Origin of the sequence: Streptomyces sp. TSRI0107 (assembly GCF_001905845.1) — a bacterium.
Classification (GTDB): Bacteria; Actinomycetota; Actinomycetes; order Streptomycetales; family Streptomycetaceae; genus Streptomyces.
Map to the genome: position 1 here is coordinate 230,686 of NZ_LIVZ01000003.1, position 57,671 is coordinate 288,356.

At 75.2% G+C, this 57,671-nt stretch carries 8 protein-coding genes (2 of these 8 only partly in view); 1 reads left to right on the plus strand and 7 read right to left on the minus strand.

Annotated features, from left to right (window positions below; all coding sequences use genetic code 11):
• The 7 genes from AMK31_RS08150 to AMK31_RS08200 form a co-directional block, all read right to left on the minus strand.
• A protein-coding gene (locus AMK31_RS08150; protein WP_338013033.1) for a type I polyketide synthase crosses the window boundary here: on the minus strand, positions 1–5,259 show its beginning. 14,883 nt of this gene lie to the left of the window's left edge; the window shows 5,259 of its 20,142 coding nt (coding positions 1–5,259); its start codon is at positions 5,257–5,259; the stop codon falls past the left edge of the window.
• Between the two features lie 125 nt (positions 5,260–5,384).
• The gene (locus AMK31_RS41410) at positions 5,385–21,020 is read right to left on the minus strand and encodes a type I polyketide synthase (protein ID WP_107468552.1); all 15,636 of its coding nucleotides are present in this window, start codon (positions 21,018–21,020) and stop codon (positions 5,385–5,387) included.
• Complete coding sequence (locus AMK31_RS08180) at positions 21,017–37,072, minus strand: SDR family NAD(P)-dependent oxidoreductase (protein WP_443333941.1); 16,056 nt, start codon at positions 37,070–37,072, stop codon at positions 21,017–21,019. Before AMK31_RS08180 ends, AMK31_RS41410 begins: the two co-directional genes overlap by 4 nt.
• A 60-nt stretch (positions 37,073–37,132) precedes the next feature.
• Positions 37,133–53,554, minus strand: coding sequence for a type I polyketide synthase (locus AMK31_RS39720; RefSeq protein WP_073939709.1), 16,422 nt, complete (start codon positions 53,552–53,554; stop codon positions 37,133–37,135).
• A gap of 431 nt (positions 53,555–53,985) precedes the next feature.
• A complete protein-coding gene (locus AMK31_RS08190) occupies positions 53,986–54,636 on the minus strand; it encodes a DUF4360 domain-containing protein (protein WP_073939710.1) in 651 nt (216 codons plus the stop codon).
• 191 nt (positions 54,637–54,827) lie between these two features.
• Positions 54,828–56,465 carry a sigma-70 family RNA polymerase sigma factor gene (locus AMK31_RS08195; RefSeq protein WP_073939711.1) on the minus strand — a complete coding sequence of 546 codons (1,638 nt, stop codon included), beginning with the start codon at positions 56,463–56,465 and terminating at the stop codon, positions 54,828–54,830.
• A gap of 219 nt (positions 56,466–56,684) precedes the next feature.
• A complete protein-coding gene (locus tag AMK31_RS08200; protein ID WP_143204223.1) occupies positions 56,685–57,074 on the minus strand; it encodes a hypothetical protein in 390 nt (129 codons plus the stop codon).
• Between the two features lie 306 nt (positions 57,075–57,380).
• Between AMK31_RS08200 and AMK31_RS08205 the strand changes: the two genes are divergently transcribed.
• Positions 57,381–57,671 carry the start of a cation:proton antiporter domain-containing protein gene (locus AMK31_RS08205; protein WP_079186765.1) on the plus strand. 1,023 nt of this gene lie beyond the right edge of the window, so 291 of the gene's 1,314 nt are visible here — the first part of the coding sequence; its start codon is at positions 57,381–57,383; its stop codon lies off the right edge, out of view.

Sequence of the window (57,671 nt, forward strand, 5' to 3'; positions counted from 1 at the left end):
ACTGGCGGTCGGCATCACGGCGACGCCGCCGGCCAGCGCGAGCGTGCACTCCCCCGAGCGCAGTGCCTGCGCGGCGAGGTGCAGGGCGACCAGCGAGGACGAGCAGGCGGTGTCGACGGTGACGGCCGGGCCCTCCAGGCCGAGGGCGTAGGCGATCCGGCCGGAGGCGACGCTGGTGGAGATGTCGGTGAGGGAGTAGTCCCCCGCGTCGTCGCCCTGGCCGCCACCGATGCCGTAGCCCTGGTAGCCGGCGCCGACGAACACGCCGCACGGGTGGCCCTTGAGCGCGGTCGGGTCGATGCCCGCCCGCTCCACGGCCTCCCACGAGGTCTCCAGGAGGAGTCGCTGCTGCGGGTCCATGGTGACGGCCTCGCGCGGCGAGATGCCGAACATTCCGGCGTCGAAGTACCCGGCGTCGTAGAGGAATCCGCCTTCGCGGGTGTACGAGGTGCCGGGGTGCTCGGGGTCGGGGTGGTAGATGCCGTCGACGTCCCAGCCGCGGTCGGCGGGGAACTCGCCGATGCCGTCGCCGCCCGCGACGACCAGCCGCCACAGGTCCTCCGGGGAGGACACTCCGCCGGGGTAGCGGCAGGCCATGCCGACGATCGCGATCGGCTCGTCGGGGTGCGCGGCGGCCGCGGTCGCGGGGAGCGCGCTCCGGGCCTGGTCCGCGCCGCCGGCCAGCTCGTCGCGGAGGTGTCCGGCGAGGGCGTCGGGGGTGGGGTGGTCGAAGACGAGGGTGGCCGGGAGGGTCATCCCGGTCCGGGTGTTGAGCCGGTTGCGGAGTTCGACGGCGGTGAGCGAGTCGAAGCCGAGGTCCCGGAAGGCGCGGCCCGCTTCGACCGCGTCCTGGGAGGCGTGGCCGAGGACCGCGGCGGTCTCGGTGCGCACCAGGTCGAGAAGGAGTCGCTGCTGCTCCGCCGCGGAGAGCGCGGCGAGGCGGCGCGGCAGGTCGGATCCGGCGTCGTCGGCGGCGACCTCGGTGACGAGGGCGCTGCGGACCTCGGGCAGGTCGCCGAGGAGCGGGCTGGGGCGTACGGCGGTGAAGCCGGCGACGAAGCGGTCCCAGTCGACGTCGGCGACCGCGACGGCCACGTCGTCGTGCTCGACTGCCTGGCGGAGCGCCGCGACGCCCAGTTCGGGGGCGAGCGGGGCGAGGCCGCGGCGGCGCAGATGGCCCTCGGCCTCCCCGTCGGCCATGCCGCCGCCGCTCCACGGGCCCCAGCCCACCGAGGTGGCGGCCAGTCCGCGGTCGCGGCGCTGTTCCGCGAGGGCGTCGAGGTAGGCGTTGGCGGCCGCGTAGGCGCCCTGGCCGCCGCTGCCCCAGAAGGCGGAGATGGAGGAGTAGAGGACGAAGGCGTCCAGCGGGGTGTCGCCGAGCAGTTCGTCCAGGTGGCGGGCGCCGGCGACCTTGGCGCGCAGCACCTCGGCGAGCTCGGCCGGGTCGGTGTCGGCGACCGGCGTGAACTGGCCGGCGCCGGCGGCGTGCAGCACCGCGCTGAGCGGCGTCTCGGCGGGGATCTCGGCGAGCAGCCGCGCCAGGGCGTCCCGGTCGGCCACGTCGCACGCGGCGACGGTGACCTTCGCGCCCAGCTCGGTCAGTTCCCGGCGCAGCTCCTCCGCGCCGGTCGCCGCCAGGCCGCGGCGGCTGGTGAGGATCAGGTGCTCGGCGCCGTTGCGGGCGAGCCAGCGGGCGGCTTCGGCGCCCAGCGCGCCGGTGCCGCCGGTCACCAGGACGGTGCCGCGCGGCCGCCAGGGGGCGACCGGTGACTCGGAGCGGGGGGCGCGGGCGAGTCGTCGTACGAACACGCCGGAGGCGCGCACCGCGATCTGGTCCTCGGTGCCGTCCCCGGCCAGCGCGCGCAGCACCCGGGACAGAGAGCGGTCGTCCAGGGTCTCCGGCAGGTCGAGCAGTCCGCCCCAGCGGTCGGAGTGCTCCAGGGCGACCGCACGGCCGAGTCCCCAGGTCTGGGCCTGTGCCGGGTTGGCCGGCCGGTCGGACCGGCCGACCGAGACCGCGCCCCGGGTCAGACACCACAGCGGGGCCGTGATCTCCGCCTCGCCGAGGGCCCGGACCAGTTCGAGGGTGGCGGCGAGGCCGGAGGTGACCTCGGGGTGCTCGCCGTGCGGGGTCTCGTCCAGCGCCAGGAAGGACAGCACTCCGGCGACCGGTGCCGCGTCGGCGACCGCCGCGCGCAGCCGCGGCAGCAGCGCGGCGACCGTGCCGCCCGCCGCGTCGACCTCGACCGGGACCGGCTCGGCACCGGACGCCTCGAAGGCGCCGAGCACCATGTCGGCCTCCGTCGGCCGGTCCTGCGGCAGCAGCACGAGCCAACGGCCCGTGAGCGGCCGCGCGTCGGTGCCGTGCGTCACGGGCTTCCAGACGATCCGGTAACGCCAGGAGTCGACCGCGGACTGCATCCGGTGCCGCTTGCGCCACGAGGCCAGCATCGGCAGCACCGCGCCCAGCGAGGACCGCTCCTCCTCGCCGACCTCCAGCGTGTCCGCGAACGCCGCCACGTCCGCGCGCTCCACGGCGTCCCAGAACGCGGCGTCCACCGGGTCCGCGGAGCCGGCGTCGTCGGTGATCTCGGGCCAGTAGCGCTCGCGCTGGAAGGCGTAGGTTGGAAGGTCGGCCGACCGGGCGCCACGCCCGGCGAAGAACGCCGCCCAGTCGACGGCGACGCCCTCGACGTGAGCCCGCGCCACGGCCGAGGTCAGCGCCTGCGGTTCCGGACGGTCGGAACGGAGAGCCGGCACGAAGAGCGCCGCATCGATGCTGTCCTGGCCCATCGCGGAGAGGACACCGTCCGGGCCCAGCTCGACCAGGGTACGGATGCCCAGCCCGGCGACCGCCTTGATCCCGTCCGCGAAACGGACGGCCTCGCGGACGTGCCGCACCCAGTAGTCCGGGGTGCACAGCTCCTCGGCGGTGGCCATCCCACCGGTCACGTTCGACACGACGGGGACACGGGGGGCGTTGTACGACAACCCCTCCGCGACGCTGCGGAACTCCGCCAGCATCGGCTCCATGCGCGGGGAGTGGAAGGCGTGGGAGACCGTCAGACGCTTGGTCTTGCGGCCCTGCTCAGCGAAACGAGCAGCGATCTCCAGGACTGCGTCCTCGTCACCGGAAATCACCACGGACGACGGGCCGTTGATGGCCGCGATCGACACCGCGTCGCCGGTCAGCGCCTCGGCCACCTCGGCCTCGGTCGCCTGGACCGCCACCATCGCACCACCGGACGGCAGCGCCTGCATCAGACGACCACGCGCCGCCACCAGCGCGCACGCGTCCTCCAGCGACCACACACCCGCCACATACGCGGCAGCCAACTCACCGATCGAGTGACCCAGCAGCACATCCGGGCTCAGGCCCCACGACTCCAACAAACGGAAGAGAGCGACCTCCAGCGCGAACAGACCAGCCTGCGTGTACACCGTCTGATTCAGCGCGGACGCGTCCTCGAACACGACCTCCTTCAGCGGCCGCTCCAGCCGGAACTGGTCGCACACCGCATCGAACGCCTCCGCGAACACCGGAAACGCCGCGTACAGCTCGCGACCCATCCCGGCGCGCTGCGAGCCCTGCCCCGTGAACAGGAACCCGACCCGGCCGTCCTCCAGTGCCGCGCTCTGCGACAGACCGGGCGCCTGCCGGCCCTCGGCCAGGGCCTCCAGGGTGGTCAGGGCGTGGTCGCGGTCCTCGGTGACGACGGCGGCCCGGTGTTCCAGTGCGGACCTGGACGTGGCGAGGGAGAGAGCCGTGTCGGCGAGTCGCAGGCCGGGGGTGTCGAGCAGGTGGGCGTGCAGGCGGGCGGCCTGGGCGCGCAGGGCGTCGGGGGTCCGGCCGGAGAGGAGCAGCGGCACGGCGGGCGTGTGGACCGTCGGGGGCTGCGGTGCGGCGGCCTGTTCGTCCTGCGGCTCTTCCTCCAGGACGACGTGGGCGTTGGTGCCGCTGATGCCGAAGGAGGAGACGCCCGCGCGGCGCGGACGGTCGAGGCGCGGCCAGTCCCGGGCCTCGGTGAGGAGGTCCACGGCGCCCGCGGACCAGTCGACCTGTGCGGTGCGGTCGGCGGCGTGCAGGGTCTGCGGCAGCACGCCGTGCCGCATCGCCATGACCATCTTGATGACACCGGCGACACCGGCGGCGGCCTGCGTGTGGCCGATGTTGGACTTGATGGAGCCGAGCCACAGGGGCTGCTCGCGGTCCTGGCCGTACGTGGCCAGCAGGGCCTGCGCCTCGATCGGGTCACCCAGCCGCGTACCCGTGCCGTGTGCCTCGACCGCGTCGACGTCCGCCGCCGTCAGGCGTGCGTTCGTCAGCGCCTGGCGGATCACCCGCTGCTGCGAGGGACCGTTCGGCGCCGTGAGGCCGTTGGACGCGCCGTCCTGGTTGACCGCACTGCCGCGTACCACCGCCAGCACGCGGTGGCCGTTGCGGCGCGCGTCCGACAGCCGCTCCAGCAGCAGCATGCCCACGCCCTCGGCCATGCCCATGCCGTCAGCGTCCGCCGAGAACGCCTTGGAGCGGCCGTCGGCGGCGACGCCGCGCTGGCGGGAGAACTCGACGAGGGCGCCGGGGGTCGCCATGACGGTGACGCCGCCCGCGAGGGCGAGGGTGCAGTCGCCCTTGCGCAGGGCGTGGGCGGCGAGGTGGATGGCGACCAGGGAGGAGGAGCAGGCGGTGTCGATGGTGACCGCCGGGCCTTCCAGGCCGAGGGTGTAGGCGACACGGCCGGAGAGGACGCTGCCGGAGGTGCCGGTGCCGACGTAGCCCTCGGCCTCGCCGGGGGTGGTGCCGAAGAGGGCCGCGTAGTCCTGGCCGCTGATGCCCGCGAAGACGGCGGTCCTGCTGCCCTTGAGCGTGGCGGGGTCGATGCCGGCGCGTTCGATGGCCTCCCAGGAGGTCTCCAGCAGCAGGCGCTGCTGCGGGTCCATGGCCAGGGCCTCGCGCGGGGATATGCCGAAGAAGCCGGCGTCGAACTCGGCGGCGTCGTGCAGCCATCCGCCGCCGCGGACGTACGACTTGCCCATGGCGTCCGGGTCCTGGTCGTACAGCTTCTCCAGGTCCCAGCCGCGGTCCGCGGGCAGGGGGGTGATCGCGTCGGTGCCGGACGCGACGAGCCGCCACAGCTCCTCGGGGGAGCCGACGCCGCCGGGGTAGCGGCAGCTCATCGCCACGATGGCGATCGGCTCCTGCTCCTTGTCGGTGACCTCCCGCAGCCGGTCGTGCGCCTCGTCGAGTTCGGCGGTCACTCGGAGGAGGTATGCGCGAAGTTTGTCTTCATTCGCCATGGGAGCTGCATCCATTCAGACTTGCGGGGAGAACGGCGGGCACTGGTGAGGACGGGTGGTCCGGTCGCGTGGTCACCGGGCAGTGGTCACCCTTTTCCGAATTTCTTGTCGATGTAGTCGAAGATGTCGTCGTCCGAGGCCGAGTCGAGTTCGTGCGGGGCGGTGTCGCCCAGCGCCTCGGCCCGGGTGTCGCGCCAGGTGGCGAGCAGGGACTGGAGTCGTGCCGTGATGTCGTCCAGGGCGGCGTCGTCCAGGTCCGTCCCGGCGAGTGCGTCGGGGGTGAGGGCGGACAGCGCGGACTCCAGTTTTCCGATGTCCTCCAGGAGGGGGACGGCCGGTGCCGCGGGCGCGGGCGCGAGTTCCGCCAGCAGGTGGCGGGCCAGTGCGGCCGGGGTCGGGAAGTCGAACACCAAGGTGGCGGGCAGCCGTCGGCCGGTGGCGGCGTTCAGGCGGTTGCGCAGTTCGACGGCGGTCAGGGAGTCGAAGCCGGACTCCTTGAAGGTCTGGCCGGGACCGACCGCCTCCGGTCCGCTGTGGCCGAGGACGGTGGCGACGTGGGTCCGTACGACGTCCAGGACGAGGCGTTCCCGTTCCTTCTCCGGCGCTGCCTCGAGGCGTTCGCGCAGGGTGCCGGTACCGGTCGGGGTCTGCTCGGGCAGCGGCCGGGCGGGGCCGCGGACCAGGTCGCGCAGCACGGCGGGGATCGGCGCTCCGGCGGCCTGGGCCTGCCGGCGCAGGGTGCCGGGTTCGAGGCGCGCCGGCACGAGGACCGCTTCGGTCCGCTGGAGGGCGGCGTCGAACAGGGCGAGGCCGAACTCGGCGGGCATGGGGGTGACTCCGCCGCGTGCCATGCGGGTGCGGTCGACGTCGTCGAGGCGGCCGCCCATGCCGTCGCTCTGCGCCCACATGCCCCAGGCCAGTGACGTCGCGGGCAGCCCGTGGGCCGCGCGGTGCCGGGCGAAGGCGTCCAGGAAGGCGTTGGCGGCGGCGTAGTTGGCCATGCCGGGGCTGCCGAGGGTGCCGGAGAAGGAGGAGTAGAGGACGAACGCGGCCAGGTCCAGGTCGCGGGTCAGTTCGTGCAGGTTGAGCACCGCGTCGACCTTCGGGCGCAGCACCCGGTCCAGCCCGTCCGGGGTCAGCGTGTCGATCACACCGTCCTCGGTGACGCCGGCCGTGTGGATCACGGCGGTGAGCGGGTGGGCGGTGGGGATGCCGGCGAGGAGGCGGCCGAGTGCGTCGCGGTCGGCGATGTCGCAGGCGGCCAGGGTGACCTGGGCGCCGAGTCCGCCGAGTTCCGAGGCGAGTTCGGGCATGCCGTCGCCGGCCGGGCCACGCCGGGAGGCCAGGACCAGGTGGCGGACCTTGTGTTCGGTGACCAGGTGGTGGGCCAGGAGCTTGCCGAGGCCGCCGGTGGCGCCGGTGACGAGGACGGTGCCGTCGGGGTCGAGCGCGGCGGGCGTGCCGGTCCCGGCCGGGGTTCCGGTTTCGGCGGTGTCCGCCCGGGTCAGGCGGGGCACCAGCGTCTTCCCGGCACGCAGGGCGAGTTGGGTCTCGTCCTGGGCGAGGGCGGCGGCGAGGGCGCGCGGCAGGGCCCGGTGGGAGTCCTGCCGGCCGTCGGTGTCGATGAGCAGGAACCGGTCGGGGTTCTCCGACTGCGCCGAGCGCGTCAGACCCCACACGGGGGCGCTCGCCAGGCCGGGGACGTCGTCGCCGGGGCCGGTGGAGACGGCCGAGCCGGTGAGCACGACCAGCTTGGAGTCGGCGAGCCGCGGGTCGGCCAGCCAGGCCTGGAGCAGTTCCAGGGCCCGGCGGGTGGTCGTGCGGGCCGCTTCGGCCGGGTCGGTGACGCCGGCCGGGTGCGCCGGGATCGGGGCGACGACGACCGGGGGCACGGGTGTGCCGCTGTCGGCGGCCGCGGTGAGGGCGGCCAGGTCCGGGTGGGCCGCGAGGGTGGTGCCGGCCGTGCCGAGGGCGTCGGTCAGCGCCGGGTCGGGCGCGCCGAGCAGGGCCAAGGCGTGGGGGGCCTGGGCCGTTTCGGTGTGCGGGGCGAGTGTCTTCCAGTCGAGCCGGAACAGCGCGTCGCCGGTCGCCGTGCCGGGGAGCTGGGCGAGGGAGACCGGCCGGGAGATCACCGCGTCGACCTCGGCCACCGGGCTTCCGGCGGTGTCCGTCACGCGCACCGACAGGGTGTCGGGGCCGGCCGTGGCGAGGGTGACCCGCAGCGGGCCGGTGCTGCCCTGGGTGTGGACGCGGATGCCGCGCCAGGAGAACGGGCGGGTCGCCCGGGGTTCGCCGTCCGGCGCGCCGCTCAGCGCGTGGGCGGCGGCTGCCTGGAGGGCGCCGTCGAGGAGGACGGGGTGCAGGGTGAAGCCGTCGGCGCGGCTGCCGTCGGGCAGTTCGACCTCGGCGTGGATCTCCGGGTGGGCGGTCGGGTCGGCGGGGGTGCTTCGCCAGACGGCGCGCAGGCCCTGGAAGGCGGGTCCGTAGACCACGCCGGTGTCGGCGAGCCGTTCGTGGAAGCCGTCGATGTCCACGGGTTCGGCCCCGGCGGGCGGCCAGGCGCCGCCCGTGGTGTCGGGCCGGGGCCCGGCGGCGGTGAGCAGGGTGCCTTCGGCGTGCCGGGTCCACGGGGTGTCGGGGTCGGCTCCGTCGGGCCGGGAGTGCAGGGTCAGGGTCCGGCGTCCCGACTCGTCCGGGGCTGCGACGGTCAGCCGCAGCACGACCGCGCCCCGCTCGGGCACCACCAGCGGTGCCTCCAGGGTCAGTTCCTCCACGAGTTCGCACCCGGCCTGGCGGCCGGCGCCCAGGGCGAGTTCGACGAACGCCGTGCCGGGCAGCAGCGCGGAGCCCAGTACCAGGTGGTCGGCCAGCCACGGGTGGCTGTCCAGGGAGAGGCGGCCGGTGAGCACGAGCTGGTCGGAGCCGGGCAGTTCGAGGGCGGCGCCCAGCAGCGGGTGGCCGGTGGTGCCGAGGCCGAGTCCGGCCACGTCGCCCAGCGCGGCGGGGGCGGCCTGCGGCCAGTAGCGCCGGCGCCGGAACGGGTAGGTCGGCAGGTCGACGCGCCGGCCCGGGCGGCCCGCGAACACGGCGTCCCAGTCCGGGGTGGCGCCCCGCGTCTGGGCCTCGGCCAGCGACCGCAGGAAGCGGTCGGGTCCGCCCTCGTCGCGGCGCAGGGAGCCGACGGCGACGGCGTCGCTGCCGAGCGCGTCGAAGCTGTCCTGGAGTCCGACGGTCAGCACGGGGTGCGGGCTCGCCTCGACGAACAGGGCGAAGTCCGCCTCCACGAGCCGCCGGGTGGCCTCGTCGAGGCGTACCGGCTGCCGCAGGTTGGTGTACCAGTACTCGGCGTCGAGCCGTTCGGTGTCCAGCCAGTCGCCGGTGACCGTCGACAGGAAGGGCACCTCGCCGGTGCGCGGGGTGATCGGGGCCAGCTCGGCGAGGAGTTCGTCGCGGATGGCCTCGACCTGGGCGGAGTGGCTGGCGTAGTCCACGGGGATGCGGCGGGCGCGTATCTCCTCGGCCGCGCAGTCGGCCGTCAGCCGGTCCAGCGCGTCCGGTTCGCCGGAGACGACGATCGAGCCGGGGCCGTTGACGGCGGCGACCGACAGCCGCCCGCCGAAGGGCTCCAGACGGGCCGTCAGCTCGTCCAGCGGCAGTGCGACGGAGAGCATGCCGCCGCGGCCGGCGAGCGCGCCGAGCGCCTTGCTGCGCAGGGTGACGACCCGGGCGGCGTCAGGCAGGGACAGGGCGCCCGCGACGCAGGCCGCGGCGATCTCGCCCTGGGAGTGGCCGACGACCGCGGCGGGGTGCACGCCGTGGGCCCGCCACAGCTCGGCCAGCGACACCATGACGGCGAACAGCAGCGGCTGCACGACGTCCACCCGCTCCAGCGGGGGCGCGTCGGGCGCGCCGCGCAGCACGTCGTACGGCGACCAGTCGACGTGTGCCTCGATGGCGCTCGCGCAGGCGGCGAACCGCTCGGCGAACACCGGGGACGCGTCGAGGAGTTCCGTCGCCATGCCGACCCACTGGGAACCCTGGCCGGGGAACACGAACACGGTCCGGCCCTCGGCGGAGACGGTTCCCTCGACGACGGCGGGGTCGCCGTCGCCCTGGGCCAAGGCGGTCAGGACGCGGCGGAAGCCGTCCCGGTCGGCGGCCAGCAGCACGGCCCGGTGCGGGAACGCGGCGCGGGCGGTGGCGAGGGCGTGTCCGATGTCCGCCGGGTCGGCGTCCGGGTGGGCGTCCAGGTGGGCACGCAGCCGGGCGGCCTGCTCGCGCAGCGCGTCGGGGGTCTTCGCGGACAGGGGCCACGGCAGGACCGTGCCGCCGGCCCGCACGTCGGTGCCGGGTTCCGCCGGCTCCTGGCCGGTGGGGGCCTGCTCCAGGATCACGTGCGCGTTGGTGCCGCTCATGCCGAAGGAGGAGACGCCCGCGCGGCGGGGCCGGTCGCCTTCCGGCCACTGGACGTTCTCCGTCAGCAGCGATACGGCACCGGTGGCCCAGTCGACGTGCGGGGACGGCTCGTCCACGTGCAGCGTGCGAGGCAGCTCACCATGCCGCATCGCCATCACCATCTTGATGACGCCCGCGACACCCGCGGCGGCCTGCGTGTGCCCGATGTTCGACTTCACCGAACCCAGCCACAACGGCCGGTCCTCCGACCGGCCCTGGCCGTACGTGGCGAGCAGCGCCTGCGCCTCGATGGGGTCGCCCAGCGTCGTACCCGTACCGTGCGCCTCCACGACGTCCACATCCGCCGTCGTCAGCCGCGCGTTGGCGAGTGCCTGACGGATCACCCGCTGCTGCGACGGACCGTTCGGCGCGGTCAGACCGTTCGACGCGCCGTCCTGGTTGACCGCACTGCCCCGCAGCACCGCCAGCACGGGATGCCCGTTGCGCTGGGCGTCAGACAGCCGCTCCACCAGCAGCATGCCCACGCCCTCACCCCAGCCAGTCCCGTCGGCCCCGGCGGCGAAGGCCTTCACGCGGCCGTCGCGGGCCAGGCCGCGCTGGCGGGAGAACTCGGTGAAGGGGCCGGGTGTGCTCATCACGGTGACACCGCCGGCCAGGGCCAGGGAGCACTCCCCCGAGCGCAGCGCCTGCGCGGCGAGGTGCAGGGCGACCAGCGAGGACGAGCAGGCGGTGTCGACGGTGACCGTGGGGCCTTCCAGGCCGAAGGTGTAGGCGAGCCGGCCGGACACCACGCTGGCGGAGTTGCCGGTGGCCAGGTATCCCGCGAGGTCCTCGGCGGAGTTCAACAGCACGGAGGCGTAGTCCTGGCCGTTGGTGCCGACGTAGACGCCGGTCAGGCTGCCGTGCAGGGCGTCGGGGTCGATGCCCGCCCGCTCGAAGGCCTCCCAGGAGGTCTCCAGGAGCAGCCGCTGCTGCGGGTCCATGGCCAGCGCCTCACGCGGGCTGATGCCGAAGAACCCGGCGTCGAAGTCGGCGGCCCCGGTGAGGAATCCGCCTTCGCGGACATAGCTGGTGCCGGGGCTGTCCGGGTCGGGGTCGTACAGCTTCTCCAGGTCCCAGCCGCGGTCGGCGGGGAACTCGCCGACCGTGTCGACGCCGTCGCGCAGCAGCCGCCACAGCTGCTCGGGCGAGTTCGCTCCGCCGGGGAAGCGGCAGCTCATCGCGACGATCGCCAGCGGCTCGTCGTGCGGTACGCCGGTGCCCGTGCCGGTCTCGTCCGCCTGTGCGGCGCCGAGGAGTTCGGCGGTCAGGTGGGCGGCCAGCTCGCGGGGGGTGGGGTGGTCGAAGACGAGGGTCGCGGACAGGGTGAGGCCGGTGGCGGCGGTCAGCGCGTTGCGCAGTTCGAGGGCGCTCAGCGAGTCGAAGCCGAGGTCGCGGAAGGCGGTGCGGGCCGGGACGGCGCCCTGCGCGCGGTGTCCGAGGACGGCCGCGACCTGGTCGAGGACCAGGTCCCGGACCAGCCGTGGCCGCTCGTCGGCGGGCAGCGCCATGAGACGCCGTACGAGGTCGTCGGCGCCGCTCGCCGGGGTGCCGGCCGGCGTCGCGGTGTCCTGGCGGGCCTCGGGGAGGTCGGCGAGGAGGGTGCGCTGCCGGGGGTGGGCGAGGTGGGCGGTGAAGCGGTCCCAGTCGATGTCGGCGACGACGGTGCAGGCGGTGTCGTGCTGCCAGCCGCGGGCCAGGGCGACGAGGGCGGCTTCGGGGTCCATGGGGGTCACGCCGCCGCGGGCGAGGCGGTGCGCGGTGTCCTCGGCCCCGGCCATCCCGGCGTCCGCCCAGGCGCCCCAGGCGAGGGAGACGGCGGGCAGGCCGTCGGCCGCTCGCTGTTCGGCGAGGGCGTCCAGGTGGGCGTTGGCGGCGGCGTAGTTGGCCTGTCCGGCGCTGCCGACGACTCCGGCGAGGGAGGAGAACAGCACGAACGCCGACAGGTCCAGGTCGCGGGTCAGCTCGTGCAGGTTCCGCGCTCCGTCGGCCTTGGCGCGCAGGACGGCGGTGAACCGGTCGGGTGTGAGCCCGTCGAGGACCCCGTCGTCCAGGACGCCCGCCGCGTGCACGACGGCGGTCAGCGGCTGGTCGGCGGGGATGCCGGCCAGCAGCTCGGCGAGCGCGTCGCGGTCGGCGACGTCGCAGGCCGCGAGGGTGACTTCGGCGCCGAGGCCGGTCAGTTCGTCGCGGAGTTCGGTGGCGCCCTCGGCGTCGGGGCCGCGCCGGCTGGTGAGCAGCAGGTGCTCGGCGCCGTTGCGGGCGAGCCAGCGGGCGACCTCGGCGCCCAGGGCGCCGGTGCCGCCGGTCACCAGGACCGTGCCGGACGGGCGGGGCGGTGTCGCGGGCCGGGTCGGGCGGTGGGCGCGGACCAGGCGTCGTACGAACACGCCCGTGGCGCGCACGGCGAGTTCGCTCTCGTCGCCGCCGCCCGCGAGCAGGCCGGCGAGACGGGTGGCGGTCCGCTCGTCGGGTTCCTCGGGGAGGTCGACGAGGCCGCCCCAGCGGTCCGGGTGCTCCAGCGCGGCCACCCGGCCGAGGCCCCAGATCCGGGCCTGTTCGGGGTGGGCGGGGCGGTCGGCGCGGTCCACGGAGACCGCGCCGGCCGTCAGGCACCACAGGGGCGCGGTGGTGCCGGTGTCGCCCAGCGCCTGGATGAGTTCGACGGTGCGCGTGGCGCCGTGCTCGGCGTCGGCGGCGAGCAGCGACAGCACGCCGTCGACCGGTTCGCCGTGTCCGGCCAGCCGCTCGGCCAGCGCGGTACGGCCGTCCGGGCCGGCCTCGACGAGGTCGGTGCGGGCTCCGTGGGCGCGCAGGGCGTCGGTGGCGGCGGTGGTCCACCGGGGCGCGGGCGCGCCTTCGGGGACGATCACCAGCCAGCGTCCGCCGGTCAGGGGGGCGGCGGGTTCGGCCGTGGGCCGCCAGGTGACGCGGTAGCGCCAGGCGTCCGCGGTGGCGTCGGTACGGCGTCGCTGCCGCCAGGCGGACAGGGCGGGCAGCACTTCGCCGAGCGAGGTCCGCTGTTCCGCGCCGACCTCCAGGGTGTCGGCGAGGGCCGTCAGGTCGGTGCGTTCGACGGCGTCCCAGAACGCGGCGTCCGCCGGGTCGGCGGCGGGCTCGGCGGCGGAGGGGGCCGCCGGGGCCTGCGGCCAGTAGCGCTCGTGCTGGAAGGCGTAGGTGGGCAGTTCCACCGGCCGGGCGTCGCGGTCCGCGAAGAAGCGCGCCCAGTCCACGGGTACGCCCCGGGTGTGCGCGTCGGCCAGCGCGGTGACCAGGGTGTGTGCCTCCGGGCGGCCGTCCCGCAGGACGGGCAGGCAGGCCGTGTCGGGCCGGTCGGCGGGGGCGTCCTCGTTCAGCGTCTCCTGGGCCATGGCGGACAGCACGCCGTCCGGGCCCAGTTCGATCAGGGTGGTGACGCCCTGGCCGGCGAGGGCGCGGACCGCGTCGGCGAACCGGACCGGCTGCCGCACCTGGCGCACCCAGTAGTCGGGTGAGCACAGGTCCTCGGACGTGGCGGGCTCCCCCGTCACGTCGGACACCAGTCCGATCCGCGGCGGGTGGAACGTCAGGCCGGCGGCGATCTCGCGGAACTCGGCGAGCATCGGTTCCATGCGCGGCGAGTGGAAGGCGTGCGACACCGTCAGCCGTCGGGTCTTGCGGCCCTGGCGGGCGAATTCGGCGGCGATCTCCAGGACGACGTCCTCGTCGCCCGAGACGACGGTGGCGGCCGGTCCGTTGACGGCGGCGACCGACGCGCGGTCGGTGCGCCCGGCCAGCGCGGCGGTGACCTCCTCCTCGCCTGCCTGGACGGCGACCATCGCACCGCCGGCGGGCAGCGCCTGCATCAGCCGGCCGCGGGCGGCGACCAGCGCGCACGCGTCGTCCAGGGACAGCACGCCCGCCACGTGGGCGGCGGACAGTTCGCCGATGGAGTGACCCGCCAGCCAGTCCGGCGTGACGCCCCAGGACTCGACCAGCCGGTACAGGGCGACTTCCAGGGCGAACAGGGCGGCCTGGGTGTACTGGGTCTGGTCGAGGGCGGTGGCGTCGTCGAACAGGACCTCCTTCAGCGGGCGGTCCAGGCGGCCCTCGAAACGCTCGCACACCGCGTCGAGGGCCCGCGCGAACGCGGGGAAGGCGGCGTACAGTTCGCGGCCCGCGCCGACGCGCTGGGCGCCCTGCCCGGTGAACAGGAAGCCGACACGGCCGTGGCCGCCGGCCACGCCTCGCCGGACGCCGGGCGCGGTCCGTCCGGCGGCCAGCGCGGCCAGCCCGGCGAGCAGGTCCTCGCGGTCCTCGGCGACGATCGCCGCCCGGTGCTCCAGGGCCGTGCGGGTCACCGCGAGGGACAGGCCGACGTCGGCGGGGCGGGCACCGGGGTGGGCCCGCAGGTGGGCGTGGAGCTTCCGCGCCTGCGCCGCGAGGGCCGTCCCGGTGCGGGCGGACAGCAGCCACGGCAGCGTCTCCGCCGGGCCGTGCGTGTCGTCGTCCGGGGCGGTGGCCGGCTCGTCGGGGACGGTGACGGGCTCGTCGGGGGCCTGCTCCAGGACGACGTGCGCGTTGGTGCCGCTGATGCCGAAGGAGGAGACGCCGGCGCGGCGCGGGCGGTCGAGGGCCGGCCAGTCCCGGGCCTCGGTGAGCAGTTCCACGGCCCCGGCGGACCAGTCGACCTGCCGGGTCGGCTCGTCGACGTGCAGGGTGGGCGGCAGCACTCCGTGCCGCATCGCCATCACCATCTTGATGACGCCGGCGGCGCCCGCGGCGGCCTGGGTGTGCCCGATGTTGGACTTCACCGAGCCCAGCAGAAGGGGCTGTTCCCGGTCCTGGCCGTAGGTCGCCAGCAGTGCCTGCGCCTCGATCGGGTCGCCCAGCGTCGTGCCCGTGCCGTGCGCCTCCACCGCGTCGACGTCGGCGGGCGTGAGGCGGGCGCTGCCGAGCGCCTGCCGGATGACCCGCTGCTGCGCGGGCCCGTTGGGCGCGGTGAGGCCGTTGGACGCGCCGTCCTGGTTGACGGCGCTGCCCTTGACGACGGCCAGCACGCGGTGCCCGTTGCGCCGGGCGTCCGACAGCCGCTCCAGGAGCAGCAGGCCCACGCCCTCGGCGAGGCCGGTGCCGTCGGCGCCGTCCGCGAACGCCTTGACGCGTCCGTCGGCGGCGAGGCCGCGCTGCCGGGAGAACTCCACGAACGTGACGGGCGTGGCCATCACGGTGACACCGCCGGCCAGCGCCAGTTCGCACTCGCCCTGCCGCAGCGCCTGCGCGGCCAGGTGCAGGGCGACCAGCGATGACGAGCAGGCCGTGTCGACGGTCACCGCGGGTCCTTCGAGCCCGAAGGTGTAGGCGACGCGGCCGGAGGCGGCGCTGATCGAGTTGCCGGTGCCGAGGTAGCCCTCGTCGCCGTCGACGGCGGCGGCGATCCGGGTGTCGTAGCCCTGGTACATGACGCCGGCGAAGACGCCGGTCCGGCTGCCCTTCAGGGTGGCCGTGTCGATGCCGGCGCGTTCGAAGGTCTCCCAGGAGGTCTCCAGCAGCAGGCGCTGCTGCGGGTCCATGATGCCCGCCTCGCGCGGCGAGATGCCGAACAGCGCGGGGTCGAAGTCGCCGGCGTCGTAGAGGAATCCGCCCTCGGAGGTGGCGGAGGTGCCGGGCTTGTCGGGGCCGGCGTCCCGCAGCAGCCGCTCCAGGTCCCAGCCGCGGTCGGCGGGGAACGCGCCGATGCCCTCCGTGCCGCTCTCGACGAGCCGCCACAGGTCCTCCGGGGACCGGACGCCGCCGGGGAAGCGGCAGGCCATGGCGACGATCGCGATCGGCTCGTCGGTGTGCGCGGCGGCCGCCGGTGCGGTGGTCTCGCCGTCCGCGCCGAGCAGTTCGGCGTCCAGGTGCCGGGCCAGGCTGCGCGGGCTGGGGTAGTCGAAGGCGAGGGTGGGGGGCAGGCGCAGGCCGGTCGCGGTGCTGAGCCGGTTGCGGAGTTCCACCGCGGTCAGCGAGTCGAACCCGAGGTCCTTGAACGCCTGGCCCGGTTCGATGGTCGCCGGGGAGACATGGCCGAGGACCGCCGCGACGTGGGTGTGGACCAGGTCCTCCAGGGCGCGGGCGCGTTCGGCCGGGGACAGCCCGGCCAGCCGCCGGACCGCCTCCGGCAGGGTGCCGTCCGGCTGTGCGGCGCGGGCCGCCGCGCGGCGGGCGGGGCGGCGCACCAGTGCGCGCAGCAGGTGCGGCGGCTCCTCGGTGGCGGGCAGGCGGGCCGGGTCCAGGTGCATCGGCGCGAGGACGGGGTCGCCCCACGCGCCGGCCAGGTCGAGCAGCGCCATGCCCTCGGCGGCGGTGATGGGGGTCATGCCGCGGCGCCGGATGCGGGCGAGGTCGGTGCCGTCGAGGCCGCCGACCATGTCGGAGCCGCCCTCGTCCCACAGGCCCCAGGCCAGCGACTGGGCGGGCAGCCCGGCCGCGCGGCGGTGTTCCGCCAGGGCGTCCAGGGCGGCGTTCGCGGCGGCGTAGCCCGCCTGTCCGGCGGCGCCGAGCAGGCCCGCGGCGGAGGAGAACAGCACGAACGCCGTCAGGTCCAGGTCGCGGGTCAGCTCGTGCAGATGCCACGCGCCGTCCGTCTTCGGACGCAGTACGCCGGTCAGCCGCTCGGGGGTGAGGGAGGCGAGGACGCCGTCGTCGAGGACGCCCGCGGTGTGCACGACGCCGGTCAGGGGGCGGTCGGCCGGTATCGCGGCCAGCGCCTCGGCCAGCGCGTCCCGGTCGGCCACGTCCACGGCGGCGACCCGCACGGAGGCGCCCAGCCCGGTCAGTTCGGCGACGAGTTCGGCGGCGCCCGGCGCGGCCTCGCCCCGGCGGCTGGTCAGCAGCAGGCCGCGCACCCCGTGTTCGGTGACCAGGTGCCGGGCGACCAGCTTGCCCAGCGCTCCGGTGCCGCCGGTGACGAGGACCGTGCCGTCCGCGGTGAAGGCGGGGCGGGCGGTGGGCTCAGCCGGTGCGGTGGCGCGGGTGAGGCGGGCCGCGAGGGCGGTGCCGGCGCGTACCGCGAGCTGCGGTTCACCGGTGGCGATCGCGGCCGGGACCGCGGCGGGCGACGCGGCGTGCTCGTCGAGGTCCAGCAGGACGAACCGGTCCGGGTGCTCGGCCTGCGCGGAACGCACCAGGCCCCATACGGCGGCGGCCGCCGGGTCCGGCACGGCGTCCCCCGGTACGGCGGTCACCGCGCCGCGGGTGACGAGGACCAGCCGCGAGGCGGCCGTCCGCTCCGCCTCGGTCCAGGACCGCAGCAGCGCGAGCGCCCACCGCGCGGCACGGTGGACGGCGTCGGCGCCGGTGCCGCAGTCGGGCACGGGGGCGAGCAGTACGTCCGAGGCGGTCGTACCGTCGGTGACGGGAGCGGCCAGGAGACTCGTACCGTCCGGGTCGTCGTACGAGCGGACCGGGACGCCCAGTCGTTCCGGCAGGGCGAAGCGGTCGCCCAGTACCGCGTACGACGTGGCCGCCGGCTCGGTGGGCGCGGGCGGCGTGGCCGGCGTCCAGTCCAGGCGGAACATGGAGCCGCGCAGCCGGTCGCCGGCGGTGCCCAGGGTCTCCGGGGCCACGGGGCGCAGGGTGAGGGACTCGACGGTGGCGACGGGTGCGCCGGTGACGTCGGTGACGGTGAGGGACACGGCGTCCGTGCCGAGCCGGGTCAGCCGTACCCGCAGCGCCGGCGCGCCCGCGGCGTGCAGGCTGACGCCGGTCCAGGTGAACGGCAGCCGCACTCCGGCGGAGTCCGCGTCCGCCGGGAGGAAGTCCGCTGCGGCGATGGCGTGCAGGGCGGCGTCCAGGAGCGCGGGGTGCAGCCCGTACCGCTCGGCGTCGGCCTCGGTGCCCTCGGGCAGGGCCACCTCGGCGGCCAGGGTGTCGCCGTCCCGCCAGACGCCGCGCAGGCCCTGGAACAGCGGGCCGTACCGCAGGCCGGCGTCGGCCAGGCGCGGGTAGAGGTCGTCGAGCGGGACCGGCCGCGCGCCCGGCGGGGGCCAGGCGGCCGGGTCGTGCGGGGCCGGTGCGGCGGTGTCGGCGAGGACGCCTTCGGCGTGCAGGGTCCACGGCTCGTCGGCGGCGGCGCCCGCGGGCCGGGCGTGCACGCTCAGCCGGCGGTGTCCCTCCGGGTCGGGCGCGCCGACCAGCAGCTGGAGGTCCACCGGCGTGGATTCGGTGAGCACGAGCGGCGCGTGCAGCGTGAGTTCGGTGACGCCGCCGCAGCCGACCTGGTCGCCGGCGCTGACCGCGAGTTCCACGAACGCGGTGCCGGGCAGGACGACGGTGCCCGCGACCGCGTGGTCGGCGAGCCAGGGGTGGGTGGACAGGGAGAGCCGTCCGGTCAGCAGGAAGCCGTTGCCGTCGGCGAGGGTGACCGCCGCGCCGAGCAGCGGGTGGTCGGCCGGGCCGAGGCCGAGGCCGGCGGTGTCGCCGGGCCGGCCGGCGCCCCGCAGCCAGTAGTGCTCGCGCTGGAAGGCGTAGGTGGGCAGGTCCACGCGCCGGGCGGCGTGGCCCTCGAACACGGGCCGCCAGTCGACGCCGACGCCCTGGGTGTGGGCCTCGGCGAGGGAGACGAGGAAGCGTTCGAGGCCGCCCTCGCCGCGGCGCAGGGTGCCCAGGGCGAAGGCCGCGCCGTCGACGCCGGTCAGCACCTCCTGCATGCCCATGGTCAGCACGGGGTGCGGGCTGACCTCGATGAAAACCGCGCGGCCACGCTGCGACAGGGTGCGGACCGCGTCCTCGAAGCGGACCGTGCGGCGCAGGTTGCGGTACCAGTAGGCGGCGTCGAGGCCGGCGGTGTCGACGGGCTCGCCGGTCACCGTGGAGCAGAACGTCACGTCGGCGGTGCGCGGCGCGATCGGCGCGAGGGCCGCGAGCAGCCGTTCCTCGATGGCCTCGACGTGGGCGGAGTGGGAGGCGTAGTCGACGGAGACGCGGCGGGCGCGGATCTCGTCGGCTTCGCACGAGGCGATGAGTTCGTCCAGTGCCCGCGGGTCGCCGGAGACGACGACGGAGGCGGGGCCGTTGATCGCGGCGACGGACAGCCGGTCCGCCCAGCGGCTGAGCCGCTGTTCGACTTCGGCGACGGGCAGTGCCACCGACACCATGCCGCCCTTGCCGGACAGCTCGGTCAGGGCCTGGCTGCGCAGGGCGACCACGCGGGCGGCGTCGGCCAGGCTGAGCGCGCCGGACACCGCGGCGGCGGCGATCTCGCCCTGGGAGTGCCCGACCACGGCGGTGGGCTTGACCCCGTGGGCCTCCCAGAGGGCGGCCAGGGACACCATCACGGCGAACAGCACCGGCTGGACCACGTCGACCCGGTCCAGGGAGGGTGCGCCGGGCGTACCGCGGACGACGTCGAGCAGCGACCAGTCGGTGTGGGGTTCCAGGGCGGCCGCGCACTCCCCCATGCGGGCGGCGAACACCTCGGAGGTGTCGAGGAGTTCGACGGCCATGCCGGCCCACTGGGAGCCCTGGCCGGGGAAGACGAAGACGATGTCGTCGGCGCCGGTGGCCGTGCCGCGCACCACACCGGCCGGCTCGGTGCCCGCGGCGAGGCCGTCGAGCGCGGCGAGCAGCCCGTCGCGGTCGGTGCCCACGGCGACGGCGCGGTGCTCGAACAGGGCGCGGGTGGTGGCGAGGGAGTGGCCGACGTCGACGGGGCGCAGGGCGGCGTGGTCGCGCAGGTGGGCGGCGAGCCGGGCGGCCTGCTCGGTGAGGGCGGCCGGGGTGCGGGCGGACAGGAGCCAGGGCAGCGCGCCGTGCGGGTCGCCCTCGGGGGCGGGCCGCTCGGCGGGTTCCGGCTGTTCGGCGGGTTCCGGCTGTTCGAGGATGACGTGGGCGTTGGTGCCGCTGACGCCGAAGGAGGACACGGCGGCGCGGCGCGGGTTGCCGGTGTTCGGCCACGGCGTGTTCTCGGTGAGGAGTTCGACGGCGCCCGCCGTCCAGTCCACCTGCGGGGTGGGTTCGTCGACGTGCAGGGTGCGGGGCAGCACGCCGTGCCGTATGGCCTGCACCATCTTGATGACGCCGGCGACTCCGGCGGCGGCCTGGGTGTGCCCGATGTTGGACTTGACCGAGCCCAGCAGAAGCGGCTGTCCGTCCCGCCGCTGCCTGCCGTAGGTGGCGAGCAGGGCCTGCGCCTCGATCGGGTCGCCCAGGGTGGTGCCGGTGCCGTGCGCCTCGACGGCGTCGACGTCGGCCGGGGTCAGCCGGGCGCCGGCGAGCGCCTGCTGGATGACCCGCTGCTGGGCGGGCCCGTTGGGGGCGGTGAGGCGGCTGCTGGCGCCGTCCTGGTTGACCGCGCTGCCGCGGACCACGGCGAGCACCGGGTGTCCGTTGCGGCGGGCGTCGGACAGCTTCTCCAGCAGGAGCATGCCGACGCCCTCGCCCCAGCCGGTGCCGTCGGCGGCGCCGGCGAACGCCTTGCAGCGCCCGTCGGCCGCCAGGCCGCGCTGCCGGGAGAACTCCAGGAAGGTGCTGGGCGAGGACATCACGGTGACGCCGCCGGCGAGCGCGAGGGTGCACTCGCCCTCGCGCAGCGCCTGGGCGGCCAGGTGCAGGGTCACCAGGGACGAGGAGCAGGCGGTGTCGACGGTGACGGCCGGCCCTTCGAGGCCGAGCGTGTAGGCGACCCGGCCGGATGCGATGCTGCCCGCGCTGCCCTGGCTGAGGTAGCCCTCGAACTCCTCGGGGACGTCGTGCAGCCGGGCCAGGTAGTCGTGGTACATGACGCCGGCGAACACCCCGGTGCGGCTGCCGCGCACGGTCCGGGGGTCGATGCCGGCGTGTTCGAACGCCTCCCACGAGCTCTCCAGCAGCAGCCGCTGCTGCGGGTCCATGGCCACGGCCTCACGCGGCGAGATGCCGAAGAAGGCGGCGTCGAAGCGGGCGGCGTCGTGCAGGAAGCCGCCCTCCCGGACGTAGGAGGTGCCGGGGTTGTCCGGGTCGGGGTCGAACAGCGCGTCGAGGTCCCAGCCGCGGTCGTCCGGGAAGCCGGAGACGGCGTCGGTGCCGGAGGCGACGAGCCGCCACAGGTCGTCCGGGGAGTTCACGCCGCCGGGGTACCGGCAGCTCATTCCCACGATCGCGATGAGCTCCGGCTCGTGGGACTCGGCCTCGCGCAGCCGCTGCCGCGTCTCGTGCAGGTCGGCGATGGCTCGCTTGAGGTAGTCCCGAAGCTTCTGCTCATTGTCCACTTGACGTTGGCTCCTCATGGCATGCGGACGGTGTGGGGTTTCGTTCACCTGGCGACTCATGAGAGGCCGAGGTCTTTGTCGACGAAGTCGAAGAGTTCGTCGTCGGTCGCCGATTCGAGCCGGTCGACCACGCTGACCGCGCCGGGGGCGGGTCCGGGGTCGCCGGTCGGCCCGCCGCGGCCGCCGCCCAGCTTGGAGAGCAGGCTCTCCAGGCGCAGGGCGACGCGGGCCCGTTCGTCCTGGTCGTCGGCGAGCTGCGCGAGGGCGGCTTCGATCCGGTCGAGTTCCGCGTCGACCGACGGCGCGTCGGCCGGGGCGGGCGCGAGCAGGGCCTGCAGGTGGCGGGCCAGTTCGAGCGGTGCCGGATAGTCGAAGAGCAGCGTGGCGGGCAGCTGGAGCCCGGTGAGCGAGGCGAGCCGGGTGCGCAGTTCGACGGCGGTCAGCGAGTCGAACCCGGACTCCATGAAGCCGCGTTCGGGGTCGAAGACGGCGGGGGCTCGGTGGCCGAGGACCGCCTCGGTCTCCTTGCGCACCCACTGGAGCACGGTGCGTTCCCGCTCGCCGTCCGACAGCGCGGCCAGCTGCTGGACGAGGCCGGTCGACGCCACCGGGCCGTCCTGCGGCGCGGCCGGACGGGCCGGCGCGGGCAGGAGGCCCCGCAGCAGCGCGGGTACGGCGCCGCCCCGGGCGGCCCGGGCCCGCAGCCCGGCCAGGTCCAGGCGGGCCGGTACGGGCGTGGGTTCACCGGCGGCGTGCGCGAGGTCGAACAGGGCCAGGCCCTCCGCGGCCGGCAGCGGGGTCATGCCCAGGCGCCGGATCCGCGCGAGGTCCGCCTCGTCGAGGCCGCCGGCCATGCCGGTGCCGCCCTGCTCCCACAGCCCCCAGGCCAGGGACGTCGCGGCCAGGCCCTGACCGCGGCGGTGGTGGGCGAGGGCGTCCAGGAAGGAGTTCGCCGCGGCGTAGGCGGCCTGCCCGGCGCCGCCGAAGACACCGGCGGAGGAGGAGAACAGCACGAACGCCGACAGGTCGAGGTCGCGGGTCAGCTCGTGCAGCCACCAGGCGCCGTCCGCCTTGGGCCGCAGCACCCCGGCCAGCCGCTCCGGGGTCAGCGAGGACACCACGCCGTCGTCCAGGACGCCCGCCGTGTGCACCACGGCGGTCAGCGGACGCTCGGCGGGGATCTCCGCGAGCAGCGCCGCGAGGGCGTCCCGGTCCGCGGTGTCCACTGCGGCCACCCGCACCGACGCGCCGGCCGACGCCAGTTCGGCCACCAGCTCCGCCGCACCGGGCGCGGCCTCGCCCCGCCTACTGGTCAGCAGCAGGTCCCGTACGCCGTGTTCGGCCACCAGATGCCGGGCGACCAGCTTGCCCAGCGCCCCGGTCCCGCCGGTCACCAGCACGGTGCCGGTGCCGTCCCAGGCGGGTTCGCCCGGCTCGACGCCGGCCATGCGCTCCAGTCGCGGCGCGTACGCCGTCCCGGCTCGCAGCGCGAGCTGCGGCTCGTCACCGGCGGCGCAGGCCGCCAGCAGCCGCCGGGAGGCGTCGTCCTCGTCGATGTCCAGCAGGACGAACCGGTCCGGGTGCTCCGACTGCGCGGAGCGGACCAGGCCCCAGACCGCCGCCTGCACCGGGTCCGGCGCCCCCTCGCCCGGCGCACCGGTGCTGACCGCGCCCCGGGTGACCAGCGCCAGTCGCGCGCCGGCCGTCCGCTCGTCGGCCAGCCATCGCTGTACGACGGCCAGGGCGGCGCCGGTGGCCGCGGCGACCGCGCCGGGCGTGTCCGAGCCCTGCCGGTCCCCCGCTCCGTCGAAGAACACGATCCCGGCGCCGTCGGCGAAGGCGTCCGGCGTGGCCTCCGAGTGGGCGGACACGGCGAGGCCGCTCGCCCGCAGCGCGTCGGCGAGGCCCAGCCCGTCCGGGCCCACCACGGCGCACGCAGACGGCCGTGCCGTGCCGGTGGGCACCACGGCCCAGGCGAGCCGGAACAGCGCGTCCCGGTGACCGCCGCGGGCCGCCCTGAGCTGTTCCTCCGTCACCGGACGCAGCGTCAGGGAGTCCACCGTGGCCACCGGCAGCCCGTCGCGGTCGGCGACGTCCAGCGTCACCGTGTCGTTCTCCGCGACCGTCAGCCGCACCCGCAGGGCGCCGGCCCCGGCGGAGTGCAGCCGGACCCCGGACCAGGCGTACGGCAGCCGCGCGCTCCCGTCACCGTCCGCCGCCAGGCCCACGGTGTGCAGGGCCGCGTCCAGCAGCGCCGGATGCAGCGCGAACGGCTCCGTGCCCGTACCGGCGGCCGGCTCGATCTCCGCGAACAACCGGTCGCCGAGCCGCCAGGCGGCCCGCAGCCCCTGGAACGCCGGCCCGTATCCGAACCCGGCGTGCGCGGCACGGTCGTAGAACGTGTCGACGGTCAGCGGTGTCGCGCCCGCCGGCGGCCACACGGTCAGCTCGGCGGGCGGCACCGTGCCGTCGCCGGCGGAGACCAGCGCGCCGGTCGCGTGCCGGGTCCACACCTGCTCGTCGGCGGCCCCGTCGGGCCGCGAGTGCACGCTGAACTCGCGCCGCCCGGCCGCAGCGGGCCCGCTCACCAGCAGCTGGAACCGTACGCCGCCCCGCTCCGGCAGGATCAGCGGCGCCTCCAGGGTCAGTTCCGCGACCTCGTCGCAGCCGCAGGCGTCCGCCGCCCGCACGGCGAGCTCGACGAACGCCGTGCCCGGCAGCAGCACCGAGCCCAGCACGGCGTGGTCGGCGAGCCACGGGTGCGTCTCCAGCGACAGCCGGCCGGTGAACAGCAGACCACCGGTGTCCGGCAGTTCCACCGCCGCACCGAGCAGCGGATGGTCCGCCGCCCCGAGTCCTGCGAGTTCGACGTCCCCGGCGGACCGGCCGCCGCCCAGCCAGAAGTGCTCGCGCTGGAAGGCGTAGGTGGGAAGGTCGACCGTCCTGGCACCACGCCCGGCGTGGAACGCCGCCCAGTCGACGGGCACTCCGCGGACGTGCGCCTGGGCGAGAGCCGTGGTCACCGACTGCGCCTCGGCGCGGTCCGCGCGGAGGGCGGGCACGAAGAGGGCGTCGGCGGACTCCTGGCCCATCGCGGACAGGACGCCGTCCGGGCCCAGCTCGACGAGCGTGCGGACGCCGTGCTCGTCCAGCGTCCTGACCCCGTCCGCGAAACGGACCGCCTCACGGACGTGGCGCACCCAGTAGTCGGGGGTGCACAGCTCGTCGGCGGTGGCCGTCGTACCGGTCAGGTTCGAGACGAGGGGGATGCGCGGCGCGTTGAAGGACAGCTTCTCGGCGACCGCGCGGAACTCGGCCAGCATCGGCTCCATGCGCGGGGAGTGGAAGGCGTGGGAGACCGTCAGGCGCTTGGTCTTGCGGCCCTGCTCGGCGAAACGGGCAGCGATCTCCAGCACTTCGGACTCGTCACCCGAAATCACCACGGACTGAGGTCCGTTGATGGCCGCGATCGACACGGCGTCGCCGGTCAGCGCCTCGGCGACCTCGGCCTCCGTGGCCTGTACGGCCACCATCGCCCCGCCGGACGGCAGTGCCTGCATCAGACGGCCGCGCGCCGCGACCAGCGTGCACGCGTCCTCCAGGGACCAGACCCCCGCCACATGCGCGGCGGCCAGTTCACCGATGGAGTGGCCGAGCAGGACGTCAGGCGTAATGCCCCACGACTCCAGCAGCCGGAACAGCGCCACTTCGAGGGCGAACAGCGCCGCCTGCGTGTAAACGGTCTGGTCCAGCGCGGACGCGTCCTCGAAGACCACATCCTTCAGCGGCCGGTCCAACTCCGCGTCGAACCGCGCGCACACCGCGTCGAACGCCTCCGCGAACACCGGGAACGCCGCATGCAGCTCACGGCCCATCCCGACCCGCTGCGATCCCTGCCCCGTGAACAGGAACCCGACCCGGCCGCCGTCACCGACCGACCCGCGCACCAGCCCAGGAACGCTCTCGCCCTCGGCCAACGCGGCCAGCCCGGCGAGGAGTTCGTCCCGCTCGGCGGAGACGACCGCTGCCCGGTGCTCCAGGGCTGCCCGGGAGGTGGCGAGCGACAGGCCGATATCGGCCGAGGACTCGTCGGGCCGGGTGCGGACGTGCTCGGCCAGGCGCCGGGCCTGGGCCCGCAGGGCCGCCTCGGTGCGCCCGGAGAGCACCCACGGCACGACCGGCGAGCCGACCGACACGCTGCCGGGCACGTCGGCCGGTTCGTCCTGCGGTACCTGCTCCAGGACCACGTGCGCGTTGGTGCCGCTGAGGCCGAAGGAGGAGACGCCGGCGCGGCGCGCGCGCCCGGTCTCCGGCCACTGACGGGCCTCGGTCAGCAGCTCCACCGCGCCCGCGGTCCAGTCGACCTGGCGGGACGGCTCGTTCACGTGGAGGGTGCGCGGCAGCACTCCGTGCCGCATCGCCATGACCATCTTGATGACACCGGCGACACCGGCGGCGGCCTGCGTGTGCCCGATGTTGGACTTGACGGACCCCAGCCACAGCGGCTGGTCCTCCGACCGGTCCTGGCCGTAGGTCGCCAGGAGCGCCTGCGCCTCGATCGGGTCGCCGAGGGTGGTGCCCGTGCCGTGTGCCTCGACCGCGTCGACGTCCGCCGCCGTCAGGCGTGCGTTCGTCAGCGCCTGGCGGATCGCCCGCTGCTGCGAGGGGCCGTTCGGCGCCGTGAGGCCGTTGGACGCGCCGTCCTGGTTGACCGCACTGCCGCGTACCACCGCCAGCACGCGGTGGCCGTTGCGGCGCGCGTCCGACAGCCGCTCCAGCAGCAGCATGCCCGCGCCCTCGCCCCAGCCGGTGCCGTCCGCCGCGTCCGCGAAGGACTTGATCCGGCCGTCGGCGGCGAGACCGCGCTGGCGGGAGAAGTCCACGAAGGTGCTCGGCGTGGACATCACGGAGACACCGCCGGCCAGCGCCAGCGTGCACTCCCCCGAACGCAGGGCCTGCGCGGCGAGGTGCAGGGCGACCAGCGAGGACGAGCACGCCGTGTCCACGGTCATGGCCGGGCCTTCCAGCCCGAACGTGTAGGCGACGCGCCCGGAGGCGATGCTGCCGGCGTTGCCGGAGCCCAGGTAGCCGTCGACGCCCTCGGGGACGACGCCGACCTGGGAGGCGTAGTCCTGGTACATGACTCCGGCGAAGACGCCGGTACGGCTGCCCTTGAGGGTGCCGGGGTCGATGCCCGCGCGCTCGAACGCCTCCCAGGAGGTCTCCAGCAGCAGCCGGTGCTGCGGGTCCATGGCCAGTGCCTCGCTGGGGACGACGCCGAAGAAACCCGGGTCGAACCGTGCCGCGTCGTAGAGGAAGCCGCCTTCGCGGACGTACGAGGTGCCGGGGTGGTCGGGGTCCGGGTCGTACAGCTTCTCCAGGTCCCAGCCGCGGTCGGTGGGGAAGCCGCCGATGCCGTCGCCGCCGTCGGCCACCAGCCGCCACAGGTCTTCCGGTGACATGACGCCGCCGGGGTAGCGGCAGGCCATGCCGACGATCGCGATCGGCTCGTCGGCCGCGGCCACGGTCGTCGCCGCCGTGTCCGCGTCGTCGTCCTCGCCCAGCAGTTCGGCGCGGAGCCGGTCGGCGAGCGCGGCCGGCGTCGGGTGGTCGAAGATCAGGGTCGCGGGCAGGCGGAGTTCGGTGGCCGCGGTGAGACGGTTGCGGAGTTCCACGGCGGTCAGGGAGTCGAAGCCCAGCTCGCCGAAGGCCCGGTCGGCCTCGATCTGCTCGCCGGAGGCGTGGCCGAGCACGGCCGCGACCTCGGTGCGGACCAGGTCCAGCAGCGCACGGGTGCGGTCGGCCTCGCCGAGGGCCGCGAGGCGTCCCTTCAAGGTGGCCGTGCCGGTGCCCGCCCGCTTCCTGGCGGGCCTGCGGACCAGGCCGCGCAGCAGCGCGGGGACGGCCTCGGGCAGCGCGGAGGCGTCGAGGCTCAGCGGCACGAGAACCGGTTCGCCGGCCGTGCCCGCCGCGTCGAACAGGGCCATGCCCCGCCCGGCGGACAGCGGGGACATCCCGGCGCGGCGCAGCCGCTCCAGGTCCTCGGCGTCGAGTGCGCCGGCCATGCCGTCCGGCTGCTCCCACAGGCCCCAGGCCAGGGACCGGGCGGGCAGCCCGGCGGCGTGGCGGTGTGCGGCCAGCGCGTCCAGGAAGGCGTTCGCGGCGGCGTAGTTCGCCTGACCGGGGCCGCCGAGCACACCGGCGACGGACGAGAACAGCACGAACGCCGACAGGTCCAGGTCGCGGGTCAGCTCGTGCAGATGCCACGCGCCGTCCGCCTTCGGACGCAGTACGCGCGCGAGGCGCTCCGGCGTCTGCGCCTCCAGCACGCCGTCGTCGAGGACGCCCGCGGTGTGCACCACCACGCGCAGCGGATGCTCCGGCGGCACCTCCGCCAGGGTCCTGGCGAGCGCGTCCCGGTCGGCGACGTCGCAGGCCGCCACGGTCACCCGGGCGCCCAGCGCGGTCAGCTCGTCCCGCAGGCCGGCCGCGCCCGGCGCGTCCAGCCCTCGGCGGCTGGTCAGCAGCAGGTGCCGTACGCCGTGTTCGGTGACGAGGTGCCGGGCGACCAGCGCGCCGAGCGCGCCCGTGCCCCCGGTGACGAGGACCGTGCCCTCGGCGTCCCACACGGGGGCGGCGGCCGGGGCCGGGGAGACGTCGCGGGTCAGCCGGGGTACGCGTACGGCACCGGACCGCAGCGCGGCCTGCGGCTCGCCGGAGGCGAGCACCGCCGGCAGTCCCGCTGACAGCCCAGCCGTCGTCGCACCGGAGTCCGTGGCGGGGTCGAGGTCGACCAGCACGAACCGCTCCGGGTGCTCCGACTGCGCGGAACGCACCAGCCCCCACGCGGCGGCAGCGGCCGGGTCGGACACCTCCTCGCCCGCCTCGACGGCCATGGCGCCACGGGTGGCCAGGACCAGCCGCGAGCCCGCGAACCGCTCCTCGGACAGCCAGCCCCGCACCAGGTCCATGGTCCAGCGTGCCGTCTCGTGCACGGCGCCCGGCATGCCGTCCTCGGACAGCGCGCCCGAGCGGTCGGGCACGGCCGCGACGACCACGTCCGGCACCCGCCCGTCCCGCGCCGCGAGTTCGGCGAGGTCCCGGTACGACGACGCCTCGATGCCCTCGGCGCTCAGTGCCGCGCCGACGGACTCGTCCAGCACCGCCCAGGCGCCGGGCTCCAGGGTCTCGGGCGACGGCGGTACGGTCAGCGCCGTCCACTCCGTCCGCAACAGCGACCCGTCGTGCCCGGTGCCGCGTGCCGTGTCGAACTGCTCGGCGCTCACCGGCCGTACGGTCAGCGCGTCGGCCGTGACGACCGGCTCGCCCGAGGGATCGGTGACCGTCAGCGCGAAGGCGTCGGCGCCGGCCGGAGCCAGCCGCACCCGTACGTCGGTGGCGCCGGCCGCGTGCAGGCTCACCCCGGTCCAGGAGAACGGCAGCAGCGCCCGCCCGGCCTCCTCGGCCGGCGACGCCAGGGCGACGGTGTGCAGCGCCGCGTCCAGCAGCGCCGGATGCAGCCCGTACCGTCCGGCCTCGTCCGCCATGCCCTCGGGCAGCGCGACCTCGGCGAACACCTCCGCTCCCCGGCGCCACGCGGCCCGCAGCCCCTGGAAGACCGGCCCGTAGGCCAGACCCAGGTCCGCGAGGGACTCGTACAGCCCCTCCACCGGCACCGGCTCGGCGTCCACGGGCGGCCAGGCCGACGCCTCGGCCGTGATCGCCGTCGCCGTCGCAGACGCCGAGGTGTCCGGGGCCAGCAGGCCCTCCGCGTGCCGCGTCCAGGACCCGCCGTCGGAGGCGTCCGCAGGACGCGAGTACACGGTCAGCGCACGCCGCCCCGTCTCGTCCGCGTCGCCGACCGCCACCTGGATCCGTACGGTGCCCCGCTCCGGCAGGACCAGCGCGGTCTCGAACGTCAACTCCGCGACCCGGCCGCAACCGACCTGGTCACCCGCCCACACCGCCAGGTCCACCAGGGTGGCACCGGGCAGCACGACCGAGCCCAGCACGGCATGGTCCGCCAGCCACGGCTGCTCCGCCGCCGACAGCCTGCCGGTGAACAGCACACCACCGGTGTCCGGCAGTTCCACCGCCGCGCTCAGCAGCGGGTGCCCGGCCGCGCCGAGACCGGCGAGCTCCGCACCACCCGTGAAACGACCGCCGGCCAGCCAGTACCGCTGGTGCTGGAAGGCATACGTCGGCAGCTCCACCTGCCGCGCACCGCGGCCCGCGAAGAACGCCGCCCAGTCGACGCGGGCACCGCGGGCGTGGGCATGGGCGAGGGCCGAGGTCAGCGTGTGCGCCTCGGGGCGGTCGGCGCGCAGGGTCGGCACGAAGAGCGCCGCATCGATGCTGTCCTGGCCCATGGCGGAGAGGACACCGTCCGGGCCGAGCTCGATCAGCGTGCGGACACCCTGCTCGGCCAGGCTCTTGACCCCGTCCGCGAAACGGACGGCCTCACGGACGTGCCGTACCCAGTAGTCGGGGGCGCACAGCTCGTCGGCGGTAGCCGGGCGACCGGTCACGTTCGATACGACAGGGATACGGGGGGCGTTGTACGTCAGCCCCTCCGCGACGCTGCGGAACTCCGCCAGCATCGGCTCCATGCGAGGCGAGTGGAAGGCGTGGGAGACCGTCAGACGCTTGGTCTTGCGGCCCTGCGCGGAGAAGCGGGCGGCGATCTCCAGCACTTCGGGTTCGTCACCCGAGATGACGACGGACGACGGGCCGTTGATGGCGGCGATCGACACCGCGTCGCCGGTCAGCGCCTCGGCGACCTCCGCCTCGGTCGCCTGCACGGCCACCATGGCACCGCCCTCAGGCAGCGCCTGCATCAGACGGCCACGCGCGGCGACCAGGGAACAGGCGTCTTCCAGCGACCAGACCCCCGCCACATGCGCGGCGGCCAACTCACCGATCGAGTGGCCCAGCAACACGTCAGGCGTGACACCCCACGACTCCAACAGCCGGAACAGAGCGACCTCGAGAGCGAAGAGCGCCGCCTGCGTGTACACCGTCTGGTCCAGCGCAGCCGCGTCCTCGAAGACCACGTCCTTCAGCGGCCGCTCCAGCCGGAACTGCGCGCACACCGCGTCGAACGCCTCTGCGAACACCGGGAAGGCGCCGTACAGCTCACGCCCCATCCCGATTCGCTGAGCCCCCTGCCCCGTGAACAGGAACCCGATCCGGCCCCCGTCACCGATCGACCCGCGCACCAGTCCGGACAGGCTCTCGCCCTCGGCCAACGCGGCAAGCCCGGCGAGGAGTTCGTCCCGCTCGGCGGAGACGACCGCTGCCCGGTGTTCCAGCGCGACGCGCGAAGTGGCCAGCGACAGTGCCACGTCGCCGGGTTCGAGGTCGGGGTGGCGGTCCAGGTGGGCGAGGAGGCGTGCCGCCTGGGCGCGCAGGGCGGGTTCGGTCGAGCCGGAGAGGACCCACGGCACTGTCGGCGTGGTCACCGTGCGCACCGGTTCGGCAGGGACGCTTTCCGGTGCCTGCTCGATGATCGTGTGGACGTTGGTGCCGCTGATGCCGAAGGAGGACACGGCGGCCCGGCGCGGGCGGCCGGTGTCCGGCCACTCGCGTCCCTCGGTCAGCAGCTCTACCGCGCCCGTCGTCCAGTCGACCTGCTGGGACGGCTCGTCCACGTGCAGGGTCCGCGGCAGCACACCGTGCCGCATCGCCATCACCATCTTGATGACACCGGCCACACCGGCGGCGGCCTGCGTGTGCCCGATGTTCGACTTGATGGACCCGAGCCACAGCGGCCGGTCCTCCGACCGGTCCCGGCCGTAGGTCGCCAGCAGCGCCTGCGCCTCGATCGGGTCGCCCAGCCGGGTGCCCGTGCCGTGTGCCTCGACGGCGTCGACGTCGGAGGTGGTGAGCCGCGCGTTGGCGAGCGCCTGGCGGATCACCCGCTGCTGCGAGGGGCCGTTCGGCGCCGTGAGGCCGTTGGACGCGCCGTCCTGGTTGACCGCGCTGCCCCGCACCACGGCCAGCACCCGGTGACCATTGCGCACGGCGTCCGACAGCCGCTCCACGAGGAGTACGCCGACGCCCTCGGACCAACCGGTGCCGTCCGCCGCGTCCGCGAAGGACTTGCAGCGGCCGTCGCGTGCGAGGCCGCGCTGCCGGGAGAACTCCACGAAGGTGCCGGGGGTGAACATCACCGTGACACCGCCGGCGAGGGCGAGCGTGCACTCCCCCGAGCGCAGCGCCTGCACGGCCATGTGCAGGGCGACGAGAGAGGAGGAGCAGGCGGTGTCGACGGTGACGGCCGGGCCTTCGAGGCCGAAGGTGTAGGCGATCCGGCCGGACACCACGCTGCTGGACGTGCCGGTGCCGATGAAGCCCTCGACCTCGTCCGGAAGGGTGGTCAGCCGGGCACCGTAGTCGTGGTACATGACGCCGGCGAAGACGCCGGTGCGGCTGCCCTTCAGCGCGTCCGCGTCGATGCCCGCGCGTTCGAAGACCTCCCAGGAGGTTTCGAGGAGGAGCCGCTGCTGCGGGTCCATCGCCAGCGCCTCGCGCGGGCTGATGCCGAACAGGCCGGGGTCGAAGTCGCCCGCCTGGTGGAGGAAGCCGCCTTCGCGGGCGTACGAGGTGCCGACCCGGGCGGGGTCGGGGTCGTACAGGTTCTCCAGGTCCCAGCCTCGGTCGGCGGGGAACTCCCCGATGCCGTCGCCGCCGTTCGCGACCAGCCGCCACAGGTCTTCCGGCGAGGTGACGCCGCCGGGGTAGCGGCAGGCCATGCCGACGATCGCGATCGGCTCGTCGTCCGCGGTCGCCGGGGTTGCCGTGCCGCCCGGCCGGGCGGTCGGGTCGGGTTCGTCGCCGAGGAGTTCGGCGGCGAGGAGGTCCGCGAGGGCGGTGGGGTTGGGGTAGTCGAAGACGAGGGTGGCGGGCAGGCGCAGTCCGGTGGCCGCGTTGAGCCGGTTGCGGAGTTCGACGGCGGTCAGGGAGTCGAAGCCGAGTTCCTTGAACGCCTTCGCGGGCGGCACCTCGTCGAGTCCGGCGAAGGCGAGCGCGGCGGCGGTCTCGGTGCGGACCAGGTCGAGGAGGAGGCGGTTCCGCTCCGCCGCGGGCAGCTGGGCCAGGCGGTCGGCGAGGGCTCCGCCGGGAGTGTCCTGGCCGGCGGTGTCCACCGTGCGCCGGACGGGGCCGCGGACCAGGCCGCGCAGCAGCGGGGACGGTGCTCCGGTGCGGCGCAGGGCGGCCAGGTCGAGGCGGACCGGCACGGGCGCGGCGTCGGCCCCGGCGCACGCCGCGTCGAACAGGGCGAGCCCTTCCTCGGGGGTCAGCCCGATCATCCCGGCGCGGCGCATCCGGGCCAGGTCGCCCTCGTCGAGGGAGCCGGTCATGCCGGTGTCGCCGTCCCACAGGCCCCAGGCGAGGGAGGTCGCGGGGAGTCCCTGGGCGCGGCGGTGCCGGGCGAGGGCGTCGAGGAAGGCGTTGGCGGCGGCGTAGTTGGCCTGGCCGGCGCTGCCGACGACGCCCGAGACGGAGGAGAACAGCACGAACGCGGACAGGTTCCGGTCGCGGGTCAGTTCGTGCAGGTGGACCGCGCCGTGTGCCTTGGGCCGGAACACCCGGTCGAGGCGCTGCGGGGTGAGGGTGTCGACCAGCCCGTCGTCGAGGACGCCGGCGGCGTGGACCACGGCGGTCAGCGGGTGTTCGCCGGGAACGCCGTCGAGCAGCGCGGCCACGGCGTCCCGGTCGGCCACGTCGCAGGCGGCGAGGGTCACCGTGGCGCCCAGGGCGGTGAGTTCCGCCACCAGCTCGGTCGCGCCGTCGGCCTGCGCGCCGCGCCGGCCGGCCAGCAGCAGGTGCCGTACGCCGTGCCGGGTGACCAGGTGGCGGGCGAGCAGGCCGCCGAGCGCGCCGGTGGCGCCGGTGAGCAGGACCGTTCCGGCGGGGTCGAACGTGAGGGCCGTGGCGGCCTCGTCGCGCGGCGCCCTGGCGAGCCGGGGGATCAGCAGACGGTCGTCACGGACGGCGAGTTGGGGTTCGGTGGACCGCACGGCGGCGTCCGGCAGCGGGGCGGCGGGGGTCGCCGGGTCGGCGTCCACCAGCACCAGTCGGCCGGGGTGCTCCGACTGTGCCGAGCGCACCAGGCCCCACACCGCCGCCGAGGCGGGGTCGCGGACGTCCTCGTCGCCGGTCGCGGCGACGGCGCCGGTGGTGACCAGCACCAGCCGGGACGTGGTGAACCGGCTGTCGGCCAGCCACGCCCGCACCAGCTCCAGTACGGCGCTTGCGGCCTCGTACCCGGCGTCGGCGAGGGAGCCGGCGTCCACGGCGTCGGTGGCGACCCGGTGGACGACCGCCTCGGGGGCGGGCCGTCCGGCGTCGACCGCCGCGGCGAGGGCGCCGAGATCGGCGTACCGCTCCCCCGCCCTGGAATTGTTCTCGTCGGCTCCCAGCTCGATCCGGTCGGCGGTGGCGGCGCCGGACTGCGGCTCGTCGGTGGCGGGCAGCGCGGTCCACTCCACCCGGAACAGGGCGTCGTGGTGGTCGGCACGGGCCTGGGCCAGCTGCTCCTCGGTGACCGGTCGCAGGACCAGCCGGTCCACGGCCAGCACGGGCCGGCCCAGGGTGTCGGCGATGTCCAGGGCGACGGCGTCGGCTCCCGCCGAGGACAGCCGGACCCGCAGGGCGGGTGCACCGGCGGCGTACAGCGAGACGCCCCGCCACTCGAACGGCAGCTGCACCCGGTTCGGCTCCGCCACCAGGTCGCCGAGGCCGAGCGCGTGCAGGGCGGCGTCCAGCAGTGCCGGATGCAGCCCGAAGCGGGCGGCGTCCCCGGTGGCCTGCTCGGGCAGCGCGACCTCGGCGAACACCTCGCCGTCGCCCCGCCACACGGCGCGCAGCCCCTGGAACACCGGTCCGTAGTCGAGGCCCAGGGCGGCCAGTCGCTCGTAGAAGCCGGTCAGGTCGACCGGCTCGGCGCCGGCCGGCGGCCACACCTGGCCGACGGTCTCGGCGGGCACCGCGGTCCGCGCCCCGGCGGACAGCACACCACCGGCGTGCCGGGTCCACGGCTGCTCGTCCGCGGCTGCGGGCCGGGAGTGCAGGGTGACCGGCCTGCGGCCGGACGCGTCGGCGGCGCCGACTTCGAGCTGGAGCTCCACCGATCCCTGGTCGGGAACGATCAGCGGCGCCTCAAGTGTCAGTTCGTCCAGCCGGTCGCAGCCGACCTGGTCACCGGCGCGCAGGGCGAGTTCGACGAACGCCGTGCCGGGCAGCAGCACCGGGCCGAGCACCGCGTGGTCGGCGAGCCACGGCTCGACGTCGACGGCCAGCCTGCCCATGAGCAGCAGCCGGTCCTCGCTGGCCAGGGTGACGGCGGCGCCGAGCAGCGGGTGGTCCAGCAGCGCCACGCCGCCGGGCAGTCCGCCCGTCCCTGTGAGCGCCTTGGTCCGCAGCCAGTACCGCTCGTGCTGGAAGGCGTAGGTCGGCAGCTCGACCGGCGTGGCCGCGCGGCCCGCGAAGAACGCCGCCCAGTCCACCGCCGCGCCCCGCACCTGGGCGGCCGCGACGGCCGAGACCAGCGTCTCGTCCTCGGCACGCCCGCCGCGCAGCAGCGGCACGCCGACGACGTCGGCGTCCTCGGGCAGGCACTCATGCCCCATGGCGGACAGCACGCCGTCCGGGCCGAGTTCGATCAGCGTCCGCACACCGTCCGCGACCAGCGTCCGCATACCGTCCGCGAACCGGACCGCCTCACGGACGTGCCGCACCCAGTAGCCGGGAGTGCACAGCTCCTCGGCGGTGGCCATCTCACCGGTCACGTTCGATACGACAGCGATGCGCGGCGCGTTGTACGTCAGCCCCTCCGCGACCCGGCGGAAGTCCGCCAGCATCGGCTCCATGCGCGGGGAGTGGAAGGCGTGGGAGACGGTCAGGCGCTTGGTCTTGCGGCCCTGCTCGGTGAAACGGGCGGCGATCTCCAGTACTTCGGACTCGTCACCGGAAATCACCACGGACGACGGGCCGTTGATGGCCGCGATCGACACGGCGTCGCCGGTCAGCGCCTCGGCGACCTCGGCCTCCGTGGCCTGCACGGCCACCATCGCCCCGCCGGACGGCAGCGCCTGCATCAGACGGCCGCGCGCCGCGACCAGCGTGCACGCGTCCTCCAGCGACCACACGCCCGCCACATGCGCGGCGGCCAGTTCACCGATGGAGTGGCCGAGCAGGACGTCCGGGGTCAGGCCCCACGACTCCAGCAGCCGGAACAGCGCCACTTCGAGGGCGAACAGTGCCGCCTGCGTGTAAACGGTCTGGTCCAGCGCGGACGCGTCCTCGAAGACCACGTCCTTCAGCGGCCGCTCCAGCTCCGCGTCGAACCGCGCGCACACCGCGTCGAACGCCTCCGCGAACACCGGGAACGCCGCGTACAGCTCACGGCCCATCCCGACGCGCTGGGCGCCCTGCCCCGTGAACAGGAACCCGAGCGCACTCTCCCCCGTGGCCACTCCGCGGCGCAGCGCGGGCGTCTGCCGGTCCTCGGCCAGGGCCGCGAGCCCGGCGAGGAGTTCGTCGCGGTCGCCGGAGACGATGGCGGCCCGGTGCTCCAGGGCCGCGCGGGTCGTGGCCAGGGACAGGGCGATGTCGGCCGGTGCGTCCTCGGGCCGGGATCGGATGTGCTCGGCCAGGCGCTCGGCCTGGGCCCGCAGGGCGGCCTCGGTGCGGCCGGACAGGATCCAGGGCACGACCGGCGACGCCACGACCGGGGGCTCCGGCACGGCCGCCGAAGCGGCGGGGGCCTGCTCGATGATCGTGTGGGCGTTGGTGCCGCTGATGCCGAAGGAGGAGACGCCGGCGCGGCGGGGCCGCCCGGCCTCCGCCCATTCCCGTGCCTCGGTCAGCAGCTCTACGGCGCCCGCGGACCAGTCGACCTGTGCGGTGCGCTCGGCGGCGTGCAGGGTCTGCGGCAGCAGGCCGTGCCGCATCGCCATCACCATCTTGATGACACCGGCGACACCGGCGGCGGCCTGGGAGTGTCCGATGTTGGACTTCACGGAGCCCAGCCAAAGGGGCTGCTCGCGGTCCTGGCCGTACGTGGCCAGCAGGGCCTGCGCCTCGATCGGGTCACCCAGCCGCGTACCCGTGCCGTGCGCCTCGACGGCGTCCACGTCGGCCGCCGTCAGCCGCGCGTTGGCGAGCGCCTGGCGGATCACCCGCTGCTGCGACGGACCGTTAGGAGCCGTCAGGCCGTTGGACGCGCCGTCCTGGTTGACCGCGCTGCCCCGCACCACGGCCAGCACCCGGTGGCCGTTGCGCCGCGCGTCGGACAGGCGTTCCAGCAGCAGCATGCCCACGCCCTCGGCCATGCCCATGCCGTCAGCGTCCGCCGAGAACGCCTTGCAGCGGCCGTCCTGCGCGAGGCCGCGCTGGCGGGAGAACTCGACCAGCGGGCCGGGGGTGGCCATCACGGCGACGCCGCCGGCCAGGGCCAGCGTGCACTCGCCGGAGCGCAGCGCCTGCGCGGCGAGGTGGATGGCGACGAGGGAGGACGAGCAGGCGGTGTCGACGGTGACGGCGGGGCCTTCCAGGCCCAGGGTGTAGGCGACGCGGCCGGACAGCACGCTGGTCGCGCTGCCGGTGAGCAGGTGTCCCTCGACGCCCTCGGCGGGTTCGTGGAGCCTGGGGCCGTAGTACTGGTGGCTGGCTCCGGCGAAGACGCCGGTACGGCTGCCCTTGAGGGCGGCAGGGTCGATCCCGGCCCGCTCCAGCGCCTCCCAGGAGGTCTCCAGCAGCAGGCGCTGCTGGGGGTCCATGGCCAGGGCCTCGCGCGGGGAGATGCCGAAGAGCCCGGGGTCGAAGTCGCCGGCGTCGTGGAGGAAGCCGCCCTCGCGGACGTAGGTGGTGCCCGAGGTCGCGGGGTCGGGGTCGTACAGGTTGTCCAGGTCCCAGCCGCGGTCGGTGGGCAGCCCGGAGATCCCGTCGCCGCCGGAGGTCACCAGCCGCCACAGGTCCTCCGGCGAGGCGACCCCGCCGGGGTAGCGGCAGGCCATGCCCACGATGGCGATGGGTTCGTGGGCGGCCGCGGCGAGTTCCTGGTTCTGCCGGCGCAGCCGCTCGGTCTCCTTCAGGGACGCTCGCAGCGCTTCAACGACCTTGTCGGTGGATGCAGTCATGTCCTTGCCTTCACACTTCGAGCGTCATCAAGAGTCGGGGGTGTCGAGCGCCAGCTGGATGAGCCCCTCGACGTCCATCAGATCGATCGCGTCGGCCGGGTCCTCGGCCGCCTCCGGCGCCGTCTCCTCGGGGGTCTCGGCGCCGTCCGCCAGCTCCAGCAGGGCGTCCAGCAGTCCGGCTTCCCGGAGGCGGGCGAGCGGGATGGAGGTGAGGACGCGTCTGGTCTCCGCCTCGTCCGCCGGCTCCTCGGGCGTGTCGGGTTCGGTCTCCGTGCCGAGGAGCTGGTCGCGCAGGAACTCCGCGAGCACCGTCGGGGTCGGATGGTCGAAGACGGCGGTGACCGGGAGCCGCAGGCCGGTGGCCTCGTTGAGCCGGTTGCGGAGTTCCACCGCGGTCAGCGAGTCGAAGCCGACGTCCTTGAACGGCCGGTTCACGTCGACGGCTTGGGCGTCGCCGCGGCCCAGCACGGTCGCGACGAGGTCGCGGACCAGGTCGACCAGGGCCCGCTTGCGCTGGGCGGCGGTGAGCCCGGTGAGGCGCCGCAGCAGCGGGCTGGTGCCGTCCTCGTCGCCGCCGGGTGCGCTGTCCGCGGCGAGCAGGGCGCGTACCTCGGGGATGCCGCCGAGCAGCGGGCTGGGGCGGGCCGCGGTGAAGGCCGCGGCGAACCGTTCCCAGTCGACGTCCGCGACGACCGGGCAGGTCTCGTCCTGGTCGAGGAGCTGCTGGAGTGCCTCGATGGCCAGCTTGGGCGGCAGCAGCGGCAGTCCGCGCCGGTCCAGGGTGCCTTCGGCGACGTGGTCGGCGACCATGCCGCGTTCGGCCCACGGGCCCCAGGCGACGGAGGTGGCGGCGAGTCCGCGTGCCCGGCGGTGGCCGGCGAGCGCGTCGAGGTAGGCGTTGGCGGCCGAGTAGGCGGCGTGTTCGGCGCTGCCCCAGACTCCGGCGATGGAGGAGAACAGCACGAACGCGTCGAGGGGGCGGTCGTGGAGGAGGTCGTCGAGGACGGCGGCGCCGCGGACCTTGGCGCCGACCACCACGGCCAGCTCGGCCAGGTCGAGTTCGTCCAGGGTGGACAGGCGGTTGACGCCCGCGGTGTGGAATACGGCCGTGAGCGGGTGGTCGCGTTCGACGTCGGCGAGCAGCGCGGCCATGGCCGTGCGGTCGGTGACGTCGCAGGCTGCCACGGTGACCCGGCAGCCGAGTCCGGTCAGTTCGCTCTCCAGCGCCTCGGCGTCCGGGGCGGCCCGTCCGGCGCGGCTGACCAGGACGACGTGGTCGGCGCCGGTGCGGGCCAGCCGGCGGGCGACCTGGCTGCCGAGGGCGCCGGTGCCGCCGGTGACGAGCACGGTCCCGGACGGCTGCCAGGGGCGGCCGCCTGCGGCGGCGGTGGCCGGGACGAGCCGGCAGGCGTGGACGCCGGTGGCGCGCAGCGCGAGCTGGTCCTCGTCGCCCGGGTCGGCCAGGATGCCGCGCAGCCGGGTGCGGGCCCGCTCGTCGAGCGTGTCGGGCAGGTCCACGAGACCGCCCCAGCGCTTGGGGTGTTCCAGGCCCATGACGCGGCCCAGGCCCCAGGTGAGGGCCTGGAGCGGGGCGGCGACCGGGTCGGACGGGTCCGCCTGGACGGCGCCGCGGGTGGCGCACCACAGCGGCGCGTCGATCCCCAGGTCGCCGAGGGCCTGGATCAGGGACAGGGTGAGGACCTGGCCGAGCGGCAGCTCGGGGTGGTGCGGGTGGGTGGTCTGGTCGAGGGCGAGCAGTGACAGCACGCCGTCGACCGGGCCGTCCTCGGGCAGCGCGTCCCGCAGGCGTGCGGCGAGCGCCGCGCGGTCCCCGTCGGCCCCGGTGACGGTCACCGGGACGGTGCGGGACGCCAGGCCGGCGAGGGCGTCGGCGGTGTGCCGGGCCTGCTCGCCCGGCGGCACGAGCAGCAGCCAGGTGCCGGTGAGGGCCGGCCGGGACGGTTCGGGCAGACGCTGCCAGTCGATCCGGTAGCGCCAGCCGTCGACGGTGGTGCGTTCCTGGCGCCGGCGTCGCCAGGACGACAGGACGGGCAGGACGGCGCCGAGGGCGGAGCGGTCCTCGTCCGTGTCCCCGACGCGCAGCGCGTCGGCGAGCGCGGCGAGGTCCTGCTGTTCGACCGCCTCCCAGAAGCGGGCCTCCGTCGGGTCGGCCGCGCGGGCCGGTACGGCGGCCGGGGTGGGCCAGAAACGTTCCCGCTGGAAGGCGTACGTCGGCAGGTCCACCCGCTGCCGGGCGGGGCCGCCGAGCACGGCCGGCCAGTCGACCGCGGTGCCGCGGACGTGGGCCTCGGCGAGCGAGGTGAGGAAGCGGTCCAGGCCGCCCTGGTCGCGGCGGAGCGAGCCGACCACGGTGCCGTCGGTCACGGGCTCGTCGCCCTCGTCGAGGGTTTCCTGGAGGGCCATGCCGAGCACCGGGTGCGGGCTCATCTCGATGAACACGCGGTGCCCGGAGTCGAGCAGGGCGCGGGTGGTCGGGGCGAACTGCACGGTCTGCCGCAGGTTGGTGTACCAGTACGCCGCGTCCAGGCCGGTGGTGTCGACGCGCTCGCCGGTCACCGTGGAGTGGAACGGCACCCGCGATGCGACCGGCGCGACCGGGGCCAGCAGTTCCAGCAGTTCGGCGTGGATCGCCTCGACCTGGGGGCTGTGCGAGGCGTAGTCGACGGGGATGCGGCGGGCCCGGATGTCGGCGGCGGTCAGTTCGGCGTGCAGCCCGTCCAGGGCCTCGGGGTCGCCGGCGAGCACGACGGAGCCGGGTCCGTTGAGCGCGGCGACGGCGAGCCGGTCGCCCCAGGGTGCCAGCCACAGTCCGAGGTCCGCCTCGGGCAGCGCGACGGACATCATGCCGCCGCGCCCGGCCAGCGCCACCAGGGCGCGGCTGCGCAGCGCCACGACGCGTGCGGCGTCCTCCAGGGTGAGCGCGCCGGCCACGTGGGCGGCGGCGATCTCGCCCTGGGAGTGTCCGATGACGGCGTCGGGGTGCACACCGCAGGAGCGCCACAGCGCGGCGAGCGACACCATCACCGCGAACAGCACCGGCTGGACCACGTCCACCCGTTCCAGGGAGGGCGCGCCCTCGGTTTCGCCGAGGACGTCCATGAGGGACCAGTCGACGAACGGCGCCAGCGCCTCCTCGCAGGCGAGCAGCTGCTCGCGGAACACGTCCGAGGCGGCCATGAGTTCGCGGGCCATGCCGGCCCACTGGGCGCCCTGGCCGGGGAAGACGAAGACGACCTTGCCGCCGGGGCCCGCGGTGCCGCGGACCAGGTTCGGGGCGGTGCCGCCGTCGGCGAGGGCGCGCAGCCCGTCCAGGAAGTCCTCGTGCCGGTCGGCCACGACCGCCGCCCGGTGGTCGAGGGCGGCCCTGCCGGTGTGCAGGGCGTGCGCCACGTCGGTGACGGCGGGGGCCGGGCCGGTGCCGATCCGCTCCAGCAGGCGGGCGGCCTGCTCGCGCAGCGCCGTGTCGTCGGCGGCGGACAGCAGCCAGGCGGTGGGCCGGTCCTGCGGGGCCGGCTCCGGCTGGTCGTCGCCGGGTGCGGCCGGTTCGGGGGCCTGCTCGACGATGACGTGGGCGTTTGTGCCGCTGACGCCGAAGGAGGAGACGCCCGCGCGGCGGGGCCGGTCGGCCTCGGGCCACGCCCTGTTCTCCGTCAGCAGCGCGACGGCGCCGGAGGACCAGTCGACGTGCGGGGACGGCTCGTCCACGTGCAGCGTGCGCGGCAGTTCACCGTGGCGCATCGCCATCACCATCTTGATGACGCCCGCGACACCCGCGGCGGCCTGCGTGTGCCCGATGTTCGACTTCACCGAGGCCAGCCACAACGGCCGGTCCTCCGACCGGTCCTGGCCGTACGTGGCGAGCAGCGCCTGCGCCTCGATCGGATCACCCAGCGTCGTACCCGTACCGTGCGCCTCCACGACGTCCACATCCGCCGTCGTCAGCCGCGCGTTGGCGAGCGCCTGACGGATCACCCGCTGCTGCGACGGACCGTTCGGCGCCGTCAGACCGTTCGACGCACCGTCCTGATTGACCGCACTGCCCCGCAGCACCGCCAGCACAGGATGCCCGTTGCGGCGGGCGTCCGACAGCCGCTCCACCAGCAGCATGCCCACACCCTCACCCCAGCCAGTCCCGTCTGCTTCGGCCGCGAAGGCCTTGCAGCGGCCGTCCGGGGAGAGCCCGCGCTGGCGGGAGAACTCGATGAACAGCCCCGGCGTGGACAGGACGGTCACGCCGCCGGCCAGCGCCATGGAGCACTCGCCCTGCCGCAGTGCCTGCGCGGCGAGGTGCAGGGCGACCAGCGAGGAGGAGCAGGCGGTGTCCACGGTGACGGCGGGGCCCTCGAAGCCGAAGGTGTAGGCGACGCGGCCGGACAGGACGCTGCCCGCGCTGCCGATGCCGATGTAGCCCTCGGCGGCGTCCTCGGAGGCGCCGGACAGGGCGCTGTAGTCCTGGTTGCTGATGCCGGCGAAGACGCCGGTCTGGCTGCCCTTGAGAGCGGTCGGGTCGATGCCCGCCCGCTCGAAGACCTCCCAGGACGTCTCCAGCAGCAGCCGCTGCTGCGGGTCCATCGCCAGCGCCTCACGCGGGCTGATGCCGAAGAACCCGGCGTCGAAGTCGGCGACGTCGTGCAGGAATCCGCCGGAGCGGGTGTACGAGGTGCCCTGGTGGTCGGGGTCCGGGTGGTACAGCCCGTCCAGGTCCCAGCCGCGGTCGGTGGGGAAGCCGGAGATGGCGTCGGCGCCGTCGGCGACGAGCCGCCACAGCTCCTCCGGGGAGGCCACGCCGCCGGGGAAACGGCAGGACATGGCGACGATGGCGATCGGTTCCGTGTCGGCACCGGCGACGGCGGTCTGCGGCAGGTACTCGGCGGTCGCGGAACCGGCCGACTCCGCGTCCAGGAAGCGGGCCAGGGCGGTCGGGGTCGGGTGGTCGAAGACCAGGGTCGCGGGCAGGCTCAGCCCCGTGACCTGGCCGAGCCGGTTGCGCAGCTGGACCGCTGCCAGCGAGTCGAAGCCGGTGTCCTTGAACGCCTTGTCGGCCGGGACGGCCGCCGGCGAGGCGTGTCCGAGGACGAGGGCGACCTGCTCGCGGACCAGGTCCAGCAGGGCGCTCTCGCGTTCGTCGGCGGGCAGCGCGGCGATCCGCTGCCGCCACTCGTCGCCCTGGCCGGTGTCCGTCCCGCCGCTGCCGGTCAGGTGGTCGCGGGCCTCGGGCAGGTCGCTCAGCAGGGCGCTCGGGCGCTGCGCGGCGAACACCTCGGCGAACCGGGCCCAGTCGATGTCGGCCACGGCGGTCACCGCCGCGCCGCCCTGGACGGTCCGGCGCATGGCCTCGACAGCGGTCTCCCGGTCCATCGGCGCGAGGCCGAGGCGGCGCAGGCGGTCGCCGTCCGGGTCCTCGGCGGCGGCCATGCCGGCCCCGGCCCAGGGACCCCAGGCGATCGTGGTGGCGGGCAGGCCGTCGGCCCAGCGCTGCTCGGCGAGGGCGTCCAGGTAGGCGTTGGCGGCGGCGTAGTTGGCCTGCCCGGCGTTGCCCAGCGTGCCGGCGATCGACGAGAACAGCACGAACGCCGTCAGGTCGAGGTCCGCCGTCAGCTCGTGCAGGTTGCGGGCGGCGTCCGCCTTGGGGCGCAGCACCCGGGCGAACCGCTCGGGCGTCTGCCCGTCCAGCACGCCGTCGTCGAGCACTCCGGCCGCGTGGATCACCGCGGTCAGCGGACGTCCGTCCGGCATCTCGGAGAGCAGGGCGGCGAGGGCATCGCGGTCGGCCGCGTCGCAGGAAGCGACGGTCACGTCGGCGCCGAGCGCGGTCAGTTCGGCGCGGAGTTCGGCGGCGCCCTCGGCGTCGGGGCCGCGCCGGCTGGTGAGCAGCAGGTGCTCGGCACCGTTGCGGGCGAGCCAGCGGGCGACCTCGGCGCCCAGCGCGCCGGTGCCGCCGGTCACCAGGACCGTGCCGCGGGGCTGCCACGGCGTCGCGTCGGCGCTCTCGCGCGGGGCGCGGGTGAGGCGTCGTACGGTCACGCCCGAGGCGCGGACCGCCAGTTGGTCCTCGGAGGCGGGGCCCGCCAGCACGGCGGTCAGCCGGGACAGGGACCGCTCGTCGGGGGTCTCGGGCAGGTCGACGAGTCCGCCCCAGCGGTCCGGGTGCTCCAGTGCGGCGACCCGGCCGAGGCCCCAGATCTGGGCCTGCTCGGGGTGGGCGGGGCGGTCGGCGCGGCTCACGGAGACCGCGCCGGTCGTCAGGCACCACAGCGGCGCGGTGGTGCCGGTGTCGCCCAGCGCCTGCACCAGGGCGAGGGTGCCGGCGAGGCCCTGGGACACGGCCGGCTGCCGCGGGTGCGGCGCGTCGGCGAGGGCCAGCAGGGAGACGACTCCGTCGATGGGTCCGCCGGTCTCGGCGACCGCCGAGGTGACGCTTTCGGCGAGCGCGGCGCGTTCGCAGGTGGCGGTGTCGACCACGAGCGGCAGCACGCGGGCGCCCCGCGCGGTGAGCGCCGGGAGCGTGGCGGCGACCCACGGGTGGTCCTCCAGGCCCTGCGGGAGCACCGCCAGCCAGGTGCCGGCCGGCACCTGGTCCGGTCCGTCCGCCACGGGCTGCCAGGTGACGCGGTACCGCCAGGAGTCGGCGACGTGCCGGGTCCGGTGCCGCCTGCGCCAGGAGGCCAGCGCCGGGAGCGCCGCCGACAGCGACGCCCGGTCGTCCTCGGCCAGTTCCAGTGCCTCGGCGACCGCTGCCGCGTCGGACCGTTCGACGGCGTCCCAGAACGCGGCGTCCGCCGGGTCCGCGCCGTCGGCGGGCGCGGTGGTCTCGGGCCAGTACCGGTCCCGCTGGAAGGCGTACGTCGGCAGTTCCGCCGGGCGTGCGCCGCGTCCCGCGAAGAAGGCCGCCCAGTCGACGGTGGCTCCGCGGACGTGGGCGTGCGCGACGGCGGCGATCAGGGTGCGCGCCTCGGGGTGGTCGGACCGCAGCGCGGGCAGGAACTCCGCGCCGTCGATGCCGTCCTGGCCCAGCGCGGACAGCACACCGCCGGGGCCGAGTTCGACGAGGGTGCGCACACCCAGCTCGTCGAGCGTCCGCATACCGTCCGCGAAACGCACCGCCTCACGGACGTGCCGCACCCAGTATTCCGGGCCGCACAATTCCCCGGCGCCCACGGCCGCGCCGGTCAGATTCGACACGACGGGAATGCGCGGCGCCTGATAGGACAATCCCTCGGCGACGCGACGGAATTCCGCAAGCATCGGTTCCATTCGCGGCGAATGGAATGCGTGTGAAACCGTCAGCCGCTTGGTCTTGCGGCCCTGCTCGGCGAAACGGGCGGCAATCTCCAGTACGACGTCCTCGTCCCCGGAAATCACCAGTGAGGACGGTCCGTTGACAGCGGCGACGGACACCGTGTTCAGGCCACTGAGGGCTTCCGTGACCTCGTTCTCGGTCGCCTCGACGGCCACCATGGCGCCGCCCTCGGGCAGTGCCTGCATCAGCCGGCCACGCGCGGCGACCAGCGTGCACGCGTCCTCCAGGGACCAGACTCCCGCCACGTGCGCGGCGGCCAGCTCGCCGATCGAGTGGCCGAGCAGTACGTCCGGGGTCAGCCCCCAGGACTCCAGCAGCCGGAACAGAGCCACTTCGAGGGCGAACAGCGCCGCCTGCGTGTAGACCGTCTGGTCCAGCGCGGACGCGTCCTCGAAGACCACGTGCTTCAGCGGCCGGTCCAACTCCGCGTCGAACCGGGCGCACACCGCGTCGAACGCCTCCGCGAACACCGGGAACGCCGCATACAGCTCACGGCCCATCCCGACCCGCTGCGCTCCCTGCCCCGTGAACAGGAACGCCGTCCTGCCCGGCTCGGCGGCGACGCCGCGCAGCACACCGGCGGTGTCGCGGCCCTCGGCGAGGGCGGTCAAGGCGGTCAGGAACGCGTCCGGGTCGTCGGCGACGACGGCCGCCCGGTGGTCCAGCGCCGCGCGGGCGGTGGCGAGTGTGAGGCCGACGCCGGCCGGGTCGGGGGCGTCCGCGGCGCGGACACGGGTGAGCAGGCGCCGTGCCTGGTCGGCGAGTCCCTGCGCGGTGGCCGCCGACAGCAGCCAGGGCAGGACCGGGGTGGTGACGCGCGCCGGGGCGGCGGCGGGTTCGTCGGCGGGCGGTGCCTGTTCGAGGACGGCGTGGGCGTTGGTGCCGCCGATGCCGAAGGAGGAGACGGCGGCCCGGCGGGGCCGGTCGAGGACGGGCCAGTCGCGGGTCTCGGTGAGCAGTTCCACCGCGCCCGCGGACCAGTCGGCCTGCGGGGTCGGCTCGTCGACGTGGAGGGTGCGCGGCAGCACACCGTGCCGCATCGCCATCACCATCTTGATCACGCCGGCGACACCGGCGGCGGCCTGGGTGTGTCCGATGTTGGACTTCACCGAGCCCAGCCACAAGGGCTGTTCGCGGTCCTGGCCGTAGGTGGCGAGCAGCGCCTGGACCTCGATGGGGTCGCCCAGCCGCGTCCCGGTGCCGTGTGCCTCGACGGCGTCGACGTCGGCGGCGGTCAGGCCCGCGCTGTCCAGGGCCTGGCGGATCACCCGCTGCTGCGAGGGGCCGTTGGGGGCGGTGAGGCCGTTGGACGCGCCGTCCTGGTTGACCGCCGAACCGCGCAGCACCGCGAGCACCTGGTGGCCGTTGCGCCGGGCGTCCGACAGGCGCTCCACGAGGAGGACGCCGACGCCCTCGGACCAGCCGGTGCCGTCCGCGTCCTTGGCGAAGGACTTGCAGCGGCCGTCGGGGGCGAGGCCGCGCTGCCGGGAGAACTCCACGAAGGTGGAGGGCGTCGCCATGACGGTGACGCCGCCGGCCAGGGCCAGTTCGCACTCGCCCTGCCGCAGCGCCTGCGCGGCGAGGTGCAGGGCGACCAGCGAGGAGGAGCAGGCGGTGTCCACGGTGACCGCGGGGCCCTCCAGGCCGAAGGTGTAGGCGACGCGGCCGGAGAGGACGCTGCCCGCGGTGCCGGTGACGGTGTAGCCCTCGGCCTCGCCGGAGAGTCCGGCGGAGTGGGCGGCGTAGTCGTGGTACATCAGGCCGGCGAACACGCCGGTCCGGCTGCCCTTGAGGGCGGTCGGGTCGAGGCCCGCCCGTTCGAAGACCTCCCAGGACGTCTCCAGCAGCAGCCGCTGCTGCGGGTCCATCGCCAGCGCCTCACGCGGGGAGATGCCGAACAGTCCGGCGTCGAAGTGCCCGGCGTCGTACAGGAATCCGCCGGAGCGGGTGTACGAGGTGCCCTGGTGGTCGGGGTCCGGGTGGTACAGGCCGTCCAGGTCCCAGCCGCGGTCGGCGGGGAACTCCCCGATGCCCTCCAGCTCGGAGACGACGAGCCGCCACAGGTCCTCGGGGGAGTTGACGCCGCCCGGGTAGCGGCAGGCCATGCCGACGATGGCGATCGGCTCGTCCGGGTCCGCCGCCGGGGTGCGCCGGGCGGGCACGGTCTCGGGCCGCCGGTCGCGCAGGAGTTCGCCGTGCAGGTGGCGGGCGACGGCGAGCGGGGTGGGGTGGTCGAACACCAGGGTGGGCGGCAGGCGCAGGCCGACGGCCGTGCCCAGCTGGTTGCGGAGTTCGATCGCGGTCAGCGAGTCGTAGCCGAGGTCCTTGAAGGCCTGCTCGGCTCCGACGGCGTCGGCCGAGCCGTGGCCGAGGACGGCGGCGACCTGCTCGCGGACCAGGGTGAGCAGGGTGCGGTGCTGTTCCGCCTCGGGCAGTGCCGCGAGCCGTCCGGCCAGGGTCGCCGGGCCGTCGCCGGTGCCGGGGGCGGCGGGGCGCGCCGGGCCGGCGGGCCGCACCAGGTGCCGCAGCAGGGCGGGCACGGGCCGGCCGGGGGCCTGGGCGCGGAGGCCGGCGAGGTCCAGGCGGGCGGGCACCAGCAGGGCGCGGTCGTGGCGTACGGCCGCGTCGAACAGGGCGAGTCCCTGCTCGGTGGGGATGGGCTGGATGCCGGAGCGGGCCATCCGGGTCAGGTCCGCCTCGGCGAGTTCGCCGGTCATGCCGGAGGCCTGCTCCCACAGTCCCCACGCGGGCGCGGTGGCGGGCAGGCCCTGGGCGCGGCGGGTGTGGGCGAGGGCGTCGGTGAAGGTGTTCGCGGCGGCGTAGTTGGCCTGGCCGGGGCCGCCGAGGTGGCCGTTGACGGAGGAGAAGAGCACGAACGCGGCGAGATTCGCGTCCCGGGTCAGCTCGTGGAGGTGCCACGCGCCGTCCGTCTTGGGGCGCATGACCTGGTCGAGGCGGTCGGGTGTCAGGGCCTCGATGACGCCGTCGTCGGTCAGACCCGCGGTGTGCACGACCGCCGTGAGGGGGTGCGCGGCCGGGACGCGGGCGAGCAGGCCGGCGAGCGCGTCGCGGTCGGCGATGTCGCAGGCGGCGACGGTGACGTCGGCGCCGAGGGCGCCGAGTTCGTCGCGGAAGCCGGGCATGCCGGGGGCGTCGAGGCCGCGGCGGCCGGTGAGCAGCAGGTGCCGGGCGCCGTGCTCGGTGACCAGGTGGCGGGCGACCAGCCGTCCGAGGGTGCCGGTGGCGCCGGTGACCAGGACCGTGCCGTCCGGGTCGAGCAGGGGCGTCTCGGGGTCCGTGGCGGCGGGCGGGGCGGCGGTGAGCCGCGGGGTGAGGAGCGTGCCGTCGCGCAGGGCCAACTGGGGTTCGCCGGTGGCGACGGCGCCGGGCAGCGCGGCGGTGGACCGGGGGTCCGTGTCGAGGTCGACGAGGACGAACCGGCCGGGGTGCTCGGTCTGCGCGGAGCGGATCAGGCCCCACAGGGGCGCGTGCGTGAGGTCGGTGACGGGCTCCTCGGGGCGCGTGCCGATCGCGCCGCGGGTGGTGACCACGAGAGTGGTGCCGGCGAGCCGGGGATCGGCCAGCACGTCCTGGACCAGGGCCAGCAGGGCGGCGGTGGCGGCGCGGGCGGCGGCGGGTCCGTGGTCGGTGTCGGCGCCGGTGTGCGGGGTGAGCAGGACGTCCGGGGCCGGGGCGCCCGAGTCGAGGCTCTGCCGCAGGGCGGCCAGGCCGGCGTGGCTCGCCACGGTCGCCCCGGCGTCGGCGAGGGCGGCACCCAGGCCGTCCGCGACGGGGCCGAGGACGGCCCAGGACGCGGGGGCCGGGCGCGGGGTCGCGGTTCCCGTCGGCGCCCAGTCCACCTGGTAGAGGGAGCGGGTCGCGGCGGAGCGCAGCCGGTCCGCCGCGACCGGGCGCATCACCAGCGAGTCGATCGTGGCCACCGGGTGGCCCAGCGGGTCGGTGGCGGTGACCGTCAGCCCGCCGCCGTCGGCGCGGTCGCCGGAGGCGATACGGATGCGGAGGGTGTCGGCGCCGGTCCTGCGCAGGGTGACGCCGCTGAACGCGAACGGCAGCCGCGGGGCCGTACCGGACGCCTCGGCGGCGTCGCCGACGCTGTCGAGCAGCGCGGCGTGCAGGGCGGCGTCCAGCAGGGCGGGGTGGATGCCGAAGCGGCCGGCCTCGCCGCGCTGCGCGCCTTCCAGGGCGACCTCGGCGAACACCTCGGGGTGTCGTCCGGTGTCCCGGCGCCAGGCGCCGCGCAGACCGCGGAACTCCGGCCCGTAGGCGTACCCGAGATCGGCGAGCGCGCCGTAGAAGCCGTCCAGCGCGAGGGGGGTCGCGTCCTGCGGCGGCCAGGGCGCGGACGGTTCGGGGAGGGTGTCGGGCGCGGTGCCCAGCAGGCCGGTGGCGTGCCGGGTCCAGGGGGCGTCGGTGTCGTCCTGCTCGGCACGCGAGTGGACGCCGACCGGCCGGTGCCCGGTCGCGTCGGGGGCGCCGACCACGACGCGCAGGCGGGTCCCGCCGTGCTCGGGGAGGACCAGCGGGGCCTCGACGGTCAGTTCGGCGACGTGGTCGCAGCCCGCGGCGGCCGCGGCGTGCAGGGCCATCTCGACGAAGGCCGTGCCGGGCACCAGGACCTGCCCGAGGACCTGGTGGTCGGCGAGCCAGGGGTGGGTGTCCAGGGACAGCCGACCGGTGAACAGCAGCCCGTCGGAGTCGGGGAGTTCGGCGGCGGCCATCAGCAGCGGGTGGTCGCCGTCCAGCAGGCCCGCCGCGGCGACGTTCCGGTCGGCGGCGCCCGGCAGCAGCCAGTACCGCTCACGGTGGAAGGGGTGGCCGGGCAGCGGCACGGGCCGCGCGTCCCGGCCGGCGAACGCCTCGGACCAGCGCACCGGTACGCCCGCCACGTGCGCCTCGGCCAGCGAGGTCAGCAGCCGGGCGGGGCCGCCGTCAAAGCGCCGCAGGGTGCCGACGACCAGGGCGTCGTCGGCGTCGGCGGCGGCGAAGGTCTCCTCGAGTCCGACGCTGAGCACCGGGTGCGGGCTCGCCTCGACGAAGACGCGGTGGCCGTCGGCGAGCAGGGCACGTGTGGTGCGCTCGAACTCGACCGGCCGGCGCAGATTGCGGTACCAGTACGCGGCGTCCAGTCCGTCGGTGTCGATGCGGGTGCCGGTCACCGTGGAGTAGAACGGCACGTCGCAGCCGCGCGGGGTGACCGTGGCCAGCTCGGCCAGCATCCGCTCGCGGATCGCCTCGACGCCGGCGGTGTGGGACGGGTAGTCGATCGGCACCCGGCGGGCCCGCAGGTCGTGCTCGGCGCAGCGGGCGAGGAGTTCGTCGAGGGCCGCCGGGTCACCGGCGACGACCGTGGAGGACGGCCCGTTGACGGCCGCGACGGTGAGCCGGCCCGACCAGGCGGCGATCAGCTCGCGGGCGCCTTCCTCGGGCAGCGCGAGGGAGACCATGCCGCCGGTGCCGGCGAGGCCCAGCAGCAGTTGGCTGCGCAGCGCCGCGATCCGGGCGGCGTCGGGCAGGGAGAGGGCGCCGGCCACGCAGGCGGCGGCGATCTCGCCCTGGGAGTGTCCGACGACGGCGGCGGGCCGCACGCCGTGGGCGCGCCACACCTCGGCCAGCGCGACCATGACCGCGAACAACGCGGGCTGGACGACGTCGTCGCGGTCCAGGGCGGGCGCGCCGGGCGCGCCGCGCAGCACGTCGGTCACGGACCAGTCGACGTACGGGGCGAGGGCGTCGGCGCACTCCTGGACGCGCCGCGCGAACACCGGGGAGGTGTCGAGGAGTTCGGCTGCCATGCCGGGCCACTGGGAGCCCTGGCCGGGGAAGACGAAGACGGCCTCGCGGTCGGTGGCGACGGCGGCGGTGCCGCGGACCAGTCCGGGTGCGTCGCGGCCCTCGGCCAGCGCGGTCAGCGCGGTCAGCGTCTCCTGCCGGTCGGCGGCCACGAGCACCGCGCGGTGCGGCAGCAGGGCCCGGCCGGTGGCCAGGGTGTGGCCCACGTCGGCGGTGCGCAGCCCGGGGCGGGCTTCGAGCCGGGCGCGCAGCCGTGCGGCCTGCTCGCGCAGGGCGGCCTCGGAGCGGGCGGACAGGGACCAGAGCAGCGGGGTGTCGCCACCGGAGACGGAGGCGGCGCCGGAATCGACATCGCCATCGACGCCGGCGTCAGCAGGTACCGGCTCCGACTCGATGATCACGTGCGCGTTGGTGCCGCTGATGCCGAAGGCGGAGACCGCGCCGCGCCGGACGGGTCCGCGGTCGGGCCAGGCGACCGTGTCGGTGAGCAGTTCGACGTGTCCCGCCGACCAGTCGACGTGGCTGGTCGGCCGGTCCGTGTGGAGGGTGCGGGGCAGCCGGCCGTGGCGCAGCGCGAGCACCATCTTGATGACGCCGGCGACTCCGGCGGCGGCCTGGGTGTGCCCGATGTTGGACTTCAGGGAGCCGAGCAGCAGCGGCTGTTCGGCGGTGTGGGCGCGCCCGTAGGTGGCGAGCAGCGCCTCGGCCTCGATGGGGTCGCCGAGCCGGGTGCCGGTGCCGTGGGCCTCGACGGCGTCGACGTCCGCGGCGGTGAGCCGCGCGTTGGCGAGGGCCTGCCGGATGACGCGCTGCTGGGAGGGGCCGTTGGGGGCGGACAGGCCGTTGCTGGCGCCGTCCTGGTTGACGGCGGTACCGCGGATCACGGCGAGCACCTGGTGGCCGTTGCGGCGGGCGTCGGAGAGCCGTTCCACGATCAGCAGGCCGACGCCCTCGGCCCAGCTGGTGCCGTCGGCGGCTTCGGCGAACGGCTTGCAGCGGCCGTCCGGGGCCAGTCCGCGCTGACGGCTGAACTCGGCGAACATGCCGGGGTTGGGCATGATCGTGACGCCGCCGGCGACGGCGAGGGAGCAGTCGCCCTGCCGCAGCGCCTGCCCGGCCAGGTGCAGGGCCACCAGGGACGAGGAGCAGGCGGTGTCGACGGTGACGGCGGGGCCTTCGAAGCCGTAGGTGTAGGCGATGCGGCCGGAGGCGACGCTGGCGGTGTTGCCGGTGAGCAGGAAGCCCTCGACGCCGTCCGGCGCCTGGTGCATGCGGGGGCCGTAGTCCTGCGTCATGGCGCCGACGAACACACCGGTGCGGCTGCCCTTGAGGGGGCCCGGGTCGATGCCGGCCGCCTCGAAGGCCCGCCAGGAGGTCTCCAGCAGCAGCCGCTGCTGCGGGTCCATGGCCAGCGCCTCGCGCGGCGGGATGCCGAAGAAGGCGGCGTCGAACTCGTCGGCGTCGTGCAGGAATCCGCCTTCGCGGGTGTACGACGTGCCGGGGTGGTCGGGGTCCGGGTGGTAGAGCTTGTCGAGGTCCCAGCCGCGGTTGACGGGGAAGCCGGTGATGGCGTCGCCGCCGGCGAGCAGCAGCTCCCACAGCTGGTCGGGGCTGTGGACGCCGCCGGGGAGGCGGCACGCCATGCCGACGATGGCGATCGGCTCGTCGTCGGCGGCGGTGTCGGGCACGACCGGCTCCTCGGCCGGCTCGGTGTCGGTGCCGCGGACGGCGCTGTGCAGCCGTCGCACCAGCGCGTCGAGGGTGGGGTGGTCGAAGACCACGGCGGCGGGCAGCCGTACGCCGAGGGCGGCGACGAGCCGGTTGCGCAGGGCCACGGCGGCCGAGGAGTCGATGCCGAGGTCGCGGAAGGCGCGGCCGGAGCCGGCGGCGACGGCGGCCTCGTCGTCGAGGACCGCGGCGAGTTCGGTGCGCACCAGGGCGGTGAGGGCGCGCGGCAGTTCGCTGTCGGGCAGTCCGGCGAAGCGGGCCGCGGCGGCGGTCGTGCGCTGCCGTTCCTCTTGGGTGCCGGGGTCGGGTGCGGGAATGTCGACGGGGCTGGGGTCGGTCCCCGCGAAGGCGCCGGTCCAGTCCACGGAGCCGCCGGCCACGTGGAGTTCGGCCATGCTGGTCAGGAAGCGCGCGCGGCCGCCCTCGGCGCGCCGCAGGGTGCCGACGACGGCGGCGTCGCTGCCGGCGTCGTCCAGGGTCTGCTGGACGCCGAGGGTGAGCACGGGGTGCGGGCTGATCTCGACGAAGGCGGTCGGCCGCTGGGTGAGCGCGGCCCGGACGGCGGTCTCGAACAGGACGGTGCCGCGCACCATGCGGTACCAGTACTCGGCGCCGAGCCGGGTGGTGTCGAAGCGGCCGCCGGTGAGCCCCGAGTAGAAGGGGATGGCGGCGGGGCCGCCGGTGATGGGGGCGAGGTCGGTCAGGAGCCGGTCGCGTACGGACTCGATCTGCGGGGAGTGGGCCGCGTAGCCGACGGGGATGAGCTGGGCGCGGACGCCTTCGGCGACGAGTTCGGCACGCAGGGCGGTGACGGCCTCGGTGTCGCCGGAGACGACGGTCCAGGACGGGCTGTTGGCGCCTGCGACGGCGAGCCGGTCGCCCCACGGGTGCAGTCGCGGGCGCAGCCGGTCGGCGGGGAGCAGGACGGAGAGCATCTCTCCGTGGCCCACCAGGGACATCTGTGCCCGGCTGAAGGCGGCGACGGCGTGCAGGGCGTCGGGGAGGGAGAGCGCCCCGGCGACGTGGGCCGCGGCGAACTCGCCCATGCTGTGGCCGACCACCGCGCCGGGCTCGACTCCGGCGGAGCGCCACAGGGCGGCGAGGGAGATCATCACGGCGACGAGCGCGGGCTGGGTGACGTCGGGCCGCGCCCAGACGGCCGGGTCCTGATCGTTCGTCAGGACGCTTTCCAGGGACCAGTCGACGTGCGGTTTCAGCGCCTCGGCGCATTCCGTCAGGGTGTCCCGGAAGACGGGCGAGGACTGCCGGAGTTCGCGGGCCATCTCGGGCCACTGGGGGCCCTGTCCGGGGAACAGGAAGACCGGCGCCGTGCCGTCGAGGGCCTTTCCGGTGACCAGGTGGGGCGCGGCGGTGCCGTCCGCCAGCGCCCGCAGCCCGAGGTCGTGTTCGGTCCGGCCGGCGCCTATGAGCACGGCCCGGTGCGGTCCCTTCGTGCCCTCGGTGTCTGCGAGGAGGGTGCGGCCGATGTCGGCGGCGGCCCATTCGGGCCGGGTGGCGAGGTGGGCGCGCAGCTGGTGTGCCCGCGCGCGCAGCGTGTCCTCGGTGGGTGCGGATACGACCCATGGCAACGTCGGCGAATCGTCGTCCACCTGTCGCCAAGAACGCGATTCAGCCATGCCTGGTCCCCCGTAGTCGATGAATATCTCAACGGTCTTACAACCGGACGGGGGGTCGACAATGCACAGCAGGAAATGCGGAGAAATGCGTCGCAGAGGCCGGCGCTCGGTAACCGAAATACCGTCGGCCGTCCTTGTGGACGTAACCTTTCATCCCCCGTGTCGCACGGCGCACTAGGTCCCCCGTGCCCGTGATCAACTCGCCACCTAGCTAATACCGTGCGTCACCGGACTGTCAAGCGAGATCGCCCCGTGATCAACAGCGGAGAGTGACGATATGAATACAGCCGCTCTCTCTGACGGTCAAACAACTCAGCGCCCCGCAAACGTTATTCACGGCACGTCAGATCAGAAGGCCGCCCGGCGGGCGGGCGGCCCCTGTGTCACCTGCCGGGGCACTCCTTCCACGCCATGTGGTACACGGTGCTGATGTCGCCGTCGGTCGAGTCCATCGTCATGAAGCTGACCTTGTCCGCCGACGTCGTGCCCGCGTTGACGCGGATCTCCGTGTTGATGTTGAAGTTGCGCTGGACACCGCACGGCGCCCAGACGAGCTGCGCCCAGTCGGTGACGTCGGTGGCCTGCCAGTTGTCGTCGTAGGCGCCCGACAGCGGGTGGTTCTTGAACGCCGTCTGCGACGAGCCCTGGAAGTAGTACGAGGCCCGCTGGACGGCGCTGGCGCCGGGCTGGAGCGAGGCGAAGCCCCGGTAGTCGGCGCTGGCGATGGCGTACGTGAAGCCCTGCGGGACGTGCACGACCAGGTTGAGCTGGCAGTTCTTGCGGAACGCCGTGGGGTCGGAGCCGCCGCCGGCCTGGGCGAGGTATTCGCTGTAGGTCACCGTGAAGGCGGTGTTGTCCTCGGAGACGGCGACGGCCGCGGTGCCGGCGGGGCAGCCGGAGCCGTTGACCGTGGCGACATTGATGACGATCTTGTCCGGGGGCGGGTCGACGAACCCGGTGGACGGGTTGTGCGCGGGCAGCACGGTGGCGACGAGAGCGGCGGTAGCACCGCTCAGGAGCAGCCCACCTGTCATGGTCTCTCCCCTTCGTTCGGATCGGTGGGGGGTGGATGCGCCCGGCTCCGCGGCACATTTCTGTGAAGGAGCAATGAAGTTGCTGTGAAGAGCCGGGGCGGTCGCATCGTAGGGAGCCGTCCGCGCCCCGCCCAGGGGCGACTTCGGCCATTCACCCCGGCCCGTTCACACGCCCGGGTGCCGCCGTGATGTCACTGCTTGGCGCCGAAGTTCTGCGTCCACCAAGGTCCGCCCGAGCCCTCGTGGACGCCCACGCCGATGTCCTTGAAGGAGCAGTTGAGGATGTTGGCGCGGTGACCGGGGCTGTTCATCCAGGACTCCATCACCGCCTGCGGGGTCTGCTGGCCGCGGGCGATGTTCTCCCCGTACGTGGACCACTGGTAGCCCGCGGCGGTGGTGCGCTGCCCAGGATCGGCGCCGTCCGGGTTGGTGTGGTCGAAGAAGTTCCGGGCGGCCATGTCGTCCGAGTGGCCCTGCGCGGCCCGGTTCAGCTGTGCGTCCTCCGTGAGCGGACCGCAGCCGGCTGCCGCCCGCTCCTTGTTCACCAGGGCGACCACCTGCCCGACGGTGCCCGTCGGCGCCGCCTGCGTCTGCGGGGCGCTGGACTGGGTACGGGTCGGCCGTGGGGAGGACGGCCGGGGCGCCGGCTCGGCCTTCTTGGTGGGGGTCGGGCTCTTGGAGGGTTTCGCCTTCTTCGACGGGGACGCGGACGGCGACGGGGACGCGGAGGGCGACGCGGACGTCTCGGCGGTCCTGGGCGCCGAGATGTCGACCGCGGGGGCGCCGGCGGTGCGCGCGGCGGTCACGTCCTCGGGCTCGGCGTCGGAGTCCGAGCCGAAGTACCACAGGCCGCCTCCGCCGGCGACGCAGGCCGCCACGACGGCCCCGGCGACGATCCGGCGCCGTACGCGGCGGTGTCGGCGCACCTGGCTGCGGGAGGCCGTCCGGCCGGACGCGGCGCGGTGCCCGGCCGCCGATCCGCCGTCGCCTCCGGAGCCGCCCAGCCGGGACGCGGAGGCGACCGGGGCCGTCCCGCCGGACGCGGCGAGCACTCGGTCCAGCAGTGCGGGCGTGGCGGCGACCAGTGCCAGGCCGGCGAGCAGCCCCTCCGCGGGCATCAGCCCGGTCCACAGACCCGAGCAGCGGGCGCAGCCACGGGCGTGCCGGGCTATTCGCTTGCGCCACAGCGCCGAGGGCCGACCGTCCCAGGAGGCCAGCAATCCGCCCAGTTCCTCGCATCGCGGCCGCGCGTCGAGCGCCCGCACGACCACCCGGGCCGCTTCCAGCTGCGCCTTCATCCGCTGCACCCGGACCGCCGTGTGCTGGGGCGACAGCTCGAGGGCGGCGGCGACCTCGGAGCGGGTCAGCTCACCGGCGCACTCCAGCCACCACAGCGACAGCAGTCCCCGGTCGTCGGGCTCCAGCCAGCGTGTCGCACGGGCGGTCTCCTGGCGCTGGCCGGACAGCTGGAGCCGCACCATGGTCAGGTCGACGAAGTCGGCGCCGGGGTCCGCGAGTTCCTCGGCCTCCTCCACGCCGCCCGGGGCGGACTGCCGGGCCTGCCAGTGCGCCCGCACCTGATTCATCGCGATGGCCACGAGCCAGGGCCGGAAGTTCTCGGGAGCACGCAGCCCGCCCAGCCCGTCGAGGGCCCGCAGCATGGTCTCCTGCACCACGTCGTCGACGTCGACGGAGCCGTTCAGAGCCCGCCCCACGATGTTGTAGACCAGCGGGAGGTACGCGCCGACCAGGGCGTCCTGGGCCTGCGGATCGCCGCTTCGGGCAGCGGTCACCAGTGCGGCCGACTCCGTGGTGCGCTCTGTACTCATCACAAACTTCCCTGTCCTCGACGCCGAACGATGCTGTCCTTCACATGGGAGACCGCTCGGTGAGCCTGGGATAACAATTCTTCGGACGCGTGTTCCACGAGAGACTCGTGGTGCCGGTCCCCCGGCGCAATGGGGAACATCACACCGGCAGGGCGCCTACCGCTCGTTCACCTCGTCGGCGGGCACCCTGCCGAACGGCATCCGCGCAGGAGAGGGACGTCACCGCTCCCGCTCGAACCAGTCCGTCGCCTCCGGCAGGAAGAGGCAGACGACCACGGGCAGCCCGAGCGCGATGCGCAGTGCCGCGTCCAGGAACTCTCCGGGCGTCGCGGCGTCCGCCACCTCGCCGGCCGAGCCGAGCAGGACGAACACCATCACCACGATGGTCGTCAGCCGGATCCCGCCCTTCGCGCTGCCCTCGTAGGTGAGGGCGAGCAGCGCGCACAGCCAGACCAGCAGCCAGGGAGCCATCAACTCGCCGAGACCGTAGGACGACATGCCGTCCGACAGTGCGAGTACGACGATCAGGCCGCTCACGCCCAGGACGTACAGCAGCAGTTGGGCCGCGCGGACCTGCCGGGGCATCTCGGCCGCTCTCGCTGTCTTCACCTGGGTCCACTCCTCATAGCGCTGGGGCCTGCGGAGATTAACCGGTGCGTCCCCTCGGTGGCCATCCACGCCCGCGGGCGGAGGCGCGGAGGGGGCCGCCAGGACATCGGCGTGGCACGCGCGGGTGACATGCGCGGGTGACATGCGCGGGTGACATGCGCCCTCGCACGCTTCCGTTGCTCCGGCCGTCGCGTCTCTCCGCGTTCGCGGCACGGGCGCCGCGGCAAGGATCGCCTCGGGCTGGCCTGCGCCTGGATCGTCTTCCGGCTCACAGCCACAACGGACCGACGGACGGAGACCGATCGTATGAACGCGCATCAGACCACGTCACTTCTGATCAGTCTCGCCGTCGTCGTCCTGCTGGCCCGGCTGCTGGGCGCGCTGGCCAGGCGGTTCGGTCAGCCCGCCGTGATCGGTGAGGTCCTGGCGGGTGTCGCGCTCGGGCCGAGCCTGTTCCACGGGGCGGTCTCCGGCGTGTTCTTCCCGGACAGCGTCCGGCCCCTGCTCGGCGCGCTGGCCGCGGTCGGCGTCGCGGTGTTCATGTTCCTCGTCGGCCTGGAGTGGGACGCCGGGTTGATACGGGGCAGCGGGAGCCTC

What these genes read in the sequence shown, in the direction of transcription:
- AMK31_RS08190 (WP_073939710.1), bottom strand. Translation starts at nt 54,636, where the DNA reads ATGACAGGTGGGCTGCTCCTGAGCGGTGCTACCGCCGCTCTCGTCGCC.
- AMK31_RS41410 (WP_107468552.1), bottom strand. Translation starts at nt 21,020, where the DNA reads ATGAGTCGCCAGGTGAACGAAACCCCACACCGTCCGCATGCCATGAGG.
- AMK31_RS08195 (WP_073939711.1), bottom strand. Translation starts at nt 56,465, where the DNA reads ATGAGTACAGAGCGCACCACGGAGTCGGCCGCACTGGTGACCGCTGCC.